General features: G+C 53.4%; 30 protein-coding genes. 20 read left to right on the top strand and 10 right to left on the bottom strand.

The window, feature by feature from the left end; all coding sequences use genetic code 11:
• Positions 1-855: 855 nt before the first annotated feature.
• The 4 genes from ACMGFG_RS22820 to ACMGFG_RS22805 form a co-directional block, all read right to left on the bottom strand.
• Positions 856-2,787 (bottom strand): hypothetical protein, encoded by a 1,932-nt coding sequence (locus ACMGFG_RS22820; protein ID WP_436932590.1) that lies wholly within the window; start codon positions 2,785-2,787, stop codon positions 856-858.
• A 283-nt stretch (positions 2,788-3,070) separates the two neighbouring features.
• Positions 3,071-3,949, bottom strand: a complete 879-nt coding sequence (locus ACMGFG_RS22815; protein ID WP_495849359.1) for a DUF7982 domain-containing protein — start codon at positions 3,947-3,949, stop codon at positions 3,071-3,073.
• Positions 3,942-4,457 carry a DUF8163 family membrane protein gene (locus ACMGFG_RS22810; RefSeq protein ID WP_436932588.1) on the bottom strand — a complete coding sequence of 172 codons (516 nt, stop codon included), beginning with the start codon at positions 4,455-4,457 and terminating at the stop codon, positions 3,942-3,944. Before ACMGFG_RS22810 ends, ACMGFG_RS22815 begins: the two co-directional genes overlap by 8 nt.
• Entirely contained in the window at positions 4,457-5,461 is a 1,005-nt protein-coding gene (locus ACMGFG_RS22805) for a DUF58 domain-containing protein (RefSeq protein ID WP_436932587.1), read from the bottom strand. The genes ACMGFG_RS22810 and ACMGFG_RS22805 overlap by 1 nt, the downstream gene beginning before the upstream one ends.
• Before the next feature lie 893 nt (positions 5,462-6,354).
• Between ACMGFG_RS22805 and ACMGFG_RS22800 the strand changes: the two genes are divergently transcribed.
• The 7 genes from ACMGFG_RS22800 to ACMGFG_RS22770 all read left to right on the top strand — a co-directional run bounded on the left by ACMGFG_RS22800 (position 6,355) and on the right by ACMGFG_RS22770 (position 16,514).
• The gene (locus ACMGFG_RS22800) at positions 6,355-7,299 is read left to right on the top strand and encodes a glycosyltransferase family 2 protein (protein ID WP_436932586.1); all 945 of its coding nucleotides are present in this window, start codon (positions 6,355-6,357) and stop codon (positions 7,297-7,299) included.
• Positions 7,300-8,406 carry a non-hydrolyzing UDP-N-acetylglucosamine 2-epimerase gene (gene wecB, locus ACMGFG_RS22795; protein WP_436932585.1) on the top strand — a complete coding sequence of 369 codons (1,107 nt, stop codon included), beginning with the start codon at positions 7,300-7,302 and terminating at the stop codon, positions 8,404-8,406.
• Complete coding sequence (locus ACMGFG_RS22790; protein ID WP_436932584.1) at positions 8,406-9,698, top strand: nucleotide sugar dehydrogenase; 1,293 nt, start codon at positions 8,406-8,408, stop codon at positions 9,696-9,698. Before wecB ends, ACMGFG_RS22790 begins: the two co-directional genes overlap by 1 nt.
• A 3-nt stretch (positions 9,699-9,701) precedes the next feature.
• Positions 9,702-10,928, top strand: a complete 1,227-nt coding sequence (locus ACMGFG_RS22785) for a glycosyltransferase family 4 protein (protein ID WP_436932583.1) — start codon at positions 9,702-9,704, stop codon at positions 10,926-10,928.
• A gap of 3 nt (positions 10,929-10,931) precedes the next feature.
• Positions 10,932-12,785, top strand: a complete 1,854-nt coding sequence (locus ACMGFG_RS22780; RefSeq protein ID WP_436932582.1) for a heparinase II/III domain-containing protein — start codon at positions 10,932-10,934, stop codon at positions 12,783-12,785.
• A 124-nt stretch (positions 12,786-12,909) separates the two neighbouring features.
• Entirely contained in the window at positions 12,910-15,099 is a 2,190-nt protein-coding gene (locus ACMGFG_RS22775; protein WP_436932581.1) for a bi-domain-containing oxidoreductase, read from the top strand.
• A 26-nt stretch (positions 15,100-15,125) separates the two neighbouring features.
• Positions 15,126-16,514, top strand: coding sequence for a phenylacetate--CoA ligase family protein (locus ACMGFG_RS22770; protein WP_436932580.1), 1,389 nt, complete (start codon positions 15,126-15,128; stop codon positions 16,512-16,514).
• Here the strand turns inward: ACMGFG_RS22770 and ACMGFG_RS22765 are convergent.
• From ACMGFG_RS22765 to ACMGFG_RS22755, 3 genes are all read right to left on the bottom strand, one after another.
• Positions 16,511-18,037 (bottom strand): DUF362 domain-containing protein, encoded by a 1,527-nt coding sequence (locus tag ACMGFG_RS22765; protein WP_436932579.1) that lies wholly within the window; start codon positions 18,035-18,037, stop codon positions 16,511-16,513. The two genes, ACMGFG_RS22770 and ACMGFG_RS22765, sit on opposite strands and share 4 nt — an antisense overlap.
• Positions 18,038-18,119: 82 nt before the next feature.
• The gene (locus tag ACMGFG_RS22760; RefSeq protein ID WP_436932578.1) at positions 18,120-19,226 is read right to left on the bottom strand and encodes a glycosyltransferase family 4 protein; all 1,107 of its coding nucleotides are present in this window, start codon (positions 19,224-19,226) and stop codon (positions 18,120-18,122) included.
• 131 nt (positions 19,227-19,357) lie between these two features.
• The gene (locus ACMGFG_RS22755; RefSeq protein WP_436932577.1) at positions 19,358-20,761 is read right to left on the bottom strand and encodes a sulfatase-like hydrolase/transferase; all 1,404 of its coding nucleotides are present in this window, start codon (positions 20,759-20,761) and stop codon (positions 19,358-19,360) included.
• A 246-nt stretch (positions 20,762-21,007) separates the two neighbouring features.
• Here ACMGFG_RS22755 and ACMGFG_RS22750 point away from each other — a divergent pair, with 246 nt between their 5' ends.
• The 8 genes from ACMGFG_RS22750 (at position 21,008) to ACMGFG_RS22715 (ending at position 29,977) form a co-directional block, all read left to right on the top strand.
• Positions 21,008-22,453 (top strand): lipopolysaccharide biosynthesis protein, encoded by a 1,446-nt coding sequence (locus ACMGFG_RS22750; RefSeq protein WP_436932576.1) that lies wholly within the window; start codon positions 21,008-21,010, stop codon positions 22,451-22,453.
• Between the two features lie 87 nt (positions 22,454-22,540).
• Entirely contained in the window at positions 22,541-24,451 is a 1,911-nt protein-coding gene (locus tag ACMGFG_RS22745; protein WP_436932575.1) for a hypothetical protein, read from the top strand.
• A 208-nt stretch (positions 24,452-24,659) separates the two neighbouring features.
• A complete protein-coding gene (locus tag ACMGFG_RS22740; protein WP_436932574.1) occupies positions 24,660-25,517 on the top strand; it encodes a sulfotransferase domain-containing protein in 858 nt (285 codons plus the stop codon).
• Between the two features lie 176 nt (positions 25,518-25,693).
• Entirely contained in the window at positions 25,694-26,470 is a 777-nt protein-coding gene (locus ACMGFG_RS22735; protein ID WP_436932573.1) for a polysaccharide deacetylase family protein, read from the top strand.
• On the top strand, positions 26,460-27,260 hold the full coding sequence (locus ACMGFG_RS22730) for a glycosyltransferase (protein ID WP_436932572.1): 801 nt from the start codon (positions 26,460-26,462) through the stop codon (positions 27,258-27,260). Before ACMGFG_RS22735 ends, ACMGFG_RS22730 begins: the two co-directional genes overlap by 11 nt.
• An 86-nt stretch (positions 27,261-27,346) precedes the next feature.
• Positions 27,347-28,501, top strand: a complete 1,155-nt coding sequence (gene sat / locus ACMGFG_RS22725; protein WP_436932571.1) for a sulfate adenylyltransferase — start codon at positions 27,347-27,349, stop codon at positions 28,499-28,501.
• A complete protein-coding gene (gene cysC / locus ACMGFG_RS22720; protein ID WP_436932570.1) occupies positions 28,502-29,122 on the top strand; it encodes an adenylyl-sulfate kinase in 621 nt (206 codons plus the stop codon).
• 12 nt (positions 29,123-29,134) lie between these two features.
• Positions 29,135-29,977 (top strand): PHP domain-containing protein, encoded by an 843-nt coding sequence (locus ACMGFG_RS22715; RefSeq protein ID WP_436932569.1) that lies wholly within the window; start codon positions 29,135-29,137, stop codon positions 29,975-29,977.
• A 755-nt stretch (positions 29,978-30,732) separates the two neighbouring features.
• On the opposite strand, the gene ACMGFG_RS22710 is transcribed toward ACMGFG_RS22715, so the two are convergent.
• The gene (locus ACMGFG_RS22710; RefSeq protein ID WP_436932568.1) at positions 30,733-31,683 is read right to left on the bottom strand and encodes an ROK family protein; all 951 of its coding nucleotides are present in this window, start codon (positions 31,681-31,683) and stop codon (positions 30,733-30,735) included.
• 218 nt (positions 31,684-31,901) lie between these two features.
• Entirely contained in the window at positions 31,902-32,765 is an 864-nt protein-coding gene (locus ACMGFG_RS22705; protein WP_436932567.1) for a DUF8008 family protein, read from the bottom strand.
• Positions 32,766-33,682: 917 nt separating this feature from the next.
• Between ACMGFG_RS22705 and ACMGFG_RS22700 the strand changes: the two genes are divergently transcribed.
• From ACMGFG_RS22700 to ACMGFG_RS22690, 3 genes are all read left to right on the top strand, one after another.
• Positions 33,683-33,982 (top strand): hypothetical protein, encoded by a 300-nt coding sequence (locus ACMGFG_RS22700; protein ID WP_436932566.1) that lies wholly within the window; start codon positions 33,683-33,685, stop codon positions 33,980-33,982.
• A gap of 676 nt (positions 33,983-34,658) precedes the next feature.
• Positions 34,659-37,256 (top strand): GLUG motif-containing protein, encoded by a 2,598-nt coding sequence (locus ACMGFG_RS22695; protein WP_436932565.1) that lies wholly within the window; start codon positions 34,659-34,661, stop codon positions 37,254-37,256.
• A gap of 154 nt (positions 37,257-37,410) precedes the next feature.
• On the top strand, positions 37,411-37,986 hold the full coding sequence (locus ACMGFG_RS22690; RefSeq protein WP_436932564.1) for a hypothetical protein: 576 nt from the start codon (positions 37,411-37,413) through the stop codon (positions 37,984-37,986).
• Between the two features lie 290 nt (positions 37,987-38,276).
• On the opposite strand, the gene ACMGFG_RS22685 is transcribed toward ACMGFG_RS22690, so the two are convergent.
• The gene (locus ACMGFG_RS22685) at positions 38,277-39,476 is read right to left on the bottom strand and encodes a Cdc6/Cdc18 family protein (protein ID WP_436932563.1); all 1,200 of its coding nucleotides are present in this window, start codon (positions 39,474-39,476) and stop codon (positions 38,277-38,279) included.
• A 700-nt stretch (positions 39,477-40,176) separates the two neighbouring features.
• Here ACMGFG_RS22685 and ACMGFG_RS22680 point away from each other — a divergent pair.
• Positions 40,177-40,452 (top strand): ribbon-helix-helix domain-containing protein, encoded by a 276-nt coding sequence (locus tag ACMGFG_RS22680; protein ID WP_436932562.1) that lies wholly within the window; start codon positions 40,177-40,179, stop codon positions 40,450-40,452.
• Positions 40,453-40,462: 10 nt separating this feature from the next.
• Positions 40,463-40,762, top strand: a complete 300-nt coding sequence (locus ACMGFG_RS22675) for a type II toxin-antitoxin system RelE family toxin (RefSeq protein ID WP_436932561.1) — start codon at positions 40,463-40,465, stop codon at positions 40,760-40,762.
• Positions 40,763-40,835: the final 73 nt, after the last annotated feature.

The following is a 40,835-nucleotide window of genomic DNA, read 5'->3' as shown; positions in this document are numbered from 1 at the left end:
TCTCGTTCAACAAACTCTAAGTCGATCTCGTCTAAACAACCACTGAGGCGGGCGTTTTCTGGCATGGACACCTGAAAACCGCACCGCCTCACCTTTCAATCCTTATCTGAACACCGCCATGGGCTCACGGCACGGGGGAAACATACGGTGAGCCCACGCCTGCACGGGGGTCAATGGGGGTGACGGTGGTGTGCAGGCACTCAAATATGTGCTTGCTGACAGAAATATCTGGGGCGGTAGTTTCACAGACTGAAAGAGCCCTCGGACACACCTCCGCCCCAGCGTGACTGCAACGCTGGTGTCCGAGTGACCCCCATGTTCCCCAAATGGGGGCATGCCCGGAGATTGGATTGTTATACGCCGTTTTATTTGGTTGACACCGCAGAATATAGATCGACACTACTGGTTGCGAAGTGCTGGCAAGAATTGCGGTCCGCATGGATGTGAAGACATCGCGGCGAGACTCTCACTGTCGATTGTATCCGAACTATTACCTGGATGTCACGTGATTCCAGCCCTCTCCATCATATAACCTGATCGCCATATCTTCAGTTCTGTGCATTTATTTCGGTTTGCGACTTTCACCGCCTGACTTTCGGAACTCGCAACGGATTATTTGAAATACTACCATAGATTATTCAAAACTAACAAATATACTGACACTCCTATCTTTGTAATCTCAGAGATTGTGTACAGTTTGTCTTTACTACCCAACACGATACGATCGGCCGTACCCGCCCTGGAGGGAGACGTACACGATCACCTCAGGCGGTCTGTCGGTTGCAACCCTGTCTATTCGGGGCAATTTGACTGGCTCGTACGGAGGGGAGCCCTGGACGGATGGAATCGCAATGGTCAGGACCAGGTCGATTCGAGCCGATCGATAAGGGTGTCGACGTCCTGCGCTTGGTCGTCCCCGTAGAACCGGAGGCGTTCGTACGTCTGGACGAGTTCTTCGAGCACTGCTGTCTGGTCCTCGGGGAGCCCACTCTGTCTGCATTTCGCGAGAAACTCCCAGTGGGTGTCCGAGTGCCGCACCGCTGTCTCACTCGTCAGGTGATCTCGAAGTTGCTGGTAGGTGTGTCGGACAGCGGCGTCGGGCTGGTTCGCTTCGAGCAACGACCGACTGGTCGAAAAGTCGGGTCGATCCTGAACCGCATCCGGCGTCTCATTTCCTGGGTCGGACCCACCAACCGTTCCGTTGGGGGAGTGTCCATCGCCATCGTCGGACCGCGAGATACGGAGGACCCCGACCGCGACCCCGGCTGCCAGGAGACAGACCGCGACGACCGCAACGAGATCCAGCGGTATCCCACCCGACGATTGGTCGGTCGGGGGACCGAACGATTCGAACTGGATCCGTTCGCTGGTGTCGACCGACCCGAGGTTCGTCCCACTGCCGTCGTATCTCGCCGTCACAGCGAGACTCCCGTTTACCCCGTCGGACAGTTCGGACCGGGGCAGTGTCACCGAATACGTCCCGTTCTCGTCCGTTCTGACGGTGCGGTCATCGCTGTCCGATATCGTCAGGCTGACCGACCGGTCCCCGAGCGGATCCCCATCGACGGTGGTGAACTGTCCCGATAGTTCGACCGTCTCGCCGACCCGCTCTCCAGTAATAGTGAGCGCCGTTGCCGTCTCCGTGACGGTGACCGGAGCAGTGGCGGGAGCGGCAGTGACGGCTCGGTCCGCGACCGCGAGCGAGACGGTTGATTGGGACTCGCCCGTCGGGACTGTCGCGGGCACGCGACCGGTCATTGTTGCGCTCCCGTCGTCCGTCGACCGCGCATTTTGGAGCTCGTACCCGCCGATGGCCGCGGTGAGTGGGACGCCCGACACCGGTTCGCCGTCGTGGACGAGTTGGGCGGCCATCTCGACCTGGTCACCGAAGCCGACACGCTCGGGCGCTGTACGGATCGCTATCGTCGCTTCGACCTGTTCGACGGTGACTCCAACCGTCGCGTTCGCAGGGAGGAATACCGACTCCGCTTCGGGTACGTATTCGATGCGAAGTGTCGAAGCGTTCGCAGGGAGCGTCCGCGGCCGGTACTCGAGTGTGAACGCGCCGTCTGCGTCGGTCTCTACCGTTCGCGTTCGGGTGTGGATCCGTAGTGTGATCGATCGGTCGGCCAGTGCGGTGCCATTCGCCTGGGTCACCTGCCCCTGGATCGTGAGCGGGTCATCGTAGGCGATCGTCGCCGACTCCGGCTGGATCTCCAGTCGCGTTGGCGTGAACAGTTCACGCTCGATCTGTCGTTGCTGGGTGGTGATATTCTCCGAGGTTGACCCAATGCTCCGGGTAGCCGTAGAGAGATCGGCACCGGTCAGGTTCTCTACCTGTCCGTAGTTTTCGACGAGGGTTCGATTGAACCGTGTTACATTCCGTTCGATCTCCTGCAACTCGCGGGCATATCTGCGAGCGGCATCCTCGTCGCCCGCTTGCCTCGCTTCCTGATAGTCCTGATAGGTCTCGTTGTACTCCGCCGCGGCGGTCGAGTAGTTGCGCTGGGCGCGCTGGAGCGCCGACAACCGTTCGCTCGCTTCGTCGTCGCTCTCGCTGTCAGTTTCACCTGCCACGTCGACGAGCTGTTCGAGACGGGAGTCGTAGTCATCCCCGATGACAGACTGTGCTTGCTCGTACTGTCCCTGGCTGATCTGCACGGCGCTGTCGCTGAGTCGGTTCGACAACCGCTGGGTCAGCCAGCCCTGCACCTGAGAGATCTCGCCGTCCTCCGAAACCGCGTCGGGATCATCGTGGTGATCCGTCGAGTTGTCTGGCGTCTGCATCTGGTGAACCGAGGGTCCACCATCGAGACTGCGTTCCTGTCGATCGTCGCCGGCCGGGAGTCCTGCGGCGACTGGAACCGCGATACTGGTCACCAGCAACAGCATTGTGACCAGCGCCGGCCCTCGCGTAGACGAGTCCATCACGGATTTCGGTCCTGCTTCTGCAATGAGCGTGCTCCTAAATCTATGCTTTGATGACCGATGACAGTTTGTGGCTGTCGAAGACGGTCAATTAAGTCTTGGACTTTTGATTTTTGGGCGTGTCCTGACAGTCGAGGGACGGTCACCAGCGACACGTGATCTGAAACGCCATCCGTGCATCAGCCGATGCCCGCGTCTCGACTGTGACTGGCTGTCCGAGTTGCCTCGCGAGCCCGACCGCGAGTACTGATGCCACGGGGTGGTCGATACGATTTGCGGACCCGTAGACAGTCTCGTCGACCCCAACTGTTAGACGCCCCTCGTCTGCGTTGATGTCGACGTTCGTCTCGGTGACGAGGTCGAACTGTTCGACCAGCGCATCCGTGAGTTGCGTCGCGAGTGCGGCGGGTGTTTCACTGACCGGCCCGGAGACTGCGTCCTCGAACGACTGATAGAGCGGTTCGCCCGTAGGGCGGAGAGCGACGCCGCGCTCGGAATCGGACTCGGGGACGACGTGGAACGCCTCGAGTTCGTCGTCCGATGGGAGCTCGTACTCGGCGGACTGGGGGACGAACAGTCTGACGCGACTATTGCGCTCTCCGACGGGCACGTAGACGCGTTCATCTGCGAGCCCCAGTTCGTCGATAATCGCCACTCGGTCGTCGACCAGTACGTCGTAGACAGCAGTACTGACATCGGCTGCGAGGAACCGTTCGGGTGTAAGGTAGTAGGTGAGGATACCACTGAAAAGACCGATAGCACCGAGGACGAACAGCACTTCGCGGACCCCAGGGAGGGCGAGTCCTCCTCCGACAGCGAGCGCGCCAAGGCCGGCGAGTCCGAGTGCCGTTCGCCGGTACTGTGTCTGTTTGGCCTGGACGTAGGATTCGCGGAGCTTCCTGTTCTGTTCGCGCAACAGCGCGAGTTCCGCGTGGATCTCGTCACGGGTGCGGCCGACCTGCTCTGTGTCCGCTTCGCCGGCGGACCGGATCGTCGCTCGTTCGGCACCCTCGTTACTCATGTTCGTCTCCGACCTGCCGATAGCTGTGAATAGCGAGCGATATAAACCCGGCCATCGCGATAGCGAGGAGTCCGACTGCTGTTACCCAGAGCGTCTCCGTCCAGAGGTACACGGCACCGATGACGCCACCGATCGCGATCCAGATCCCCAGCATCAACGTGCCATCGCGTACTCGAGTATCGGAGACGCCGGTCGTTATGAGTAGTCCGCCGAGTATAACCACCGGTAGGAGATTCGTTACGGCGATTGGCTCTCCAGGAACCAACGCAATCACAACGACCTGCCCTGCGGCGAAGACCACGACGTTCGGGAGCACAGTCCACAACCCCGCGAGCAAAATTCCCGCAACGATCCCGAGCGGACCGGCCATCCAACCGAGGATGATGGTCACAACGCCGATCACGAGGAGATCGGTCTGGGCCTCTCGTGAGGGCGGCCACGACGGGCGGTCGTCGAACTGACTCCAGCCGTCGCGTTCGCCACTGTCCAGTAGTTGTGTCTCCGCCATTAGTGCCTCCGTGTGTTCGACCACTCAGTCTGTCCACGCGCGAGGACGGCCGACATCCGGTCGGCGGGACCGACCTCGAAGGCGGTCACTCGGTCCATCGACGCCAGCGACTGGCGGAACTGCTCGAAGTCCATGTATCGGTCGTACGCGTCGTCGAGGTTACCGAGCCCGCCCGGTTCGTAGAGGACCGTTGGGGCGATGAAGACCAACACACGCCCCTGGCTCCGTCGTGCCAGTTTCACCGCTTCTCTCAGTTCGGTTCGCTCCTGGTCGTCAGTGAGTATGACGGACCAGCTCGTCCCGTCGAGTCGCGCCGTCGCAGATTGTATCGCGCTCAGGAGCGGTCGGTCGAGTACCTGTTCGACGTATGCGTTCGGACGATCGAAGTACGGTGCGAGTTGCTCCCCGAAGGCTGTCTCATCGACCGTGAGGCGTTGCTGGAGTTGCTGTGCACGTGTGGGTTCGGTCGGGCTTGACTGATGGTTCTCTGTCTCCGATTGGTCAGTCGGTTCGATCGACTGGAGGTGCTGTCGAATCGATAGCTGTTGGTCGACGTCGGCACTCGGCCTGAACGACCCAGTGAGGCCTTCGTCACCGATCGTGTAACAGCCGATCGGGTCGGTGTGCTCGCGCGCGTTTTCCACGAAGCCGAGGCCGATCTGCCGCAGGTAATCAAGTTTTGTTTCACCGGTCTGGCTGGTTTGGAGTGATGCGCGGTGGTCGACAAACAGCACAGTTTCGCGGTCGGTTTCGGTTTCGAACTCCCTGACGTGGGGTTCGCCGAGGCGAGCAGTCGCTTTCCAGTCGATATTCCTGATCGTGTCGCCCGGAACATACTGTCGGACCTCTTCCGGTTCAAGGCCGCTACCGGTTTGGCCTGTTTCGTGTTCGCCGATCCCGGCGGCGACTGGATTGCCGCCTTCGCCAACGTGGAGATTCCGCGACCCACGGGGCTGGACGGTTACAGTTGCGGTTGGTCCGACGGTAATCGACTCCTCGAACAATCCGAGTCGATCACGCAGCGTAACTTCGGGTTGCCCAATCGTGTGTGTCCCCGCAACTGGCCAGGTGACCTCTACAGAGTGCGTTGCGCGATCTTCTCCTCGATTGAGTTCGAAACCGTCGTCGTCGGTCTCCGAACTGGGTGGAAATGTAGGTGTTACCGAACAGTAGAGTGGGAGTGGGTCTGTGGCTTCGACTGTGAATGTTACATTAGAGCTCGTCCCGGTCGTCACCTGTGATCGAGATGGTGTCTGTGTGAGTGAGATGTCCCGTTTTGTGCTGACAGCCAGCTGAGCGAAGCGATATTGTTGAGCGAGTAACCACGCGGCAATTCCCGTTGCTCCAAAGAGTATGAGTATTCGATCCAGAACGACAGCCCACAGAGATAATAGGGCTACCAACCCAGCAATCGTCCAGAACCGCACCCGGGCTTGCATTGTCGTCTACATGCTGGCTCGGGTTGTTGAAAATATCGGTCACCCGCCCACCTGCTTCGAACGTTGAAAATCCATCGTAACCACGGTGACAAACGCTCGTCTCTTGTCATAGAAGGGACTTACCTGCCGTGATTATAGTTGTTCTACCGGGTAACCGCACGGACTCCTATACTCCTGCGTGATACGATCATGGCGAAAGCTATAGGTGAGTATAGTATAGTAATCAGTCTATAAGCAGATGTCAATCAGTGCATTAGTCCACATCAATCGATGCCATCTTCGGGAGTTACGGTGTGAGATTCAGCCGATTACAGATGGCTGTTAGAAACGATCACTGATGAAGAGAGTTACTACTCAGATAATTGCATCTCGATTGTGAACCATGAACCGGGTGGGCAAATGCGATACATCGGGCGCGGGTTCGAAGGAGCGGTTACTGGGCGAAACAACGGGAAACAATGCTTGAACAATCGAAGCAACCATCGGCTAGAAACGGGCCAAATACAGCGACAGATATCCTTGTTGGCATCCCGGCTTATAATGAGGAGATCGCCATCGGTAGTGTGATTCATAAGTGTCAGGCATACAGTGATGAAGTCGTCGTGGTCGACGACGGTAGTACCGATGATACGGTTGAGATAGCAGAGGCGGCAGGTGCGACCGTTCTCGAACACGGGACTAACCAAGGGAAGGGAAAGGCTGTCCGAACCTTACTTAATCACGCCCAGAAAGAGGACCCTGAAGCGCTCGTGTTGATCGATGGTGATGGGCAGCACTTACCGAGAGATATTCCCGCGATCGTGCAGCCCGTTGTCGAAGGTGATTCGGATATCGTCATCGGAAGCCGATATCTGGAAGACGACACCGAGACACCGGTATATCGGCGACTCGGACAGCGGGTTCTCGATACTATTACGTTCGGGTCAACCGGCACGAAAGTGACTGACTCTCAGAGTGGCTTTCGCGCACTCGCACCAGCTGCGATCGACCGTCTTACGATTCGAACTGATGGGATGGGCGTCGAAAGTGAAATGATCGGTTCGGCGACCGAACAGGGGCTCGATATCGAGGAAGTTCCTATCGATGTCCGATACGAGGAGATCGATGGTCAGACGTTCAATCCACTTCGCCACGGGCTCAGTGTCGTCGTCTTCCTCCTCCGGCTTGTTCGCGACCGACATCCGCTCGTGTTTTTCGGACTCCCTGGTATCGTGCTGGCAGGTATCGGGGCGTTCTACGGCATCGATGGGATCATGATTTACCGAGCCACAGGTGAGTTTTACCCCGGGAAGATGCTCGCTGCGGGGTTTGCGACTATATTAGGAGTCCTCGGTGTATTCACAGGACTCATCCTGAACCGTATCTCGAATATGCTCTCGAAACTTGACGAGAGGAGCAAATAAATGTCTGTGGAAATCGCGATTATCCTCGGGACACGGCCAGAAATCATCAAACTCTCACCGGTTATCCATCAGTGCGAGCAACAGGGTATCTCGTATACTGTTATCCATACTGGTCAGCACTATTCCGACAGCTTGGATACAGTCTTCTTCGATCAGTTAGATCTCCCGACGCCAGAGTATAACTTAGGTATCGGTTCTGGACCTCATGGTGAACAAACAGGGGAAATGCTAATTGAGGTCGAAAAAGTCCTACGTGACGAGCAGCCAGCTTCCGTTCTCGTCCAGGGCGATACGAATTCGGTACTTGCTGGGGCTATCGCGACGAGTAAGCTGGATATGGAATTGGGGCACGTTGAAGCGGGGCTCCGGAGTTTCGACCGTGATATGCCCGAGGAGACGAACCGAGTTGTGACGGACCATGTGGCCGATTATCTCTTTGCGCCGACGGAGCAGAGCAAAGAGTACCTCGTCGAAGAGGGAATCTCAGAGGACCGGATCACTGTAACTGGAAACACAGTTGTTGATGCGGTACACCGTAATCGGGAAATCGCCGAGGAAAAAAGTACTGTCCTTTCTGACCTTTCCCTTACTGGACGTGATTTTTTCCTCATGACGGCCCATCGCGCTGAGAACGTCGACGACGAAGATCGGTTCCGAAGTCTCCTCCGGGGGGTAAACGCTGCGGCATTGGCGTCCGATGTTGAAGTTATTTATCCAGTTCACCCCCGTGCGCAAGACCAGCTCCGGAAGTCTGATGTCTTGGTTCCCAGTCAAATTCGATTGGTGAACCCACAGGATTATCTCGACTTTTTACTGCTGGAAAGTGAGGCGGACCTCATCCTCACAGACTCGGGCGGTGTTCAGGAAGAAGCCTGTATCCTCGGTGTACCATGCGTGACAATGCGGGAGAACACGGAGCGGCCGGAAACAATAGAGGTCGGGGCCAATCGACTCGTCGGTGTCGATCCGGCTACAATCCGTGAGGGTGCCATAGAGATGTCCCAAAGTAGATCCGAGTGGGCGAACCCATTCGGAGTCGGGACAGCATCGGAACAGATAATTACGGCTGTGAGTGATCAACAGATACCTGATCGGCAAATCTCATAATGAGTACAATATACGTTCACGGCCTCGGATACATCGGGTTACCGACCGCAGCGATGTTCGCCAATTACGACTATCAGGTAACCGGATACGACACTGACAAAGCTGTGATCGAGGGCCTGAGAGATGGAAATATCCATGTCGACGAACCGGGACTCCGTGCATTCGTTACGCGGGCACTGGAATCTGGGAATCTAACAGTGAGCGACGAAGTGGGTGAAGCGAAGTACCACATCATCGCCGTCCCAACCCCGTTTGACGACGAGACGAAAGAGCCGACACTCGAATACGTCAAGGACGCCGGCGAGGCTATCGCTCCACACCTTCGTCCGGGCGATACTGTCATTCTGGAATCGACCGTTCCACCAGGAACGACAGTTGAGACGCTCCAGCCGGTTCTCGAAGAGTCCGGACTTGATGCGGGCTCAGATTTCGCACTTGTCCACTGTCCCGAGACGGTCCTACCCGGGAACATCATCACAGAACTCAAACAAAACGACCGTATCATCGGTGGTGTCAATGGCGTCTCAATGGAGGCAGCCGTCCGGCTTTATGAATCGTTTGTCGAAGGCGAGATATACACGACGGCAGACGCTACAACGGCTGAATTTGTAAAGTTAGTACAAAATACCTATCGAGATAGCAATATTGCAATCGCAAACGAGATCGCGAAACTAGCTGACGAGTACGGGATCGACTCGAGAGAAGCAATCTCTCTCGCGAATAACCACCCTCGCGTCAACGTTCATCAACCTGGCCCAGGAGTCGGTGGGCATTGTCTGCCAGTCGATCCATGGTTTCTGGGACAGAATGCTGATAACCTCGATCTGATCGCCCATGCCAGGGAAATCAACGATGGAATGGCCGATTACGTCATCGACCGGCTCGAGGACGAGGTCGGAACAGTAGTAGACAAAAAGATCGCCGTTCTCGGTATAGCCTATAAAGGGAATGTCGGTGACCCTCGAAACAGCCCCGGCTTGAAGATAGCTCGGCAGTTACAGACACGAACCGAACGCATCGAGTCGCCCGTTTCAGCCGATGGCGGTATATCCAATAGTATCGAAGTGACGCTCTCAGACCCGCACGTTGAAGACCAGACCCTCGATCTCCTACCGCTGGAAGAGGCGGTGGAAGAAGCTGAAGCGGCGATCATCGCAACTGATCACGACGAATACAGCGATCTCGATCCGCAGTGGTTATCTGATCAGATGTCGAACGACGTTATCGTCGACACGAAAGCGGTCTTAGGTACAAGTTGGGATTCTACGACGTTCACTGTGGTGACTATCTGACGTATGGCCGCGGATACACAGAAAGAGGTGGTCTTTGTCACCCAACACTACCCACCGGACAAATCCGGCAATGCAGCAAGGCTCAACGATATGACGAGCCGTCTCTCAGGTGGCGAGTGGGATATTACCGTATTAGCCCCTCACCCTGCCTTTCCCCATGGAGAATTCGACCGGAACTGGTCGCGGAAAGAGACCCATCGCGAAGACGGAATAACCGTTCACCGTCTCTGGGCTCATCAACCGACAGTTGAGGATCCTTCGTTCCTGAGTCGAATTGCCTATTACATCACGTTCCCGTTGCACGCTCTCATCTGGCTTCTTGCTCACCGGCGAGAGTTCGACGTGGTCATTACGTCGTCACCGCCGATATTTACGGGCATCGCAGGTTTGCCCTTCGGGTTAGTCGGACAGACTGGGCTTGTTGTTGACGTGAGAGACTTGTGGATCGATGCCTCTGTCGGACTCGGGTTCATAGAATCGGACAGTATTATAGAACGGGTGAGCAGGGAGTACCAACAGTTAGTTCTCACCGCAGCTGACCGCGTCGGAGTCACGACTGAACGCTTGGGTGAAGAGGTAAGTGACCAGTACGGAGTGGCTCCGGGGAAGATCGTCCATCTACCGAACGGCGTTGAAACGGATCGATTCGAAGTCGGACACGATCTGTCGAATTCGACCATCGTGTATACAGGTAACGTCGGACACGCTCAGGCTTTAGATACGTGTGTCCGTGCCATGCAGTACGTTGATGTGGACGGAGCGCGCCTCAAAATAGTCGGTGACGGAGACACCAGAGAGGAGTTAGAAGAACTCACAGCTGAATTCGACCTTTCGAATAAAGTTGAGTTCGTGGGACTAGTTCCGAGAGACGAGGTGCCAGAGATATTATCGAATGCCGCTATCGGACTGGCACCACTCGTCGATTCAGAAACGCTAGAATACGCAGTTCCAACGAAGGCATACGAATATATGGCTGCCTCGATCCCGGTGATTGGCACGAGTGAAGGCGAACTCGAGCGATTGATCGAGACGGCTGACTGTGGCGTCGTTTCTGAGAACGAGGCCAAACAGTTAGGTGACATCCTCGAAACTCTCCTGAATCACCCCGAAGAGCGCGAACGGCTCGGAATTAATGGGCGAACACACGTCGTTGAGAATTACGACAGAAGAGCGATTGCCGCAAAACTCGAGTCGGAGCTCGATTCAGTCGTCCAATCGCAACTGACGTAAATTATGCCCGAAGATCCAAGCTCGGCTCCCTTGCTTCCAGATATGAGTGACTTCTCACTATACTATCACACGGCGAAAAACATGCAATTACCGCAGCTCCTCGGTGTAGCCGAGCGGAAGGTTCGCCACCGTGTCGTCCCTCTGTTACCGATTGACTTCGACCGACGATACGAGGCGAAAACGCCGTCCCAATTTCAACACTGCTTAAGCCCCATCCAACAAAACCTGTCAGCTCTCCAGGCCGCTATTTTGCCCCAAACGCGTGAAGAGTACCGGACAGCTGCCGTCCGCGCAACCGATGGAACGCTCGAATTCATGAATCACCCAATCGAGATCGGTGATACATTTCATATCGACTGGGAGAGCGACCGGTTGTCGGAACTCCCTCTGTTCTGGCGTTTCAAACTTCAGGGATTCACGTTCTTGCGCTCGATATACTTGGGCTACGATTCACCTGCTGATTGTCCAGATGCGGTCGTCGAAACGGCAAACAACTGGTTGGACGACTGGGACAACTACGCGACGATCGGGTCGCCCAACTATCTCCGTCGGAACTGGATCCCCCATTCGGTCTCTCTCAGGTTGCTCCACCTATGTCGATATCTGGCCTGGTTAGACGACTCAATTGATCGAACAGCGAAAGAACAGCTCTTACAAATCCTATACAAGAACGCAGTATTCCTCTCCAATCATGTGGAGTACGATGTCGGAGGTAACCACCTGATAGAGAACGGTTTCGGTCTCGTATTTGCTGGGATTGTACTTGGCCCTGATGGTGACGAACTGCTCTCACAAGGGCGTTCGGTACTTCAGGCAGAAAGCAAGCAGTTTCTCGAAGACGGTGGACATTTCGAGAGAAGTCCGATGTACCACATCCAATGTCTGACTCGGTATTTGAGCGCATACGATATTCTGTCTCGGGTTGAATCCGTCGATCTCCCGGACGAAATAGAAATCACTGCGCACAACGCGACGAAGTACCTGCGCTCGATCTGCCCTCCTGACCGAATGATCCCACTTCTGAACGACTCTGTATTCGACGAAGCCCTCTCGCTCGAAGCATGCTTATCTTACGCTGACGCGGTGGGGATCGATACGGATAGGCAGAATTCAGTGCTCGACAGTTCCGGCTACTACTGGCTCGGAAGCGGTACCGATCGAATGCTCATTGACGGTGGTCCTGTCGGGCCGGCCCACTTGCCGGCACACTCGCACAACGATCTCTTGAGTTACCTCCTCTGGATAGATGGGCACCGAGTTGTGACCGATACCGGCACTTACGCCTATGCTCCCACAGAACGTCGAACCAGATCTCGTAGTGTCACTGCGCACAATACCGTTCAGGTTGACGAGAGCGAACCGATAGCAATCGGAGGGCAATATCTCATGGGAAGGCGGACTAAGCCCGTTACTCAGTTCAACTCCGATACAAACGCGTTTGACGGCTATTATCAGGGCGGTCAGAGTAGTGGGAGTTACGGACACAGGAGACAAATCAGGCACGGCAGTTCCTGGTGGTTCGTTCTAGATTCCGTGAAAGATGTCAGTGGCGCCGGTTCCATCCGAAGCAACATTCACTTTCATCCCACTATCGACTTGAAACTCAAAGAGGGTATCTGTATTGCTTCGAGCACTGAGATGGCGTCCGACCTGCATATCCGTCCGTTCCAGGCAACCTGTGAACTCGACTCGGCCCCGTATTATCCGGAGTTCGGGAAGGAAGTATCCCGCTCGGCGCTACGTGTCTTCCCGTCTAATGAAAAATACAGATTCGGATATCTCCTTACCAAGGGGAACAGATCTGACATCGACGTAGCAACCACTGAAAACCAAATTACAATAGAGGTTGGCGATTAACAAGCGATCAAGCATAAGTTATGAGCCGCCTCTGACTGTCGGAGGACCTCGATTACTACGATAGTTAACCGGAGCGGTCGTAGGTTTCAGGAACGCCAGTGAACCAGTAGCTTCAATTACTGTCATGCAAGAATTGAATTCAAAACATATGCGGCAGGTTCTACAAGATTTCCGCTCGGGTAATCTCCGAGTCGAAGACGTTCCCCGACCAGCTTTGCAAGCCGGCGGGGTTCTGGTTGACACATCATATTCGTGCGTTAGTGCTGGCACTGAGGAAAGCGTAATCAAACTCGCTCGGAAGAACGTCCTCAACAAAGCACGCGAGCGGCCCGACTTAGCAAAAAAAGTCTTCGAGAAAGCGAAGAACGATGGCTTGATTTCGACGTACCGGGCGGTCAAGGGGCGTCTCGAGAGCCCATCTCCACTTGGGTACAGTTGCGCCGGCAAAGTAATTGCCGTCGGTGATGATGTGACAGGGTTTTCTCGCGGGGACCGAGTCGCTTGTGCAGGAGCAGGATATGCCAGCCACGCCGACGTGGTATTTGTCCCAGAAAACCTCGTCGCTCCAGTCCCCGATAACGTCGCATTAGAGGACGCTGCATTTACGACGCTGGGGGCAATTGCGATGCAAGGGGTTCGACGAGCAGACATCTCACCCGGAGAAAACGTAGCAGTAGTCGGACTCGGATTAGTTGGACAATTGGTCGTTCAGATCCTGAACGCGTACGGCTCCCCTGTCGTCGGGGCCGATATCGATCCACGTCAGGTCGAGCGAGGGCTCGAAATTGGGATGGACGAGGGAGCGGTCATCGGCGAGGAAGATGTCGAAGGGATTACCGAGCGATTTTCCAACGGACACGGCGTCGACGCGACGATTATAGCCGCATCGACTGATAGCGACGACCCGGTCGAACTCGCCGGCGAAATCACTCGTGAACACGGACGCATCTCCGTTGTCGGAGAAGTCGGGATGGACATTCCACGGAGTTCGTACTACGAGAAAGAACTGGACTTCCGTATCTCTCGCTCGTACGGGCCCGGCCGTTACGACCGCACTTACGAAGAGAATGGGTTGAGTTATCCCATTAGTCAGGTCCGTTGGACGGAAAACCGGAATATGCGAGAATTTCTCCGCCTGCTCTCCACTGAGCGGATCTCCCTGGAGTCGATGAAAACTCACCGTTTCTCGATCGACAACGCTCTGGAGGCGTACGACCTCGTTCTCGAAAATCCGGACGACGAGAGCTTTACCGGTATACTGCTCGAATACGGAAGCGAAGACCAATCCCAGACCGTCAAATTAGCTAGTGAATCGAAGCAGACAAGAAATTCTGAAACACTGTCTGTCGGTCTCATCGGTGGAGGCAACTTCGCCAAAACGACTATCTTACCGACGATAGGCGATATCTCTGCACTGTCGATTAGAGGCGTCGCAAGTGCTACTGGAAAGACGGCGACAGGGATCGCGAAGGATGTCGGAGCAGCCTATTCGACGACAGACTACGAGGAAATAGTCACAGACGACGATATCGACATCGTCATCGTCGCGACCCGGAACGACACTCACGCAGAAATCGGGACTTCGGCACTCAATCACAACAAGGATGTCCATATCGAAAAGCCTCTCGCGATCACAGAGGACGGATTGCGATCAGTGATACGAGCAGAACAGGGTTCATCCGGGCGTCTCATGGTTGGATTCAATCGGCGATTCTCACCTTCAGCACGCCAAATCAGGTCCAAATTCGAGAATCGGACGACACCGTTGATGCTCAATTATCGAGTGAATGCGGAATCGATCCCGGACGATCACTGGGTCAACGACCCGGAAGAAGGCGGAGGACGCATTATCAGCGAGGTCTGCCACTTCGTCGATCTGTTCCAGTACCTGACCGATTCCCTTCCGGCTCAGGTCTTTGCCTCTTCGATTCCCGAACAAGGTGCGGTAGGGACGAGCGAAAACGTCTCTATTGTCGTCAAGTTAGCTGACGGAAGCACAGGCACGATCCAGTACACCTCACTCGGAGACCGCTCGCTGCCGAAAGAGTCCGTCGAGGTATTCGGGTCTGGTCAGTCCGGTACGATAGATAACTTCAAACGTGGACGGCTGAACCTCCGCCAAGACAAGGGACACAGCAACGAATTCACGACCTTTATCGAAGCGATTCAGAACGGCGAACCGTCACCGATATCTGTCGAGGACCTCGTCGCAACGACTCTGAGTACGTTCCGGGTCCACGACTCTGTTGCCAGTGCGCAACCGGAACAGGTCGACCACGAGTCGTTTATCGCCGACTTGGACGAAGACCACTAGAAGGTCCGGTCCGATAATTACGCGCTATGATATACAACAAAATATACGACCTCTTCCGCCGATCGCCGACCAGGCTCCGGAAATTACTGACGATTATCCCAGTCAAATACCGCTTGGGCGGTTCTGACTTTAGCCAAACGTACCAGATGCTGAATGAGTCTGAACAGTGGGACCGAGAACGCCTCCGTCAATACCAGGAACGACGATTAGAGGAATTCCTGGAGCATGCAGTGACGAACGTTCCCTTCTACTCCGACGTGGACCTACCACATGACGACCAGTTCCGAAATCTGAGAGAATTTCCAGTCATAGACAAGCAGACGATTCAATCTCAGAAGTCGGAATTCTATGCTGAGAACGTTCCCACTTCGAAGACGTACGAAGTGACTACAGGTGGGACAAGTGGAAACCCCCTCCAGTTCCGACTGGACAATTCGACGTACGGGGTGGAGTGGGCGTTCATTATGACTGGATGGAACAGAATTGGCTATACTCCTGGTGACCAACTCGTATCATTCCGTGGTGTCGAGTTCACGGATGCTGACGACGGCGTCTACTGGCAATATAACCCATTCTACAATACGTACGAGATGTCTCCGTTCCATCTCAACAGAGATACAGTCGACGAATACGTCGCAAAGATCAAGAGCATAGATCCGGACTTCATCCACGGATATCCGTCGGCGATATCGACGCTCGCGAGCTACGTGGAGACTGAGAATATCGTCTTTCCCGAAATCGACGGCGTGCTTGCCGCATCAGAGCACCTCTACGAGAGACAACGGTCGCTCATTGAGGACGCATTCGGCGCGCGCGTGTTCTCTCACTACGGACTCAGCGAGAAAGTCGTCCTGGCTGCGGAGTGCGAACATTCGACTGACTACCACGTCTACCCGCAATACGGTGTCACAGAAGTCGTTGATGAAGAAGGGAATCCGGTCAGCAATGGTGAACGGGGTGAGATCGTCGGGACCAGCTTGCTCAACCGGTGTATGCCGTTTATTCGCTATCGAACGGGGGATTACGGCCGATTAGTACAGTCAACCTGTGAATGCGGACGTGAGTTCCCGGTTATAAAAGATTTACAGGGAAAAGACGAGAAAGAACAGTCCGTAATAAAATCTAATGGGACACTGTTCCCAATTCATGCCCTCTATCACACGATGCATGGCGACACGCTTGAGAACGTGCATCGTGTCCAGTTCGTACAGGATTCTCCCGGAGCTCTTCGTATCCGGGTAGTTCCCGCAGACAGATATGACAATACAGATGAAAAACGGATCCGGTCAGCAGTGCGAAGCAAGTGCGGCGAGATGGTCGAAATTTCTATCGAACCCGTCGACGAAATCTCTCTTACTGATCGCGGCAAACAGGAGCTCTTCGTGCAGAATCTAGATCCCGAACAGTACCGCTAATCATCGCCCAGTGTCGAACGAGGTGTCTGCTCACTCCCTGAAATATTATCTCCATGTTTAATATGATCCGTCCACCCGAAATGCGGTTTGAAATCAAGTGTTGTACTTACGGGGATATCGGGAAGAGGACCGGACCACGCCTCTCGGTTACTTGAAATCTTAATATCTGTCCAATCCCACTCTGCAATTGTATATGATTCACACCTAAAAGATTGCCTAACAATCGGAATTTTGTCCGGATCAAATCCCATTAAATATGCACAGCTGGCATCTACGCTTGCTGGGTGAGTTCCAAATACGAACAATCCGGTGTTGACAGGATCCGGGTCCATGGGGCCCCTACCTTCACCGGCAATAACACCGTCAACAAGCGAGTAGTGACGCTTTCTGTTTTCAGGATCGGCCTCCCGAATTGACCCGTCAGTGTTGCCGTAAAAAAGAAGTTTGTTCAGATCGAGACACATGCGCCAGGTGGTATCATTACCCCACCAATTCCCCTGTCGAATGACTTCTTCTGTCCCGCCGAATATCGGCTTCCCGGCTTTTTTTGCAAGCAGCAGCACTCGCGGACCGATCTTCGGGAACCGGTTTGCAAACTCAATAAAGAGCGGCGCGATCAACTGTTCAATTTGGTGCTTACTTGACGGATCCGGATGTTCGTCACCAGGGTGACCGTCACCGGGCTCAGTGTGGTGAGGGAGATAATTTTTGTCACCATTGATCCCAACGAGATTTTTCAAAGTAACGGTAATACCTGCCTTCTTATGAGTCTTGAGTTTAGGGAGGCTGAAGACTACATCAGCGCTGATTGGCGTCGACGCGAGTAGATACTCATGACGACCGTCCCGATGGTGGTAGTTTACTTGCTCCTTATCGAAATCTGCACCGTAGTAGTGGCCCTCTCCGCCGTGATCTGCGAATTCGCTTCCATTAGCGAGATCGAATTCGGAGTATCCTCGGGGATCTCCCTCAAGGTCCCGGCGGTTCATAACAACGCCGTCGTTTGTCTCCCATTCTTCTTTGCGGAGGTCAACAAGTGAGAAATCAAGACCCCGGTCGGAATAAAATGCTTCAATGTCGTACATGCCGAGAACATCACAGATAGCATTGAATGAGGAGTCCGTATGCGGCGCGTCTGCCACTACAACACTTCCTTCGTCACCAAGTGCTTTGAATACGTAATCCGCAACCGCACGAATAACGCTGCCGTGGGTTAGTACATACTTCCAGCCATCGGGATCACGGGGGTGGCTCTCTTTCACGAAGTTTGGTTTCAATACCACGTCGTCATCAGGCTCAAGGACGTCACTTAATGGGTTCCAGTTCGCCGAATCCATATTTGGCTCGTCCAAGCCTGCCTGCCGGAAAGTTTCCCGGACACCGTCGTAAATCGGGTTTGGTTCATCAACAGTCTCTCCAAACGGATACTCGGAAAACATATCTGACGGATGAAACGGCGGCTCTTCCGGATAACTAGTCTTGTCAAATTGGAATACCGTTACATCCTCAGTTTGGCTTTTCATGGTTGGCTCTTGTGGATTAACAGTTATAACACATCGGGACCCGAGCCGTCGCGAAAGTACTGGGGAAAATTACATGACTATATCAACGCAAGACTTCCCGATACACGTCGACATATCGTCGGTAGTTGCGATCCATGTCCAGCAAGTCATGGAAGTCCTCTCTTGTTGGCTTGACCTCGCCTATCCGCTGTAAAGCCCTCTCGAATGCGTCTGAGTCGGTTCGCTCTATTAGGAAACAGCCATCCTGGCCGGCAAATACCCCAGATATTCCTGTCACGTCTGCTGCGAGAATTGGGGTTTCTAATGCGACCGCTTCTTGAAGCACACGAGGGACGCCTTCTACGTCCGGTAGGGAGAACAACGATACAGCATCGACAGCCGACAGTAGCTCAGGCATATAGTCAAACGAGACGTACTCCGGATAGAGCGTAAGATACTCTTCAATCTCATCTTCTTCGACTCGTTTCCTGACTTCCGACTCAAATTGATCATCGCTGAACTCTCCCACTATTAGAAAGTGCACGTCTGGTGGGATGTCAGCGCTAGCTATATGATCAACAAATACGTCTACTCCCTTACCTTCCGTAAGGCGACCGATGAAGAGTACGATACGCTTTCCCTGGGCTGACTTCGGTAGAAGCCCATCAAGGATTCCAGTGTCTTGAGTGGCCGACGGATCAAACTTTGTGAAATCTACCCCTGTCGGTATTGCAGTCATCGGCGTTCCCGAAAGCCCAAATTCGTCAGCAAGATACTCTTGTTGATACTCAGACTTCGTTATTAGATGATCAACTCCTCTGAGCGAAAGTGGACTAGCTTGATTGAGAAAAAATGAAATTGACAATTTAGGACTACTATCATTGCCGTCATCACGGCTGAGGCCGTGTAGTCCACGAACCGAGGCCACATACGGAACACCGGTAAGTCGGGAGAGAACCTGCGCGGTTGCAGAGCTAAACGGATGGTCGATCGCGTGCAACACGTCGACATGCCCGTTTGTGCGAACATATCGGAGGTATACAATGATGGCAGCGAGTACCCAAAACGGATACACAGCAATCTTCAACCGCGGCTTAAGAATCGGTTGACGAGATAACGGAAAATCCAGAACACGAACATCCGCTCCTTCGGTTGATATATTTATTTCTGACTCCACCGACTCAGGCTTGAGAACAATGAGCTCATCCACATGAGTGGCTAACGTCGCCGCGCGCTCATTGAATGCATCAGGCCACCCGTTCAGTTTTATCCAGCAGATGCGCATTTATTACAAAAAGTGTAGTTAGTCACTCGTTCCTCCGGTTGCGAGTGGTATTCCAATCATTCGACATAGCCGAGATCTTCTAAGTGTTCCTCAACTTGATCGGTTAGCTCGAAAGAGGCTGATTCTGTAATCGCAGGTCCGAGAGACGATCTGAGATCGTCAGCGAGTGAGTCCCACTTTGACTGTTGGATTTGGCCGTCAGGTGGCTGGTTCGTATTCTCTGGTGTCGTGTATAAAATTTCATCTCGCTTCGGTGAGCCCACAGATCGGGTTAAGTAATAGTGGTATTCTCGGTCGCTGTCCATGTGTCCAAAGTACTTCCAACCGTCAGCTGTCCGGATTCCGCGGCAGGTTTTGAACCATGGTTGAGCGTTACAGGTATATACTTTATTTCGTTCCATCTCAGAAGGGTCCTCACAGGCATTACCGACTGCCGAATCGGGGGGTGTCACTCCTGCGAGCGACAACAATGTCGGCATCAAGTCGATCAGACTCACCTGTTCGTTAACTACCTTCGAGTCCCAGTCAGGTGCAGCAATGACGAGCGGGACATGTATGGTTTCTTCCCATAGAGATTTGTGTCCAAGTTGATCGTGTTCTTTCGGCGGGAATGATTCACCGTGGTCAGCAGTGATACAGAGTATGTCCCGGTCCTCATTGAAATGTCCCTCCTGTTTTAGCGCTCGGATGAATTCCAAGATTTCGTCTCCGAGATACTCACATGTGCAATCATACGCCATCTTCACGTCCTCTAGATCTGCTTCAGAGAGGCCCTCGCCGTCTGTGCGTGCAGCGTCTCTAGTGAATCTACCCAACTCACCGACAGACCGTGGCGTATTGAACGTGGCCTTATTTATATATTCACTTGGAGCGTCATATGGATGATGGACATCCATGTAGTGGATCCAGCTGAGCGTGGGCAGGTCCTGATTTTGATTTAACCAGTCGATAGCAGTTGCATGGAATTTTGAGGCCGGTTTCCAGAACGATCCTGATTCGTTTGTCTGTTCAAGCAGAGGCGAAAGTACGTGGAAGTAAGTCCACTCTCCTATGTCGTAAAGCGTGTCGATAGGTTGGTCATCAAGGATACCTGCAATTCGGCGCTTCCATGATATTGATCCAACGTTTCCACCCTCAAATCCGCGGTCGTAGTTGTATTCGCGTCCAAACAGAAAGTTGTCGGTCCACAGGGCACATTTGTACCCGGCATCTGAGAGTGCCTCGGCGAATGTGGTCGGTGATCCAGATCCCGGAAGCCCGACATCTTCACTGAAGTCAGAATACACGCCAGCAGCGAGAGTGGGGACCGATGAATTCGTATTTGATGCCGTGGCGTAGGCGTTAGAAAAGCTGACAGCATCTAATTCGTCCAAGATGTCACTCATGTACTCATCAAATCCTGACTTCGTGAGAGAGTCCACAGACAAAACGATAAGATTTGGCCCGGGTTGCGTCACCATTCTAACTGGGGGAATATCGGCAGGAATTATTAATGCTCTGTTTTTGTTTGGCAGAAATCTGAGTTGAGGATAAAAATAATGCCTATCATCGTAGTTCGGTTTTCAAACCTTCTAAGATCCGAGATGTGAAGCAAGTGTATCTCGGCGATTGATTGATGAATTGTCACTATCGCCCTATGGCTGATAGCTAATGATACCGTAATTGATTTTTTTACGTAAATCCTGCTATACACCATATCTAAACCTATGGATGATAGCATCCGTTCGTATCTCTCCGGAAGCCTTCTGGGTATAGCTGGTAAAATATCCACGTTTGTAGGTGGTTTTGCAACACTTTGGTTACTTACAAAAATACTCTCTCAGACTGCTTTTGGAGCTTACACAACTGCGATGTCGATAGCATTGGTTTCAGCGATTATTGCCCAGTTTGGTTTCAGACAGGTCGTAATACAACAGGTTGCGGAACTAATTTCGGAGGGTTCTATCAAACAGAGCCGCGAGTTGGCGGGTTCCGTTCTTTTCTGGATCACCATCTCCAGTCTTTGTGTGGCGGCCGGCACGTGGACTGTGGCGCCGTTAGTCGCTCAGGTGGCGGGCGAAACTGAACTAGATCTCTGGATCCGGTTAATGAGTGGAGTCGTTCCTGGAGTTACCCTGGTCCCGATACTCGGTGGCATTCTTCGAGGCAGGGAACGTGTAGGAGCGGCCGTCGTTCTTGAGCAAATATTGCCCTGGTTGCTTCGGGTAGCACTACTTCCACTTGTTCTGCTGTACTATCCTTCAGTAGTAGGTATATTTGCTGCAATAGCAGCGTCCTACTATCTCCCTCTATTTGCCTTCGCTGTCGTGTTCAACGATTCTTACGTTGTGACTATCTCTGGTTTCGGCTCCGAAATTCTGCAGTTCAGCGGAGCACTGTTCCTGAACTCGGTTGCCGGTCGATTACTAAACAATGCGGATATTCTACTACTGTCCGTTCTCGCGACTCTATCTGAGACCGGTGGATATCGCGTCGCTTGGTCCTTGTCACTACTGGCTCGTGCCGGTGACGATGTTCTCACTGCGGTGATCCAGCCAAGACTATCCAGATTTCTCTCTGAGGAGAGTCACGGACGTCTTCGGATTGAATTCACCGCTGTGCGTGACGCTGCAATATTGCTTGGGATTGTAATCAGCATAGTTATGCTCCTCGCAGGAGAACATCTACTTTCGCTCTTCGGTTCATATAGCGGGATCTATCCTGCTTTGATTCTCTTGTCCGTGGGTGCAGGAATTATTAATCCTGCAACCGGTCCGATCGGCCAGGTGTTATTAATGGATAAAGAGGGAGTACAACTCCTCTTTAACAGTGTTGTAGTAGTCATATTAGCAGTAGCGGGGAACGTAATACTGATTCCAATCTATGGTACATTCGGAGCAGCGCTCTCCACCGTAGTAGCAGCGTATTTCTTTACAAATGCTTTCGGACTGTTCCAGGTCAAGAAGCACTCTGGGATCGATCTCGTGAATATCCCAATGTATCTATTCTCTCTCATTACTGGGTCAACATTCGTAGTGGCGGCAACTACTGAAGTTCCAAACATCTTCCCTGTGGCAGTGTCTGGAGCTTTCGTATGCCTTCTCCTCTTTCAGAATCGTGCATTACTGCTACGAGTGCGGAATTTGGGACTATTGGACATTCTTGCAAAATAGCTGGAGGAGAAGTTGCAAGTACACCAGTCTGGAGTGTTGTTTTTAAGAGCGAAAATGTTATGAACGACACTACGAAAAGTTGGCTATATGATAACCAGACGTGGCCAGATATTTATATTCTGGGCCACCATTTTAACTATAGCGACTTCCGCTATCGTTAGTGTTCAGTTCCTGTTCTCTACTGATGTTGCTCTAAAAGGTATCTATGTACTTTCCGGAACAATTGTCGGTATTTCGATGTACCGGGTTGGAGGACAATCTAATATACTCCAGTATGGAAAGCGAAGGTCAGGGGTAAAAATACGGAAGCTGACTGGTGTTGTTCTACTGAGCGCGTTTTCCGCTTGGATTTATACCGGTGACATGACGGTACCGGCACCACTGTTTGCTCTCGCAATAGGCCTGATTGTTTATTCATTCCGAGTTAGCGTATCGCCGAAGTGGATCTTGATCAGTGTCATCTTACTATTTTCCATAATAACCGCGGGTCGATTTTTGACTACTGGATTTTATTATGTGTATTCTGATCTGCTCTATCACGCTGGGAAAATTAACAAATTATTCAATACCGGGACAACAATCGGGCTGGGTTCGTACGGAAATTATCCAGTATATCATGTAATCGGAGCCAACCTTAGACTGCTTTCAGGCGTCAAAAGCAAGCTGGCAATGACCTTTGTTGGCCATGTCTCTTTTATTACGATAATCCTCTGTACGTATGTGGTTGCGAGGCAAATTACAAATTCAAGAGTCGTTGGAATTGGCGTTATACTAGGTATTCTGAGCACCTCGCTATTTTGGTTTTACTCAGCATTTTTTTTCCCACAAGCGCTCGCGGTGACGGCTGTATTCGTACTTCTAGTAATCACTCACCGAACCCGGCATTACAAATTAAGATTCTATGTTTTGGGCACCGTGGTTGGGACAGGAGTGGCGTTTACGCATCATCTCACCCAGGTCCTCTTTGTGGCCCCATTGGCTCTGTATCTATTTCTTGAGAGGCTACCATTGCGGAAGCGAAGAGATGCATTATGCGATCCAGTGCTGTTAGGAATTGTGTTTTCTGTGTCACTTCTTAACTGGATATTCTCAGGAACTGCATTCATTAGACGGCTTGTACTTGCGGCAGTTATGCTGTTAACCGCCGGTGCCTTTGGGGGGAGAGACGCGGTAGAAATATACGAATTGGGGACTCCTCCGAAAGTACAATCAACGCTACAATCATTCGGCCCGGCGGGAATTAGACTGGTATACCTAACATTATTATTTGGAACCGTAATTCTCGCAATAACCAAGTTTATTGAAGATGACAAGGTCCGGAATTTGAGCGTTTCTGCGACCTTCGTTGGACTGTTAGGAGCGGCACTTATTTTTCCCACTCCGTTGTATATAAAGTCACGACTCAGGATAGCATTCCCGTGGATGTTCTTTTTTGCCTTTGTTTTGGGAATAGGTCTCATATATATAGTGAGGGATACAAATAGGGGAGATGATAAGAATAATATCGGCTTATCAAGGTATGTCCCAATCGCCGCAGCATTACTTTTGATTTGTGCCCCGATATCAACTACACAAACATCACAATTCTTCTGGCGTGGGCTTGGTGACTCCGATCAGATTACTGACCGGATGGCGTATTATTCGGAGAGTGAATCTGCGCAGCTTGAGCAAATCTCAAATTCGTTCCTCAGATCGTCTCCATCTGTTACATCCATTGGCGTGTTGCCGTATCGACTTGAGGCTGCAGGATACTCGTTTGGCAGCACAATATCTGTACAGAATGAAACTCTCTCTACGGAATCGAAAAATTTCCTGTATCGGCACAGATGGTCTGGAAAACGAGTTCGTATCCCTAAGCCGGGAACGTTCTCTCGGAAAGCAATCATTGGTGACGACTGGCTATCGTCTAGTGTCGCTAGAAACGCAAAAGTATACGATAGTGGAAAGTTCGGAGTACTCTGGGACCGCAATCGTGTTGTCCTCAAAGAGGACAATTAAAGAACGCGAGATCTGCTCATCCAACTGCTGTGATGATTAGAACTGACCACGCTCTACAGAGCTGGGACAAACCGTTGAGTGGTTTGTCGGATTAATATAAAAACCAGAACTCATCTGATACTGGCAACTCTCGCTATTCAGCTCAACAGAGGTGCTTCTGAATTACATTACGAAAGATATATGACTGGTCTATGGCAATCCAATCGAAATGACCGACTCTCCGCTTCCGGATTTCGTCATCGTCGGACCACAAAAGTGTGCAACGACGTGGATGTATGAATGTTTGCGAGAACATCCTGAGGTACTGATGCCGGAGACGGACTCAGTACACTACTTCGATATGAACTACCACCGAGGAGAAGAGTGGTATCGAGGATTTTTCGACGCACACGACAATGAACCGATCGTGGGAGAGGAGACCCCATCTTATATCCGTGATTCAAAGACCCCGAAACGAATGGGCGATTTAATACCAGATGCCAGGGTAATCTTCAGCTTACGCAATCCGGTTGAGCGGGCCTATTCCCACTATTGGCATGAGCGATCGAAGGGGAAAATCGACTTCGCATTTGAGGAGGTTTTTGAAAACTATGATCTGTTCGAAAACTGGGTTGTTCCTGGGTTCTATCACCAGCATTTACAGCGATTTAAAAATTCCTTCCCAGAGGATCAATTGAAGGTAGCTATTTTCGATGATTTGGTAACGGATGATAAGGTATTCATTCAGGATATCTTCGATTTTATTGGTGCAGATGATTCTTTTGTCCCGAGTTTCATTGACAATCGAGTTAACGAAGCACGAAGTGAGCAGCCAACTCTATATCGCAAACTGATACTGTCTGCTTCCACTTCGTTCCCGGACCCTGTATTGAATCTTCTGAGGCCTGTTCATCAAAGGCTCGAATCAGTAGTTCTAGGGAAAGATGAATATAATAAAGGGATAGAACCAGGGACACGACAAAAATTGGAAAGTATCTACGCTGCCGAAACAGTTAAATTAGAGTCGTTTATCAACCGCGATCTCGATCACTGGTTTGAACATATTGATCTAGCAAATTACCGATGAACCGCAGTGCTCAGCGGGTTTTTCGTTTTCTAGAAAATAAAACACGAAATTTATTGACATATTTCACGGACATTCATGTTGCAGGATTCATGTTCCACCGAATCAGTAGTACAACTGAAACGACCTGGGGCCCTAACCAGTATACTCTAACTGAGCAGGCGTTCGAACGGGTGGTAATGAAACTTGACGAGCGACATTCCTTTGTCTCTACGGATGCAGTCGCCGACTGGGTAGATACAAACTCACATCTTCCAGACAACAGCGTTTTTTTGACTTTTGACGACGGCTACCGTGATTTTGTTGAGACTGTTCTCCCTATCTTGGAACGCTACGAGGTACCGGCGACGGTATACGTATCAACAAAGCTAATAAAACAGCAACGACCTCCTTTTGATTACTTGCTTCAGGAGGCAATATCCGCCACCGACTGGGTCTCTCTTGACACGAGTGATTTCTCGCTCGAAATGGAGACGAAGCAGACATCCGCAAAACGGGCGGCGTATAACCAGATTCGGTCTAGATTCAAGTACGCAACGGCCGAAGAACGGAGATCAGTACTTGACCAGGTTAAAGAACCAGATATGTCTGCCGTGGAGATGCTCACACAGGACCAAATCAAAATGCTAAGTGATCACCCATTAGTGACTGTTGGTTCACATGGCCACGAGCACGTGCCGCTTGATGGGATTTCGAAGACAGCAATCAAACACGACGTGTCACAGTCGAAGTCGTATCTTGAGAACCTCACCGGCGGACGAGTCCACCATTTTTCGTTCCCATACGGGGGGTGGGACTACACAAGCAGACGGTGCGTCGCCGACATTGGCTTCACTACTGCGGTAACAACGACACCAAGAACTGTGTCTCGACACGACTCACCGCTCGGGATTCCTCGTTTTGACGGATTCGAAAGAGGTAGCAAACTGAAGAGTGGGACTACCAATGTCGGTTGATACAGCAACGGTAACAGTTGTGATCCCGTGGAGTCCAGATCACACTCCTGAAAAATTGCTAAAGAAAGCAAAAGCGTCTGTGCATAGTCAGTCGGTTGAAACTGACATTATTGTCGTCAGAGATGATGACCAGCGAGGACCGGCGTGGGCACGGAATAAAGGAATGAAGCAGGCACAAACACGGTTTGTTGCCCTCTTAGACGCTGATGACAGATGGACAGACGAGAAGCTTATGCGGCAATTGGAACGGATGAAAGAAACAAATGCAGGAATCTGTATTCAGGGCAATTCAAGAGAGTATGATGATTTCGTAAAGGGAATGTTTGATGGCAGCCTGCACTCAGTGACGTCGTCAATATTGCTTGACACAGAGCAGGTGAAGACAAGGTTTGATGAGGCACTCCTACGGTATGAAGATCACCTGTTCGTCATTGAGGCCGCGACCGAGGCAGGGATCTGTTTTGTACCGAACCTTGTTGAAATACACAAACACGATGGAGGGTTGTCCGCAGAGACGGATCAACAACTCCACTATGAGATGGGCACCGCATACGCGAACGCAATCCGGAAGCGGGTGCCAGAGGCAGAGGAGCACTTACCAATATTTTTTAAGCATTTTCATTACAATCAGGGTCGACTGTCTCATTTCGAAAATAAGTACCGCGATGCGGTCAATAGCTTCTGGAAGTCACTAAAGTATGGATTTCAGATAAAGACAGTACTTGCACTCCTATGGAGTCTCAGTTACCTCGCTGGGAGACGTCTACGAACGCTGGTAACTCATACTTAGGTCTCTGTAAACCGCCGTCCTCAATTCGGTATTATACATTTTCAAAATCTTAATCAGAGGTGCCGTTTCAGTAGGATGTGTCTTAGATGATCCCGCCACATGGTAATACACTCATAGACCGGCGACTGAACGAGCATCGGTCCAAAGAATTACGATCGGAGTTTGAACAACTACCAGATATCCAACTGACTGACAACCAATTTTACGATTTCAGAAATATCGCAACAGGTGCGTACAGTCCTTTGCGTGGGTTCTTGTCTCAGAACGACTTTTTGAAGGTGATAAATGACCTTTCTTTGGAAAGTGGAGTCCCTTGGCCACTTCCGATTGTGCTCGACATTGACGCCGAACTGGCGAATGCCGTGGATCCTAACGACCGAGTAGGATTACGCGGACCAAGCGGAGAGCCTATCGGAGTGATGGACGTCGAGGATATCTATAGGTATAATGTTGAGGACGCGTGTGAGAAGATCTTCCAGACGGCAAGTGACGAGCATCCTGGTGTTCGGCAATTTAAGGCTAAAGACCCGTTCTTTATTGGCGGAGATATCAAGGCGTTTGCATCAGTCCACGACCCGCCATCAAGGTTCAATTTAACGCCAGTCGAGTCGCGTGTGCTTTTCAACCACAATGAGTGGGATAGTATAGCAGGATTCCAGACGCGGAACGTTCCTCATCGAGCTCATGAATATCTACAGAAGTCGGCATTGGAGCATTCAGACGGTATTTTCATTCAGCCAAAAATCGGTTCAAAGAAAAAAGGCGACTACTCCAACGAGGCCATCCTGACAGCATACGAAACACTTGTCTCCAACTACTATCCAGATCAAACGGTCGCCTTCGGAACACTCCGTTCCAGAATGTGGTACGCTGGGCCACGCGAAGCGGTCTTTGACTGTCTTGTCCGGAAGAACTTCGGATGTACACAATTCATCATCGGTCGGGATCACGCAGGCGTTGGCAACTACTACGGGGACTTTGAGTCTCAACAAATATTCAACCAATTGAGGGACATTAATATCGAACCACTATTTTATCATTATGCGTTTTATTGTGAGATATGCGATGGTATCGTGTCGGAGAAAATCTGCCCGCACGATAGTTCCTCGCGTATCGAACCCTCTGGAACGAAACTGCGGAAGATGTTAAAAAACAAGGAATCTCCCAGTCCAAAGCTGATGCGTCCAGAGGTTGCAGAAACGGTTATTAATATGGACGAGATATTTATAGGTGATCGATAGATGTTTACGCTCTGGTTTATGGGTCGGCCCGCTTCAGGCAAATCAACGATTGCAAGTCAGATCGAAAGCGAGCTATACGACCTAGACTATCCAATTGAAAATCTTGACGGAGATGAAATACGGAAAAATCTCCACCCTGACCTTGGATTTTCGAGGGAAGATAGGCGGATCAACAACCGCCGGACTGCATTTATTTCCAAGCTACTGAACCGGAACGGAATTCCAACTGTTGTTGGTATGATTACTCCATTTCGGGAGTCCCAGCGACAAGCTCGAGAAATCATTGAATCCGAAGGCAAGTTCGTACTCATTTATGTGAAGTGCTCGAAAGAAGAGTGTGAGCGGCGAGACCCGAAGGGACTCTACGAACAGGCTCAGGAAGGAAAAATTGAGAAATTTACCGGCGTTAACCATCCATTCCAAGAACCTCTCAATCCAGAGATTATTATCGATTCTGAACAAGACACTGTTGAAGAGTGCGTTGAGACCATAATGGAAGAACTGCGGACTCTTGGTGTACTTGATGAGACCCTGGAAGATAACTATGGGTTCTCAATCTCGAAGTCGGAAGAAGAAGAAATACTTCAACGACTGGAGGATCGTGAATATCTGGAAGGCTAATTAGCTCAGGCAATGAGTACAGACTTACATATTCACACAACGGCCTCTGACGGGACTGCCACACTAGACGAACGCATCCAACAAGCTCAAGAGCTAAACTTACAGTACATTGCCATCACTGATCATGACAGGATCAGTTCAGAACTTTCGAAACCAGTCGCAAATCTAAACGATGTGACTGTAATTACCGGCGTCGAAGTTAGAGCGGATCTATTTGGAAAAAAAAAAATCGAGCTCCTCGGGTATCTGATTAATAGTTCGTCATCACGCCTGCAAGAAGTTTTATCAAAATATATATGTTTCCGACGCGAACGGAATGAAGAGTTAGTCAAGGAATTGAATGCGGAAACCGGGCTGGAGCTCTCAATTGATGAATTACGAAGCGAAACTGCAGGTGGGGTTGGAAGACCGCACTTTGCAGAGATACTCAAACGCGAGGGGATTGTTGAGTCAATTGGGGCTGCGTTCAAAGAGTACCTCGCTGAGTCTGGGAGATGCTATGTCCCAATGGAGCGAGTAGAATATACAGAGGTGATTGAATCGATCCATGCCGCCGGGGGAGTGGTGTCGCTTGCTCACCCGGGACGTATTCGCAGTGACCGAGTCAAGTCAATGGTTGAGACTCTGGCAGATGCAGGGCTTGATGGGATCGAAGTCTGGTATCCCTACGACGCAGTTCGATCTGATGTCGGTCCCGACAAAGCAAGCTCTCTGGCTACGAAATACAGTTTGATTCAGACGGGTGGGTCGGACTGTCATGGCCCAGGCTCTGGAAAATTCAGACTCGGAAACGTTGGAGCACCCATAGAGTCCGTCGAGAGACTATTTGCAGCGAGTGCGGTCGAAATGACTTAGAATATGAAAAAGCGTCTTTTTTGATTGCGACGGTGGATTTTAATTAAATAATCATATAATTTTCGTGCTGAAATGTATTCATAAGTCCATATAACTAGATTCTGTAAGGGCTCCAGCAAGATGCCTGCGAGGGAGTGGACCGACATCTTGGACGGTCTATCATATCGAAAGAGTTCTGTGGAGGAAGACTGCGTAATTGCTTGCTTCCGAAGCCGCTCAAACTGGGGGTTCTGTTAACTTCATCCGACTTCGATGTCGGTCTGTCGTCATGTGGTTGTCTACTGCTATTATAATCAAAACTAAAATTATAATGGCAAAAATACGTGACAACGTCGTTGGTTCATCAACCTCTACCGGTCTCAGGTGGTCCGTAGACTGAGAACGTTAAGGGTGGGCAACTCTTGGATGCCAACCAATAGCGTCATCAGTTGTCGCTCCTGAGAATCCTCCCTGCGGGTCCCGCCAAGTACAGTCAGTGGAGTCATGATCTCTTGTCAGCAGACGTACGTCGTCAGGCTCTGTTTTGTTGATCGGGTCGTCGTGCGTAGTCACGGGTCTGTCTATATACTCCATCAGAACTTCGATTGTATTGTCTTGACATCCCGTCTCACTCCGGCTGAACCTGCTTAGTAGGCAGATCCGCACCTGAGAATCAATCAGGTAACTCGACGAGTGTAGTGGCCAGCGCCTCATACAACCCGATAGCGTCACCGAGCGGTGTCAGCTGAATAGCCGGTCGCTCTACAAACAGGTACTCATCGAGTGACGCCTCGATCCCCTTGATGATCCAGTCGGGGTTGTTCAGTGCGACCTCCACCGAGCGTGACCAGCCCAGGGTTGACCGCGTTGCAAATCGCGGCGATACCGGCGGCGTTGTACTGCGCAATCTCGTCTAAACAGTCGTTCACGAATCTGTCTCCTGTGGCAGCAGCGTCGAAGACGTCCGCAGCCGTCCACGTCGACCGGTTAGCGCCCAGTGACAACCCACCGTCTGTCCCACTGACGGTGCCATCGCCAGCCCCGGCCTCGTCAGCACGCTCCGCGACGTACTGCAGGATGCCATAGCCGGAACGGATCGCTTCCCAGGCGCCCCACACACTGGCGCTCGTCAGGTCGCTATGGGACGCAACCGGCAGCAGGTCGATCTCGCCGGCTTGCCAACCCTCACCACGGACGAGCCGACCCTGTTCGACGATGCCACCGCCGATACCCGTCGCGACGGTCACGTGGACGAGACAGTCCTGGTCGGTGCGTGCCCCGAACCACCACTCGCCGAGCGCGGCCGCGTTTCCGTCGTTCATTAGCACCACAGGCAAGCCATGGGCCTGATCGATCGACATCCCGATGTCATGCTGATCGATCGTTTCCCCAGCGGGAGCGTCCAACTCACAAACCACGCCTGCGGTCGAGTCTACGAGATCCGTACACGAGATACCAACAGCGTCGAGTATGTATCGTATCGTTGTCTGCAACTTATCGATTGCGGCGAGGAGTTGTGCCGAACGGTCGCGGTGGCGTGTCGGTATGACACTGACAGTCTCGACGAACTCTCTGTGGGAACTGGTTACTAGATGCCGAAAATTCGTGCTGCGAATCCCAAAGGCTGCGACGTAATCTATCGATGTAGGGTTTTCTACAATCCTTATGAGTATCCTGGACATACCGGTCGTGATGTGTTCGCCTGTATCATCGAGTTCGTCGATCATTGCCATCGATCAACCGTTTCATAAAAGAAAGTCTTGCAAGGACAATTGGTGTCGCCGGTGGCCACAGCAACAGGGCCCTCGGATACTAGCCGACGACGGCCGATCGAGACCCGATACGACGTGCTACCGACGCCATATGAACACACACGCTTACTCGGTTCGTTTGGATCCGTCAACCAGTTCGTGCCCGGTTGGGCGACTGTCTCGCTCCGCGGACGCTAGTCACCGGCGACACCAGCTGTCTCCGGGGTCGATCCCTCGGAGTCCGCTGACTCACTCCCCGTACGCGTCTCCCCGGGTATTGCCGCATCCGCTGGCAACACCACTCGGCGCTCTTTGTACTGGAGGCCATCAGCACGCCGAGAACGCAACTCATCGTACAACCGGTGGTTCGACAAGTCCAGAAGTGCATCGATCGTCCGCCGCGCGAGCTTCGTGGCATAGTCGCGACTCACGTTGCCCTCCTGAATCCGAATCCACGTCGCTAACTCGCCTGCGTCCAAATATTCCCGGACACCATTACACCCGGTGTTCCACAGGTCCGTAGACGATTCCTGACGAGCCTGCCAAACCTGTGTAGCCAGTCGGTCCGGCCGAGCATCCGTGACGGACTGCAATGTATCCTCGTCCAACTGAGCGAGCTGCTGGATAGGCAGCAGGTCTCCGTGAGCGAGCACCACACCCTCGCCACGATCGAGCGGGTCGGCTTCTGCGGGCAGCCGAATGTACTCTCCGTCGTCTTTGCTGATCCGCTCAACCGTGTCTTCGTGGAGGTCCAGCAAGTCGTCGTCCAATGTGGGTTTGACATGTTCCCAGCGAAGGTGCGCTCCCTTTTCGAGTTCACGTGACTGGAGCTCCCCGATCATCTCACGACTGGTCTTCATTCGTTTTTGGAGCGCGCCGAGGAGGGCATCCTGGCGTTCGACAGTCGCTTCGAACTCGTCGACGCGCGTTTCAGCCGCCTCGCGGGCCTGGCGCTCTGCTTCGAGATCGGCTTCGAGGTCGTCGATGCAGGCTGCCTGCCGTTCGACAGTCGCTTCGAGAGCTGTGAGGCGTGCTTCGAGGGACTCACTGTCGGTCATCGACGATCACCCTCCAAACTGTGGAGCGGCGAGCGGGTAGCGTCAACCACGGCTTCACGGGCCACCGCAGACTTGCAGGGCGATGCGACTTCTCGTGCGGGACGTTGAAGTTCCCGCGGCGCAATTGCGAACATGTCGGTCGTTCCGACTCAACGTGGCGGCCGTGCTGGATCACGGTCGCCGATTTTCCGGCGGGATTCTCACCACGTAGAGTCTGCTCTCTACTGTCTTCGCTACCGACTTAACCATTGCTAATGGTAAATGGATGGAGTCGGAATCAATAATTCGGGGGTCGTGTAATTAGTGGTGTGAGTCGCGGTCCCGACCCGTCAGTCACGACACGCGAGATCTTGCGGTTTTTCGTCGAGTCGCCAGACCCCGGATTTACCGCGGCTGAAGTTGGTGACGAATTCGAAAAGAGTCGACAGTGGGCAGACAACCGTCTCAAATCTCTTGAGAGTGAGGGGTATTTGGAAAGCAAGAATCCCGGTGGACGCGCTCGATTCTTCTGGATTTCGACGGGCGGAGAACAGTATCTTGCCGAAACCCGCGATAGTTAGTCCTCTGGAACCCACCAGATTACGTTTCGTGGTCCGGACTTCTTCCGATTGATTCGACCGGTATCGTGAAGATCCTGAAGTCGGTTGTGTGCCCATTGACGCGTCATTCCGAATAGTTCAGCGACTTCCGCAGCAGTCACGAACGGATCGTCTTGGTCACTGATTACAGCAATAATCTCACTGTCTGAAACGGTGCGCTTCCCTTGTGCCATACGTGCGGCCATTAATTTACCAAAAGCAAAAGTATTATGATGAACGCCTCCGATACAATTAGATAGGAACACCGGCTCTCCAGGGCGATATCTCGCAGAAAGCGCCCGCCTGCTGAGACAGGCGAGCCGGGTTCCTCCAGAACCCATGTCGAACAACGATCTAACACCCCAAGAAGGTATTGCTGCACAACTGGCTCACGACGCCCACTACTTGGGCACTGATGGCGACGGCGCTACCCACTTCTGGAGCGGCTACGAGCGGACGGTCTACGTCGTCGAGGATGGCGAGTTCGAATCATGGGCTTTCTCGGAGACGCCCCTGTTGACACTGACCGACTGGCTGACCCACGCTGAGACTAAGCGCGGTCCCTGGCAAGACCACCGCGTGAGTACCGGCGGCGTCGCCGCGATCATTACCGGACACAACACAACGGAGTGTGTCTAAGATGGACGATGAACTCGTCGTCGAATACACGCCGGCGAGTGGCCCACGTCGACGCACCCGGTTCGTTCAGGCGTCAGAAGCGGACTGTTGGCGAATGACCGAGGTCTACGCAGGCTGTCACTGGCGCGAGACTGGCCGCGAGCGCGTCAGTGATCTAGAGGTCGCCTCAACCGACCGACGGCTAACCATCAGAATACGAGAGTTCAAGATCGGCTCTCACACCCGCGGTCGAAAACGATGGGGCGTGGGTTGGGGCAAACCCACTTGGGGGGAATTGGGGTCTGCACGAGATTGGCGCCGGGGGTCGTGCAGACACGTCGAAACATATTTGTTGGGATGAAAAAACCAGACCGGTGTTTTCTGAGTCTGAAAACGCCTACAAAAGACGGGACTGAGGTGACCCCCGACTCCAGTCCCTAGCTCCCCCAACCTTCACTGTATTCTAATTTACTATTGTAATGACCTTCTTATACCCAGCTTCCGAGCCGAACCTTCCTAAGATTTTAAGTCAAGCGAAGATGTTAGGAGAGGGGGATAACCCGTTCCTCTACGGGTCACTCACGTATAGATCACGCGCCTGTTTACTTCAAGTCTCATACCCACTACTCAAAACTAAAGATGATGTAATTTCCGATACCCTGAAATTTATATCTGATCCCCAAAGAGTGAAATCCCTGTGAGGCATTCGATCGTTTCTGTCCTGCTGATCGCGTTCCTTGTTCTCTTTTCGGGATGCGCTGGGCTGGGACTATCGGATTCGGGGTCGGCCAACCCGTCGTCGACACCAAACGATGGTGCAACGCCAACGACGAGTGAGGGGAGTACAACGCCCACCCCGGTGGACTCCGACGGTGACGGCGTCAACGACAGTCGCGAGGAGTCGCTCGGTCTGGATCCGGAACGTGCCGACACAGACGGTGACGGTCTCGACGACGGCGCGGAACTCGCAAACGGGACGGACCCGATCGTCGCGGACACGGACAGTGATGGTCTCGATGACGGTGCGGAGCTCGCGAACGGAACAGACCCGACCGTCGCGGACACGGACGGCGACGGCCTCGAAGACGGCGCGGAACTCGCGAACGAGACGGATCCGCTCGTCGCCGACACAGATGACGACGGCCTCAAAGACGGCGCGGAACTCGCAAAGGGGACCGATCCGACCTTTGCGGACACAGATCTCGACGGCCTCGAAGATGGCCCGGAGGTTGCGAACGGGACGGACCCGACCGTCGCAGATACAGACGACGACGGCCTCGAAGATGGCCCCGAGGTTATCGAATACGGGACGAACCCGCTCGTCGTCGACACGGACCAAGACGGCCTCGAAGACAGTACCGAACTCGAGATCGGCACGCTCCCAACGCGGTGGGACACCGACGGCGACGGCCTGAACGACGGCCGCGAGCGCGAACTCGGGACGGACCCGACGAACCGCGACACGGACAGCGACGGGTTGCCGGACGGCGCCGAGGTGAAGCGAACGGACATCTTGCCCGGTGCCGATCCGCTCCGGAAGAACATCTACGTCGAGGTCGATTACATGACCGACGGCTCGCTGAGTCGCAGCGACTACCGGTTCGACCGCGTGACGGAGACGTTCGCGAACGCGCCAGTGGAGAACCCGGACGGGACGCGTGGCATTTCGCTCCACATCCGTCTCAACGATAGCGTCCCGTCACGCGAGCAGATCTACTTCGAGGACCACGACCGCGAGGACGACCTCGACGATTTCGACACGTACGAGTCACGGTTCCGTGACTACGAGACCAAAGGCTACCACTACGCGCTCGGCGCGAAGGATCTGCGCCGGACGAGCCCCGACATGATGCGACTCGGTGGGATGGCCGGCACCGGCAGGTTCGTCTTCGAGCCAAGCGAGAGTATCTTCGCGCACGAACTCGGCCACTCGCTCGGCCTCACGGAGTTCCGTGGCATCGACTCGGAAGAGTTGTCCTACACCGAGTACCCGAGCGTGATGAACTACAATGCGGGCCACGACGTGGTGTCGTACGCCACGGGTGAGGAGTCCGACGTTTCACACAACGACTGGGCTGATGTCACCGACTCGATGGATCGCGGCTTCAGGGTGAAAGGGATCAGAGTGCGGTGTCCCGACCCGTCGTTCGCTGGCGGGGACGGAACGGCTGCGAATCCCTACGAAATCGAAACGATCGACCAGTTCAACTGCATCCGTGCGGATCTCGACGCCCACTACGAGCTGACCGCCGACGTGGACGCGACCGGGCGTACGGGGTTCAAGCCCGTCGGTGATGCCTACGCCACCAACGGGCACCGAGAAGCACCGTTTACCGGTACGCTCGACGGGAACGGTAACGCAATTCGGAACCTGACACTCAATCAGCCCTCCCGGGATCAGGTCGCGCTGTTCGGCGTGATGGCCGGGACGGTGCGTGACCTGCGAGTCCCCGACGCCGAGGTCGTCGGCGGGGCGGGGGTCGCCGTCCTCGCCAGCGAAAACCGGGGAACCATCCGCAACGTCACGGTGACCGGCTACGTGAGCGGGCCAGGCAGAGGTACGGAAGCCGGTCGCGGTATTGGCGCCGTGGCGGCACTCAACGGCGACCGCTCGCAGCTTCGGGGTACTGATACTGGTGCCCGAATCATCGACACTACGGCGAATGCGACTGTCAAGGGGACGAGCGCCGGTGGGTTGGTCGGGACGAATGTTGGCATCATCACCCGCTCGGCCGCGTTCGGTGACGTGAACGGTGGGTCCGCCGATAACCCGAGTGAGCTGGGTGGGCTCGTCGGCGGAAACGGGGGCGTTATCAATCGATCGTTCGCGATGGGTAACGTCACCGGCTGGTCGCGTATTGGCGGGCTCGTCGGTACGAACTACCGAGGACGCATCGCCGATGCGTACGCGACGGGGACTGTCCGTGGCCACTACCAAACTATCGGTGGACTTGTCGGCCAAAATCTCGACGGAGATGTGGTGCGCGTGTACGCTGCGAGCCCAGTTAAGACGACCCAAAACCCGTCGGAAGTCGGAGCAGTGTTCGGTGAGAGACAGAGTGGCACTGTGGAGTCCGTCTACTGGAATACTCAAACCGCCGGCGTCGACCAAGCCGTCGGGAAGGGCTTGGTTGATGTAACTCCGGTTGATGCCCCGACGGGGGAGGCGGCCCGCGATGCACTACCCGGGCTGGCGTTCGGATCCGTCTGGCGGACAACCGACACTACCCCTACGCTCCGGTGGGTCGACGGGGCCGACCTTCCCGGAAACGCGACGGTTGACCGTGGATCGTAGCGGACCCGCAACACCGCTCTTGGCCACCTCGACGGCGTGAATGCCGTGGACTTACCGCACTTGATCCAGTAGTTCCGTTCACGATGAGTCATCCACACGCCCCGTCAAAACAGACTGCTCCTGAGACGAACCCCACCGTGAGCAGGTCTTTGACGTGGATGATGCGACTCCATATGAGGCCCAGCGGACCGTGCAGCGCTATCTCTCCCAGGAGACGCGACACAACATCCTGCAGGTGATCCTCGGCCACCCCGCCCACCTCGTTTCAGCCACCGAATTCGACTACTATATTCCGAAAAGCCGGTCGACCATCAGCGAGCAACTGGAGGACCTGGCCAACCACGAGATCCTCATGCAGTACCATCATGAGCCGAATGCTGAAGTCAGGGACATTCCGACTGACTTCTGGGGACTCACGGAGTTCGGTGTTAGCCTCCTTGTGGAGTACAACTATCTTCGCGGCCTCCCGATCATGCGCGCCGCCCACGATGCAACCCACAAAACGGAGACGGTCCAGCGTCACGAAGACGCCTCACGACCGAGTCTACCGGCATCGGTCGGCGAGGCGCTCAAATACGATAAACCATCCCAATCGGACCATACTGCGGATCCGTCTGATCTCTCCGAGCTGCGAGAACAGACGTTCTATGCGGACGCTGCACCGGCTGATCCGAGCGTACTGAACGAGGGGGCAGAGGGCGATCGCACGCTCGACGAACTGTTCGAGTGAAGGCGGAAGAATCCCGAGCGGTGGGTGTCTCAGTCTGTCTACGATCTCTTGGAAGTATATTTCCGTTCCCATAGGCTGGTGTCGCAAGAGTGTCCGGCTGACTGGGAGACACCACACTTTCAAGTGAAACTGTCCCGATGCGCTCTGAAATCTGTGGAATTGGCTGACGGTCCAATACTTGATTGTCCTTGATTCTATCAGGCCAACAATGAGATTTCCAAACGGAAACGCTTCCAGCGAGATGACCCACACACCCCACAACGAGTGAAAGCGAGTATCGCGGCAGCCGCTCAGGAGTTGTCAAGCGCTTCGACGACGATCTCTGGATCGCGTAAGAGACGGTGTTCGAGATAGCTTCCTTCGCCTTGTCCGCCACCAGTGTGATCTGATTCGGTAACACCGAGAAACGACTGCTCTTTGAGAAGTCGGTAGACCCGATCTTCGGAAAGTGGTTCGGCCCCCTCTCGTTCTGCAAGTTTCGTGTACAGTATGTAGACTTGGTGCGTCCGGAACGCATCCTGTCCGGGATTGTCGGCGGTCAACAGTGCGAGCGCACGGAGGATGTGCTTCACGTGAGGGGTCGTCCCGCTTACGAGCTTCTCGAACCGGTTCGCCTCCGCTCGCTTCACCGCGTCGTCGACGTGATCGACTGTAACCGTGTCTGTTCCATCCTTCTCCGCGAGCCGTCCGGCTTCGTACAGGGTGTCGATCGCCTTCCGCGCATCGCCGTGCTCTTTCGCGGACAGCGCGGCGACTTTCGGGATAACATCCGAGTTGAGCACGCCGTCCTCGAAGGCGTCCGTCCGATTCGCGAGGATCTCGCGGAGCTGGTCGGCATCGTACGGGTCGAATACGAGTTCGTTGTCCTGGAGACTAGAGTCGAGCCGTTCGTTCAACCGGTCCCGGTACTCGATTTTGTTGCTGATACAGATCGCCCCGATGTGCGTCTCGGACTTGCCGCTCTCCCGTGCTCGTGAAAGGCTCCGGAGGAGTTCGTCGTCGTCTAGCTTGTCAATCTCGTCGAGAATGACAACGAACGAGTCGACGCCGTACTCGTTGAGCAGGTCCCACGTAATATCTCGGTAGTCCGCGGCGGCGATCCCGACACGGGGAATCTCTACGTTGGCATTGAGATTCGCTGCGAGCTGACGGGCCATCTCCCGGCTGGCCTTCGTTTCCGTCTGGTAGTCCGAGCAGTCGACGTATGCGTGCTGAAATTCGATTTCGTTTGCCTCGGCTTCGATATGGGCCTCACGGGCCACACACCTCGCAACGAGTGACTTTCCAGCACCAGTTTTCCCGTACACAATCGTTGTTTCTGGTGGGCCTCCCACCGTTGCTGGCCCGAGCGCCTGTCCGATTGAACTTACCTCGTCGTCCCGGCCCACAACGCGCTCTAACTCGGGAACATGACCGACGCGCAGAAGCTCTCGATTAGCGAAGATCCCGCCTGTCTCGAAGATATTGGTCGCTTGTTCCGTCTCGTCCATTGGATGTGCTAGCGGAGTTCGATATCACCCATAAAGATGGCGACTTCACAACGAATGAAGCGCTCCAAATCGAACAAAATTCGATAACACAGCGTACTGAGTCTATTTTATAAGGTTATACTTCTATTTGAGACACCAGACAACGAGTGAAATAAGTCCTAATCGAAAGTTCCTCGGAGACGAAACTCGTGCTTCTGGGGTCCACCATCGTGAGTGGTCAACTTCACTCGTTGTCCGGTGTGTCTCTTCGTCTCCGGATTCCGTTCAAGGAAGTGGAGATACCATCGATAGAACATCTGCTTTCACTCGTTACCGGGTGTGTGTCTCCCAGGGTATCAAAAGACCAACTGTAAATCATCTGCAGTAGATCTGGAATCGCATCGATGATAGCTACGAACTGGATGTTCCCTTCTCCAGTGCTGTTGAGGCGTGGGCGACGCACTCCAGCTTAACACGGAGACCGAACTTGTTCGCGATATCGCGAGACGGAACGATACCAAGTATCCGTGGACACACCACCGCTGCAAGTGAAGAGGGGGTATCCAACTACCGGCTATTCACTTGCAGCGGTGGTGTGTCTAGAACAGAGATCGGTATGTCTAGACACTGTCTAATTTTGACATTTCTACAATATATTTACAGTTAGCTTCTGTGCGGACCAAGCGATGATTCTATCAGTACCACTCACGTACCACGCGACATGAGCACGGACACGAACGAAGACGAGGACGACGACATGGTGAAACTCAACGTCAAAGTCCCCGAGCGTCTTCTGGAGGAAATCGACGAACTGGCTGAGGAACTAGAGTATACCAATCGGTCGGAGTTCATTCGTGAGGTCCTGCGCGATACCACGGAGCCGATTCTGACGCCCGGTGCGAAGGAAGGCGTCTCAGAGGGATACGCGGATGTTGCGGCGGGGCGGACAATGTCCACTGACGAGGCCCGAGAACGCCTCGGCATCGACAAAGACTGAGAGCTGAACTGTGGCACACGAGGTCGTCCTGACGGAGACTCTATTTGAAGCGTTGGAACAATTGGAAACGGATGATGCGGAGCGAATTCTCAGCAAGCTGGAGGACGTTGGTGACTTCCCAGAGCACTTTCTCGATCGCCTGAAGAACCACCCTGGATACAAGCTTCGTGTCGGTGACTTCCGCGTACTGATCGACTGGGATAAGGATAATGAAGTGCTCTACGCCATTGATGCATTCGAGCGGAAGAAAGAGTATCGAGAACTCTGCTCTGTTGAATCCGGTGAGGGCGAGCGGATAGCGTCGCTCTGAAGGTGGAAGCGAAGCGGAGAGAGTGAATGTACCTATGCCACTCTTCCGCTTCGTTAAACAAGCGGCGTCGCTG

Origin of the sequence: Halosimplex halobium (assembly GCF_051414055.1) — an archaeon.
GTDB lineage: Archaea > Halobacteriota > Halobacteria > Halobacteriales > Haloarculaceae > Halosimplex > Halosimplex halobium.
This window is presented reverse-complemented; position numbering and strand designations above follow the sequence as displayed.

What these genes read in the sequence shown, in the direction of transcription:
- ACMGFG_RS22680 (WP_436932562.1), top strand. Translation starts at nt 40,177, where the DNA reads ATGAGCACGGACACGAACGAAGACGAGGACGACGACATGGTGAAACTC.
- ACMGFG_RS22820 (WP_436932590.1), bottom strand. Translation starts at nt 2,787, where the DNA reads ATGCAGACGCCAGACAACTCGACGGATCACCACGATGATCCCGACGCG.
- ACMGFG_RS22700 (WP_436932566.1), top strand. Translation starts at nt 33,683, where the DNA reads ATGTCGAACAACGATCTAACACCCCAAGAAGGTATTGCTGCACAACTG.
- ACMGFG_RS22790 (WP_436932584.1), top strand. Translation starts at nt 8,406, where the DNA reads ATGAGTACAATATACGTTCACGGCCTCGGATACATCGGGTTACCGACC.
- cysC (WP_436932570.1), top strand. Translation starts at nt 28,502, where the DNA reads ATGTTTACGCTCTGGTTTATGGGTCGGCCCGCTTCAGGCAAATCAACG.
- ACMGFG_RS22745 (WP_436932575.1), top strand. Translation starts at nt 22,541, where the DNA reads ATGATAACCAGACGTGGCCAGATATTTATATTCTGGGCCACCATTTTA.
- sat (WP_436932571.1), top strand. Translation starts at nt 27,347, where the DNA reads ATGATCCCGCCACATGGTAATACACTCATAGACCGGCGACTGAACGAG.
- ACMGFG_RS22780 (WP_436932582.1), top strand. Translation starts at nt 10,932, where the DNA reads ATGCCCGAAGATCCAAGCTCGGCTCCCTTGCTTCCAGATATGAGTGAC.
- ACMGFG_RS22735 (WP_436932573.1), top strand. Translation starts at nt 25,694, where the DNA reads ATGAAACTTGACGAGCGACATTCCTTTGTCTCTACGGATGCAGTCGCC.
- ACMGFG_RS22710 (WP_436932568.1), bottom strand. Translation starts at nt 31,683, where the DNA reads ATGATCGACGAACTCGATGATACAGGCGAACACATCACGACCGGTATG.
- ACMGFG_RS22810 (WP_436932588.1), bottom strand. Translation starts at nt 4,457, where the DNA reads ATGGCGGAGACACAACTACTGGACAGTGGCGAACGCGACGGCTGGAGT.
- ACMGFG_RS22715 (WP_436932569.1), top strand. Translation starts at nt 29,135, where the DNA reads ATGAGTACAGACTTACATATTCACACAACGGCCTCTGACGGGACTGCC.
- ACMGFG_RS22770 (WP_436932580.1), top strand. Translation starts at nt 15,126, where the DNA reads ATGATATACAACAAAATATACGACCTCTTCCGCCGATCGCCGACCAGG.
- ACMGFG_RS22730 (WP_436932572.1), top strand. Translation starts at nt 26,460, where the DNA reads ATGTCGGTTGATACAGCAACGGTAACAGTTGTGATCCCGTGGAGTCCA.
- ACMGFG_RS22755 (WP_436932577.1), bottom strand. Translation starts at nt 20,761, where the DNA reads ATGGTGACGCAACCCGGGCCAAATCTTATCGTTTTGTCTGTGGACTCT.
- ACMGFG_RS22750 (WP_436932576.1), top strand. Translation starts at nt 21,008, where the DNA reads ATGGATGATAGCATCCGTTCGTATCTCTCCGGAAGCCTTCTGGGTATA.
- ACMGFG_RS22705 (WP_436932567.1), bottom strand. Translation starts at nt 32,765, where the DNA reads ATGACCGACAGTGAGTCCCTCGAAGCACGCCTCACAGCTCTCGAAGCG.
- ACMGFG_RS22775 (WP_436932581.1), top strand. Translation starts at nt 12,910, where the DNA reads ATGCAAGAATTGAATTCAAAACATATGCGGCAGGTTCTACAAGATTTC.
- ACMGFG_RS22800 (WP_436932586.1), top strand. Translation starts at nt 6,355, where the DNA reads ATGCTTGAACAATCGAAGCAACCATCGGCTAGAAACGGGCCAAATACA.
- ACMGFG_RS22765 (WP_436932579.1), bottom strand. Translation starts at nt 18,037, where the DNA reads ATGAAAAGCCAAACTGAGGATGTAACGGTATTCCAATTTGACAAGACT.
- ACMGFG_RS22785 (WP_436932583.1), top strand. Translation starts at nt 9,702, where the DNA reads ATGGCCGCGGATACACAGAAAGAGGTGGTCTTTGTCACCCAACACTAC.
- wecB (WP_436932585.1), top strand. Translation starts at nt 7,300, where the DNA reads ATGTCTGTGGAAATCGCGATTATCCTCGGGACACGGCCAGAAATCATC.
- ACMGFG_RS22815 (WP_495849359.1), bottom strand. Translation starts at nt 3,949, where the DNA reads ATGAGTAACGAGGGTGCCGAACGAGCGACGATCCGGTCCGCCGGCGAA.
- ACMGFG_RS22740 (WP_436932574.1), top strand. Translation starts at nt 24,660, where the DNA reads ATGACCGACTCTCCGCTTCCGGATTTCGTCATCGTCGGACCACAAAAG.
- ACMGFG_RS22685 (WP_436932563.1), bottom strand. Translation starts at nt 39,476, where the DNA reads ATGGACGAGACGGAACAAGCGACCAATATCTTCGAGACAGGCGGGATC.